Annotated in this window: 37 protein-coding genes (1 of these 37 cut by a window edge); 18 read left to right on the top strand and 19 right to left on the bottom strand. The window is 72.7% G+C overall.

From position 1 onward, the window contains the following. Positions 1 to 123 precede the first annotated feature (123 nt). Positions 124 to 1,152 carry a 6-phosphofructokinase gene (locus AB0F98_RS13745; protein WP_076468299.1) on the bottom strand — a complete coding sequence of 343 codons (1,029 nt, stop codon included), beginning with the start codon at positions 1,150 to 1,152 and terminating at the stop codon, positions 124 to 126. A 274-nt stretch (positions 1,153 to 1,426) separates the two neighbouring features. Continuing rightward, the gene (locus AB0F98_RS13740; RefSeq protein WP_357734700.1) at positions 1,427 to 1,924 is read right to left on the bottom strand and encodes a polyadenylate-specific 3'-exoribonuclease AS; all 498 of its coding nucleotides are present in this window, start codon (positions 1,922 to 1,924) and stop codon (positions 1,427 to 1,429) included. Between the two features lie 434 nt (positions 1,925 to 2,358). Between AB0F98_RS13740 and AB0F98_RS13735 the strand changes: the two genes are divergently transcribed. Then, entirely contained in the window at positions 2,359 to 3,003 is a 645-nt protein-coding gene (locus AB0F98_RS13735) for a Crp/Fnr family transcriptional regulator (RefSeq protein WP_355147751.1), read from the top strand. 144 nt (positions 3,004 to 3,147) lie between these two features. On the opposite strand, the gene AB0F98_RS13730 is transcribed toward AB0F98_RS13735, so the two are convergent. After that, complete coding sequence (locus AB0F98_RS13730) at positions 3,148 to 3,393, bottom strand: hypothetical protein (RefSeq protein ID WP_355147651.1); 246 nt, start codon at positions 3,391 to 3,393, stop codon at positions 3,148 to 3,150. A gap of 130 nt (positions 3,394 to 3,523) precedes the next feature. On the opposite strand from AB0F98_RS13730, the gene AB0F98_RS13725 reads away from it, so the two are divergent. Then, positions 3,524 to 7,003 (top strand): adenylate/guanylate cyclase domain-containing protein, encoded by a 3,480-nt coding sequence (locus AB0F98_RS13725; RefSeq protein ID WP_357734695.1) that lies wholly within the window; start codon positions 3,524 to 3,526, stop codon positions 7,001 to 7,003. A gap of 3 nt (positions 7,004 to 7,006) precedes the next feature. Here the strand turns inward: AB0F98_RS13725 and AB0F98_RS13720 are convergent, their stop codons facing one another. Next, on the bottom strand, positions 7,007 to 7,708 hold the full coding sequence (locus AB0F98_RS13720) for a lysophospholipid acyltransferase family protein (protein ID WP_357733799.1): 702 nt from the start codon (positions 7,706 to 7,708) through the stop codon (positions 7,007 to 7,009). Between the two features lie 511 nt (positions 7,709 to 8,219). Here AB0F98_RS13720 and AB0F98_RS13715 point away from each other — a divergent pair. After that, on the top strand, positions 8,220 to 9,059 hold the full coding sequence (locus AB0F98_RS13715) for a DUF308 domain-containing protein (RefSeq protein ID WP_357733796.1): 840 nt from the start codon (positions 8,220 to 8,222) through the stop codon (positions 9,057 to 9,059). 178 nt (positions 9,060 to 9,237) lie between these two features. Further along, positions 9,238 to 10,716, top strand: a complete 1,479-nt coding sequence (locus tag AB0F98_RS13710) for a trehalose-6-phosphate synthase (RefSeq protein ID WP_357733793.1) — start codon at positions 9,238 to 9,240, stop codon at positions 10,714 to 10,716. Positions 10,717 to 10,721: 5 nt separating this feature from the next. Here AB0F98_RS13710 and AB0F98_RS13705 read toward each other — a convergent pair whose 3' ends face one another. From AB0F98_RS13705 to AB0F98_RS13680, 6 genes are all read right to left on the bottom strand, one after another. Then, positions 10,722 to 11,534: an alpha/beta fold hydrolase gene (locus tag AB0F98_RS13705; RefSeq protein ID WP_357733790.1), complete on the bottom strand. Its 813-nt coding sequence runs from the start codon at positions 11,532 to 11,534 to the stop codon at positions 10,722 to 10,724. Between the two features lie 52 nt (positions 11,535 to 11,586). Continuing rightward, positions 11,587 to 12,987, bottom strand: a complete 1,401-nt coding sequence (locus AB0F98_RS13700) for an NAD(P)-binding domain-containing protein (RefSeq protein WP_357733787.1) — start codon at positions 12,985 to 12,987, stop codon at positions 11,587 to 11,589. Between the two features lie 145 nt (positions 12,988 to 13,132). Continuing rightward, on the bottom strand, positions 13,133 to 13,840 hold the full coding sequence (locus tag AB0F98_RS13695) for an endonuclease/exonuclease/phosphatase family protein (RefSeq protein WP_357733784.1): 708 nt from the start codon (positions 13,838 to 13,840) through the stop codon (positions 13,133 to 13,135). A 14-nt stretch (positions 13,841 to 13,854) separates the two neighbouring features. Beyond that, positions 13,855 to 14,802 carry an ROK family glucokinase gene (locus AB0F98_RS13690; protein WP_357733781.1) on the bottom strand — a complete coding sequence of 316 codons (948 nt, stop codon included), beginning with the start codon at positions 14,800 to 14,802 and terminating at the stop codon, positions 13,855 to 13,857. Between the two features lie 70 nt (positions 14,803 to 14,872). Then, positions 14,873 to 15,538: a hypothetical protein gene (locus AB0F98_RS13685; protein WP_357733778.1), complete on the bottom strand. Its 666-nt coding sequence runs from the start codon at positions 15,536 to 15,538 to the stop codon at positions 14,873 to 14,875. 40 nt (positions 15,539 to 15,578) lie between these two features. Then, positions 15,579 to 16,034 (bottom strand): SRPBCC family protein, encoded by a 456-nt coding sequence (locus AB0F98_RS13680; protein ID WP_357733774.1) that lies wholly within the window; start codon positions 16,032 to 16,034, stop codon positions 15,579 to 15,581. A 164-nt stretch (positions 16,035 to 16,198) separates the two neighbouring features. Here AB0F98_RS13680 and AB0F98_RS13675 point away from each other — a divergent pair, with 164 nt between their 5' ends. The 7 genes from AB0F98_RS13675 (at position 16,199) to AB0F98_RS13645 (ending at position 24,476) form a co-directional block, all read left to right on the top strand. Beyond that, entirely contained in the window at positions 16,199 to 18,004 is a 1,806-nt protein-coding gene (locus AB0F98_RS13675) for a long-chain fatty acid--CoA ligase (protein WP_357733771.1), read from the top strand. Positions 18,005 to 18,018: 14 nt separating this feature from the next. Next, positions 18,019 to 19,707, top strand: a complete 1,689-nt coding sequence (locus tag AB0F98_RS13670; RefSeq protein WP_357733768.1) for a GAF domain-containing sensor histidine kinase — start codon at positions 18,019 to 18,021, stop codon at positions 19,705 to 19,707. Positions 19,708 to 19,714: 7 nt separating this feature from the next. Beyond that, positions 19,715 to 20,383, top strand: coding sequence for a response regulator transcription factor (locus AB0F98_RS13665; protein ID WP_076467977.1), 669 nt, complete (start codon positions 19,715 to 19,717; stop codon positions 20,381 to 20,383). Between the two features lie 204 nt (positions 20,384 to 20,587). After that, positions 20,588 to 21,397 carry an SAM-dependent methyltransferase gene (locus tag AB0F98_RS13660; protein ID WP_357733764.1) on the top strand — a complete coding sequence of 270 codons (810 nt, stop codon included), beginning with the start codon at positions 20,588 to 20,590 and terminating at the stop codon, positions 21,395 to 21,397. A gap of 85 nt (positions 21,398 to 21,482) precedes the next feature. Continuing rightward, a complete protein-coding gene (locus AB0F98_RS13655) occupies positions 21,483 to 23,150 on the top strand; it encodes a bifunctional diguanylate cyclase/phosphodiesterase (protein ID WP_357734692.1) in 1,668 nt (555 codons plus the stop codon). A gap of 42 nt (positions 23,151 to 23,192) precedes the next feature. Beyond that, the gene (locus AB0F98_RS13650; protein WP_357733761.1) at positions 23,193 to 23,777 is read left to right on the top strand and encodes a TetR/AcrR family transcriptional regulator; all 585 of its coding nucleotides are present in this window, start codon (positions 23,193 to 23,195) and stop codon (positions 23,775 to 23,777) included. Positions 23,778 to 23,804: 27 nt separating this feature from the next. After that, a complete protein-coding gene (locus tag AB0F98_RS13645) occupies positions 23,805 to 24,476 on the top strand; it encodes a lysophospholipid acyltransferase family protein (protein ID WP_357733758.1) in 672 nt (223 codons plus the stop codon). Positions 24,477 to 24,520: 44 nt separating this feature from the next. Here AB0F98_RS13645 and AB0F98_RS13640 read toward each other — a convergent pair whose 3' ends face one another. The 4 genes from AB0F98_RS13640 to AB0F98_RS13625 form a co-directional block, all read right to left on the bottom strand. Then, a complete protein-coding gene (locus tag AB0F98_RS13640; RefSeq protein WP_357733755.1) occupies positions 24,521 to 25,645 on the bottom strand; it encodes a glycosyltransferase family 4 protein in 1,125 nt (374 codons plus the stop codon). Then, positions 25,642 to 26,901, bottom strand: a complete 1,260-nt coding sequence (locus AB0F98_RS13635) for a M48 family metallopeptidase (RefSeq protein WP_357733752.1) — start codon at positions 26,899 to 26,901, stop codon at positions 25,642 to 25,644. Before AB0F98_RS13635 ends, AB0F98_RS13640 begins: the two co-directional genes overlap by 4 nt. Positions 26,902 to 27,116: 215 nt before the next feature. Next, positions 27,117 to 27,338: a hypothetical protein gene (locus AB0F98_RS13630; protein ID WP_357733749.1), complete on the bottom strand. Its 222-nt coding sequence runs from the start codon at positions 27,336 to 27,338 to the stop codon at positions 27,117 to 27,119. A gap of 243 nt (positions 27,339 to 27,581) precedes the next feature. After that, on the bottom strand, positions 27,582 to 29,060 hold the full coding sequence (locus AB0F98_RS13625) for an NYN domain-containing protein (RefSeq protein WP_357733746.1): 1,479 nt from the start codon (positions 29,058 to 29,060) through the stop codon (positions 27,582 to 27,584). 127 nt (positions 29,061 to 29,187) lie between these two features. Between AB0F98_RS13625 and AB0F98_RS13620 the strand changes: the two genes are divergently transcribed. The 6 genes from AB0F98_RS13620 (at position 29,188) to AB0F98_RS13595 (ending at position 35,182) form a co-directional block, all read left to right on the top strand. Next, positions 29,188 to 30,945, top strand: a complete 1,758-nt coding sequence (locus AB0F98_RS13620; RefSeq protein WP_357733743.1) for a DEDD exonuclease domain-containing protein — start codon at positions 29,188 to 29,190, stop codon at positions 30,943 to 30,945. A gap of 130 nt (positions 30,946 to 31,075) precedes the next feature. Further along, positions 31,076 to 32,863, top strand: coding sequence for a RelA/SpoT family protein (locus AB0F98_RS13615; protein WP_357734689.1), 1,788 nt, complete (start codon positions 31,076 to 31,078; stop codon positions 32,861 to 32,863). Between the two features lie 53 nt (positions 32,864 to 32,916). After that, positions 32,917 to 33,459: an NUDIX domain-containing protein gene (locus AB0F98_RS13610; RefSeq protein WP_357733740.1), complete on the top strand. Its 543-nt coding sequence runs from the start codon at positions 32,917 to 32,919 to the stop codon at positions 33,457 to 33,459. Positions 33,460 to 33,461: 2 nt separating this feature from the next. Beyond that, positions 33,462 to 34,334, top strand: a complete 873-nt coding sequence (locus AB0F98_RS13605) for a sugar phosphate nucleotidyltransferase (RefSeq protein WP_357733737.1) — start codon at positions 33,462 to 33,464, stop codon at positions 34,332 to 34,334. Between the two features lie 134 nt (positions 34,335 to 34,468). Continuing rightward, positions 34,469 to 34,756 carry an Lrp/AsnC ligand binding domain-containing protein gene (locus AB0F98_RS13600; protein ID WP_076467996.1) on the top strand — a complete coding sequence of 96 codons (288 nt, stop codon included), beginning with the start codon at positions 34,469 to 34,471 and terminating at the stop codon, positions 34,754 to 34,756. A 111-nt stretch (positions 34,757 to 34,867) separates the two neighbouring features. Continuing rightward, positions 34,868 to 35,182: a hypothetical protein gene (locus tag AB0F98_RS13595; protein ID WP_357733733.1), complete on the top strand. Its 315-nt coding sequence runs from the start codon at positions 34,868 to 34,870 to the stop codon at positions 35,180 to 35,182. Positions 35,183 to 35,314: 132 nt separating this feature from the next. On the opposite strand, the gene AB0F98_RS13590 is transcribed toward AB0F98_RS13595, so the two are convergent. The 5 genes from AB0F98_RS13590 to AB0F98_RS13570 form a co-directional block, all read right to left on the bottom strand. Continuing rightward, positions 35,315 to 36,007, bottom strand: a complete 693-nt coding sequence (locus AB0F98_RS13590; RefSeq protein ID WP_357733730.1) for a DUF4142 domain-containing protein — start codon at positions 36,005 to 36,007, stop codon at positions 35,315 to 35,317. Between the two features lie 211 nt (positions 36,008 to 36,218). After that, positions 36,219 to 37,847 (bottom strand): cytochrome b N-terminal domain-containing protein, encoded by a 1,629-nt coding sequence (locus AB0F98_RS13585; RefSeq protein WP_357733727.1) that lies wholly within the window; start codon positions 37,845 to 37,847, stop codon positions 36,219 to 36,221. Continuing rightward, complete coding sequence (locus AB0F98_RS13580) at positions 37,844 to 38,932, bottom strand: Rieske 2Fe-2S domain-containing protein (RefSeq protein ID WP_357733724.1); 1,089 nt, start codon at positions 38,930 to 38,932, stop codon at positions 37,844 to 37,846. The genes AB0F98_RS13585 and AB0F98_RS13580 overlap by 4 nt, the downstream gene beginning before the upstream one ends. Positions 38,933 to 38,999: 67 nt before the next feature. Next, complete coding sequence (locus AB0F98_RS13575; RefSeq protein ID WP_357733721.1) at positions 39,000 to 39,836, bottom strand: cytochrome c; 837 nt, start codon at positions 39,834 to 39,836, stop codon at positions 39,000 to 39,002. 70 nt (positions 39,837 to 39,906) lie between these two features. Then, positions 39,907 to 40,506: a heme-copper oxidase subunit III gene (locus tag AB0F98_RS13570; protein WP_357733718.1), complete on the bottom strand. Its 600-nt coding sequence runs from the start codon at positions 40,504 to 40,506 to the stop codon at positions 39,907 to 39,909. Positions 40,507 to 40,695: 189 nt separating this feature from the next. Between AB0F98_RS13570 and AB0F98_RS13565 the strand changes: the two genes are divergently transcribed. Continuing rightward, positions 40,696 to 40,842: the 5' portion of a cytochrome c oxidase assembly protein gene (locus tag AB0F98_RS13565; RefSeq protein WP_357734686.1), read on the top strand. Its footprint extends 756 nt past the window's final position; only the first 147 of its 903 coding nucleotides appear in the window; the start codon lies at positions 40,696 to 40,698; its stop codon lies beyond the right edge, outside the window.

Genomic DNA, 40,842 nt, shown 5'->3' with positions numbered 1-40,842 from the left:
TCTAACCCCTCTGCCCCCCACAACGGTTTTTGTTGGTCGCGGGGGCGCCCCCCCCCCCGCCCCCCCGCCCCCCCCCCCCCCCCCCGGGGGCCCCCCCCCCCCCCCCGACACCGTGGCGGTCGATCAGCTGCCGAAGAAGACCTCGGCCTCGGCGTACCGTTCCAGCGGCACGGTCTTCAGCTCGCGGGTCGCCTCGGCCAGCGGCACCCGGACGATGTCCGTGCTCTGCATCGCGACCATCTTGCCCCAGTCGCCCTCGTGCGCGGCGTCGATCGCCTGAAGGCCGAGGCGGGTGGCGAGGACCCGGTCGAACGCGGTCGGGGTGCCGCCCCGCTGGATGTGGCCCAGCACGACCGTGCGGGCCTCCTTGCCGGTCTTCGCCTCCAGCTGCTCGGCGAGCCACTGGCCGATGCCACCGAGGCGGACGTGGCCGAACGCGTCGAGCTCCTGGTTCTGCAGGACCATCTGGCCCTCCAGCGGCTGGGCGCCCTCGGCGACCACCACGATCGGGGCGTACTGGTGCTGGAAGCGCTTCTCGACGTAGCCCGCGACCTGCTCCACGTCGAAGTTGCGCTCCGGCAGGAGGATCACGTTCGCGCCGCCGGCGAGGCCCGCGTGCAGGGCGATCCAGCCGGCGTGGCGGCCCATGACCTCGACGACGAGGGTGCGGTGGTGGCTCTCGGCGGTGGTGTGCAGCCGGTCGATCGCCTCCATGGCGATGTTGACGGCGGTGTCGAAGCCGAAGGTGTAGTCGGTGGCGCCGAGGTCGTTGTCGATGGTCTTCGGTACGCCGATGACGTGCACGCCCAGCTCGTAGAGCTTGGTGGCGACCCCGAGGGTGTCCTCGCCGCCGATCGCGATCAGGGCGTCCACACCCTGCTCGGCGAGGTTGTCCTTGATCCGCTCGACGCCGTTCTCAATCTTGAACGGGTTGGTCCGGGACGAGCCGAGAATCGTGCCGCCGCGCGGCAGGATGCCGCGGACCTCCGCGATGCCGAGCGGCTTGGACAGACCCTCCAGCGGGCCCTTCCAACCGTCCTGGAAGCCCACGAACTCGTGACCGTACGTGGCCACGCCCTTGCGGACCACCGCGCGGATGACCGCGTTCAGACCAGGGCAGTCGCCACCGCCGGTGAGCACGCCGATACGCATGATCTGCTCATCCTCCTGGAGCATCAGGTGCAGCCCCGGTAAGCCCCAGGTCAGGTGTCGGATCAGACATCGGCGCCATTGCCGGCCCGGGGCGGGCCGTCACTGCGCACTGTAGTCCGCCCGCCCCGGCGGCGACAGCGCGCCCCGCGTGGTCCGCCCGGGAACGGGTGTTCGTGCCGGACCTCCCGGTTTCCACCTCGCCCACCGGCCGTCGTCGCGGCACGGTCACCCCGCTCGGGCAACAGGGTTCGTCACCGTCGGTGGCGAGGCACGCTCAGCCGGCGGTCATCGCTCGCCAGCGGGCCAGGTTGTGCCGCGCGTCGACCAGCGCGTCGTGCCGGGCCGCCTCGGCCTGCGGCAGTGGTGGGCGACCCCGGTCGTCCCAGAGCTGCCGCAGCTCCTTGGTGAACCGCGGGATCTCCCGGGGCAGCGCCGGCATCGCGCCCCACAACTGCGCCAGCACCACGTGGTCGTACGCGGCGTACCAGGCCCACAGCTCGATCTGTTCGCTGGGGCGACCCCGGATCGGCTCGACCAGGAAGTCGTACAGCTCGTCGCGGATGCGCTCCCGCGAGCGCCAGGCACGGTCGGCCGGCGAGGGCAGCCTGTCCAGCACGTTGCGGCGGACCCACGGAATCGCCCGGGAGTCGTCGAACTCGGTGGAGACGGCGTAGAACTCGCGGCCGTACTCGTCGACGACGCCGATCGAGACGAGGTCGACGACCTGACCGTCCTCGATGAACTCGCAGTCGTAGAAGTAGCGGTAGACCATCACCGCCATCCTCGCCCACCGCCGGTTCGCGGCGTCGCCCGGGGCCCCCCGCCCGGGGTACCGCCCCGTCGCCGGCCTCGGGCGCAAGCCCCCTCGCCACGGCCGGTCGCGACCGGGATCGTCCCGAATCCCGCGCGACCGGCCGCGGCCGGGATGCCCCTTCCCAGGCCCCGCCAGGCGCATCCGCCACCCCACCCTGCCGGTTGCCGCAGCTCGGGACTGTCACGGAAGTGATTTGAGGGGTGTACAGCAAGCGACACGACCGTCATGATCTGATGTGTACCGCTTACCGGCGCCGAACCGGTGTCAATTCACCTGCCGTACAGGCCCGTCAGGTTCACCGGTGTGCGAGTTGTGGTCCTTGACCGGGGAGGGGTTGGGCCGTGGAGGGGGTTCGCCTTCCGGAGCCGGGTGACGCGCTCACGGGCGTCGAAATGTTCGCCGGGCTCGAGCCGGAGGTACGGCAGCGGGTCATCGCCGCCGCCGTGCCGCGCACGTACCGCAAGGGCCAACTGCTCTTCGTCGAGAACGATCCGGGCGAATCACTCATCGTGCTGCGCCGCGGCGCGGTCGCCGTCTTCCGCACCGCTCCGACCGGTGAACGCGCCGTGCTGTCGGTCATCCGCCCACCGGACGTGCTGGGCGAGGTCTCCCTCTTGGACGCCTCCACCCGTTCCGCCTCCGCCGAGGCGATAGAGGACTGCACCGCCCTCGCGCTCTCCCGGGGCGCCTTCATGGAGCTGGTGCACTCCAACCCGCGCATCCTCGACGCGGTGATGCGCTCGCTCGGCGGGCTGATCCGCCGTCTCACCGAGCAGAACGCCGACCACGTCTTCCTCGACCTGCCCGGCCGGGTGGCCAAGACCCTGGTCCGGCTGGCCGGCGAGAGCCAGGCTCCGATGATCACCATCGAGCTCAACCAGAGCCAGCTGGCAGAGATGGCCGGTGGTTCCCGGCAGAGCGTCAACCAGGCGATCGGCTCGTTCGCCAACCGGGGCTGGCTGCGTACCGAGGGGCGCCGGATCGTGGTGACCGACGTGGCGGCGCTGCGCCGGCGCGCCGGCATGAACGACCGCTGACACCGGCCCGGTAGCGCTCCCAGCGCCCCGGGCAGCCCGGCATCGTCCCCATCGGACCGTCCGTCTCGCCCGATCCGGACGGCGCCGTCGACAGCAACGGGTGGGGCCGGCGAGCATCCGCCCGCCGGCCCCACCCTCGGCTACTCAGTTGCCGGTGTCGTCGGCCGGCGGGGCACCGGGCCCCGGGCCGATCTTCGTGGGATCGGTCGGCTTGGGCGACGTGGGCGTGGTCGTCGTCTCTCCCGACCCGCTCGCCTGCCCCTCGGGCTCTTCCACCATGCCCTGCTCCTCCAGCTCGGCGAGAATGACCGCGTCGACGTCGATGATGTCCCCCGCAGCCCACTGCCTGCCGGCCGGATCGGTCCACGGGGCGGACAATCGCACCTGCACGGCACTCTCCTGACGTGAAACTTCTTGGTACGGAAGACTAGCCCCGACCGATCGGTCGGAGGGCCCGCCCGCACGTCGGGTACCCGACTGGGTCGAAGCGCCGCGATACTGGGCTCTCTCGCGTACGGAGCTGGACATCGACCTGAAGTGTGGACACTGCGCGCGAACGGCTGGACCGGACGACCGCTTCTGCGGCGGGTGCGGCCAGCCGCTCACCGTGAGCTGCGCGCAGTGCGGGCACGCCAACAGCACCGAGGTCAACTTCTGCACCAGCTGCGGGCACCCGCTGCGCGACCACGTCGTGACCGCCCAGGAGGACCGGCGACAGGTCAGCGTCCTGTTCGTGGACATCGTGGACTTCACCGCGTACGCCGAACGGGCCGACCCGGAGCAGGCCCGCGGCCTGCAGCAGACGTACTTCGCCACGGTGCGGCGGATCGTGCACCAGTACGGCGGAGTGGTCGAGAAGTACATCGGCGACGCCGTCATGGCGCTGTTCGGCGCGCCGGTGGCCACCGACAACGACGCGCTGCGGTGCGTACGCGCCGGCCTGGAGCTGCAACGCAACCTGGCCCGCCAGCCCACCGGTCCACAACCGGCTCTCGGCTTCCGGGTCGGCATCGCCACCGGCGAGGCACTGGTCGACCTGTCCGCAACCCGGGACGGCGGTCAGGCGTTCGTCACCGGCGACGTCGTCAACACGGCGTCCCGGCTGCAGTCACTGGCCCCGTCCGGTGGCGTCGTGGTCGACGAGGCCACCTGGTCGGCCACGCGTCACGAGCTCGAGTACGCCGACCAGCCGCCGGTCACCCTGCGCGGCCGCTCGGCGGTGAGCCGCATCTGGCTGGCCGTCCGGGCCAGGCCGCACCGCGACCCGCACACCGCCGAGCTGACGCCCATGGTGGACCGGGAGCACGAACGCGGCCTGCTGGTCAACGCGCTGCACCGGATGGTGAATGAGCGGACGTCCCAACTGGTGACGGTCTTCGGTCCCGCCGGGGTGGGCAAGAGCCGGCTGCTGCGCGAACTCGCCCGGCACGCCGGCAGCCTGCCGGGGCCGCCGATCACCTGGCTCGTCGGGCAGTGTCCACCGTTCGGCGAGAACGTCACGTGGGCGGCGCTCACCGACATCGTGAAGAGCTGGGTGGGGATGCCGGGGGCCGACGACCCGGTCGCGCTGCGCGACCGGCTGCGGGCCCGGCTGGGTCAGCTCGCCGACCCGCACGCCGTACGGCTGGCCGAGGCGCTCGGCCCTCTGCTCGGTCTGCCGGGGGAACGGCTCACCCTCGTCGAGACCGAGGCGGCGTGGCGGCGGTTCCTGCTCGCGCTGGCCGCCGCCGGGCCGACCGTGCTGGTCTTCGAGGACATGCACTGGGCGGACCAGACACTGCTCGCGTTCGTCGAGCAGTTGGGCGCGACGGCCCGCGGCGTGCCGATGCTGGTGGTCGCGACCGCCCGGCCGGAGCTGCGGGAGCGGCAGCCGGCGTGGACCGGCACGATCAGCGGCGCCATGTCCATCTCGGTGCCTCCGATGCACGACTCCGACATCGACACCCTCTACTCGCTGCTGCTCGGGAAGGCGACGCTGCCGGCGACGCAGCGCACTCCCCTGATCGAGTTCGCCGACGGCAATCCGCTCTACGCGCAGGAGTACGCCCGGATGCTGCTCGACGGCGGCCTCCTCGACGGGGTCGGATCGGTCGGACCGGTCGGCGGTGCGGAGATGCCCCGGACGGTGCAGGCGGTCATCGCCAACCGGCTCGACCTGCTGGACCCGGCCGACCGGGCGGTCCTGCAGGCCGCGGCGGTCGTCGGCGTGCAGTTCTGGGCCGCGCCGGTGGCCACCGCCCTCGGCCGGCCGGTGGCATGGGTGGAGCGCGCGCTGGACCGGCTGCAACGCCGCGACCTGGTGTACGAGCAGCCCAGCTCCACGATGCCGGGTCATCCGGAGTACCGGTTCCGGCACGTCCTGGTGCGGGACGTCTGCTACCAGCGGCTGCCGCGGGCCGAGCGGGTGCTGCGGCACCACCACACCGCCGACTGGTTGGAGCAGCTCGCCGACAGCCGGCAGCACGACCTGGCCGAGGTGCTGGCCAACCACCGCTGGGCGGCGCACGAGATAGCCCGCACGGTCGGCGTGGACACCGCCCCGTACGCCCTGCCGGCGCGCGGCGCCCTGCACCGGGCGGCCCGACGGGCGTACGAGCTGCACGCGCTGGACACCGCAGCCACGCTGGTCGGGCGGGCGCTCGCGCTGGATCTCCCGCCGGACCCGGCGCTGGAGCTGTTCGACGCCGAGCTGGCGTTCTACCGCGACGGTGACGCGTTCCTCGTGGCCGGCGGCACGGACACGCTGGCCCGGCTCGCCGAACGGCTCACCGAGAGCAGCGACCGGACGGGCGCCGCACGGGCCTGGACGCTGCTGGCCACCGCCGCCTGGAGTCGGGCCGACCGTCCGGCCACCCTGCGCTTCCTGGACCGGGCGATCGGCCTCTACGCCGAACTGCCGGACAGCCAGGAGAAGGCGGGCGCCCTGCTGGAGCTCGCCCGGGTGCACATGCTCAACGCGGAGACCGAGCCGGCGTGCGCGGCGGCCCGGTCCGCGGCCGCCCTCGCCGAGCGGCTGCAGCTGCGGGAGGCGCAGGCCAACGCCCGGATCACCCTCGCGGTCGCGCGCTACATAACCGGGTCGGGCGACGCGTACGCGGAGCTGGCCGAGGTGACCGAGGAGTGCCGGGTGGAGCGGCTGGCCAGCCGCCGCCGGGCGGTGCAGAACCTGGCCTGGGCGTTGCAGGAGGAGGGGGACCTGGCCGGGTCGGCCCGGCTGGTGGACGAGCAGCGGACGCTGGACCTCGGCGGTGAGCACAGCATCGCCACCAGCTTCGAGGATCAGTGGGCCCGGGCGTACTACGCGGGCGAGTGGACGTCGGCGCTGGCCATGGCGGCGGAGTCGACGCGCCGCCCGACGGCGGAGTGGGACCTGCACATCGTGGCGGTGTCGGGGTGGATGCGCGGGCTGCGCGCCGCGCGGCCGGGCCGGGACACCGAGCCGGCCGGCGACGGCGCGGACCTGGTCGAGCAGGCGGTGGTCGCGGCCCGCCGCAGCGGCTTCCACCGGGTGTTGCGCTCGACGCTGGGACATGCCGCGCTCTGCCGCGCGGTGGAGGGCCGCCGGGACGAGGCGATGGCGCTGCTCACCGAGTTGGACGAGGACTGGCGGCGGACGCAGATGATCCCGTTCGCCGAGTGGGTGCCGGCGGTCGGGCACGTCGCCGGGGTGCTCGGCTCCGACGCGGCCCGGCTGGTGCGGGACCTGCTGGCTCGGGCGCCCCGGATGACCCCGTGGGCTCGGGCGGCCGGCCAGGTGGCCGACGCCGTGCTGGCGGGGTGCGCCGGCGACGCCCGTACCGCCGCCGAGTTGATGCGGGACGCGGCGGCGAGCTACGCCCGGATGAGCGATGTGACCGACGAGATCATCACGACGGCGCTGTCGGTCGGTCCGCTGTCGACGATCGACCCGGCCGGCGCGGCCACGGCCCGGGCCCGCCTGCACGAGTTCGCGGTACGCCACGACGCCGTCGGGCTGCTCCGGTTGGCGGACGCCGGGTGAGTGTCAGGCGGGCACCGGTTCGGCCGGGGCGGGCGGCTGGTTCTTCACCTTCTGCGCGTACACGTCGACGTACTCCCGGCCGGAGAGTTCCATCAGCTCGTACATGATCTCGTCGGTGACCGCACGCTCGACGAAGCGGTCGCCGGTCATGCCCCGGTAGCGGGAGAAGTCGAGCGGCGTCCCGAACCGGATCCGCACCCGGGCGATCTTCGGGATCAGCTTGCCCGGCGGCTGGATCTCATCGGCGTTCAGCATCACCACCGGCACCACCGGCGCGCCGCTCTCCAGGGCCAGCCGGGCCACCCCGGTCTTGCCCCGGTAGAGCCGCCCGTCCGGCGACCGGGTGCCCTCCGGGTAGATGCCGGCGATCCCGCCACGCCGTAGCACCTTGAGCTGGGTGTCGAGCGCGGCCCGGGCCGCCCGCCCGCCGGAGCGGTCGACGGGAATGGTGCCGGTGCTGACGAAGAACATCTTGGTCAGCCAGCCCTTGACCCCCTTGCCGGTGAAGTACTCGGCCTTCGCGACGAAGGTGACCTTCCGCCTGACCATCAACGGGGTGAAGATCGAATCGGAGAAGGAGAGGTGGTTGCTGGCCAGGATCACCGGACCGGTGGCCGGCACGTGGTGCAGCCCCTCCACCTGCGGCCGGAAGACCACCCTCAGCAGCGGGCCGAGGAGCACGTACTTCATCAGCCAGTAGAACACCGGCGTCCCTTCCAGTGGCGGTCGCGACGTCGCCCGGCCGCTCGGCCTGTCGGTCAGGAGGCCGGCCGGTCGTCAGGTGAGAAGCCTACGAAGCGCGGGCACCGCCCACAACGGACCCGTCGGAGGACCGGCAGGAGCTGAGCGGAGCAGGTGCCCGTCGCCGAACGGTCGCCGCCCCCGCGTCCGCGCTGACCGCCTCTTGATCGGCTCCTTCGCGGCGCTCTCGATCGACTCGCGCTCCGCGCAGTCGGTGTGTCCTGCTCACCCCGAACCGCCCGACTTCGCGGACGCCGAGTCGATCATTCCGCCCTCTCCCACCTCCTGACGCCCTCCGCACAAACGGACATACGACCCCGCCCGCGACCAGCGGCACGCCCGCCGAGTTTGGAAGACGCGACACAACGCACTCCCGCAACAGGGTCGTGACGTGTCACGATTCAAAGCACGGCGTGCGAGTCCGCGCCGAGGGGCTGGGGCGGCCGCGCCGAAGGCGCGTTGAGGAGGGTGTCCGGTGACAGCGGGTGGGGCCCGCCGGGGACGGCGGGACAACGGGCTCGACGCGAGCGAGTACGCCGTCGCCGGCGACGTGGATCCACGCGTCGGTGAACACCTGCTGGACGTCCTGGCCGCCGGTGGTATCGCCGCCTACCTCCAGCCGTCGGCCGATCTCAACCCGGTCACCCGCACCACCACGGTGCCGGCCCGGCCGGTGGACCGCCTCTACGTCGACCGTTCGCACCTGACGACGGCCCGCGACTACCTGAGCCAGCTCGCTGACGAGGGCGCGCCGGAGCAGCCCCGCCCCGACGAACCCGACATCGACGCCGAATGGGCCAGGATCGTGGCCGGCTTCCACATCACGCCCACCGCCGGTGCCAACCCCTGGCCGGCCGCCGAGGACATCGACGAGTCCAGCGGCCCGACCGCTGGCCCACTGGCCCGGGCCGGCACCGACGAGACCGGCCCGACCGCCACCGACGTCCGCCGTCTGCCGTACGCGGCCGACATCTCGGGCGTGTCGCTCGGGCGCTCCGACCGGCCCGACGAGCCGTCGCTGCTCGACGGGCTGGACACCTTCGGCGCCGACCTGCCGGACGACGAGGACGACCGCTACACCCCGCCCCCGCCGCCGCCGCTGCCCCGAATCTCCAAGTACGCCGTGGTCGGCGTGCTCGCCGTGGTGGTCGGCTTCGTGCTCTTCCTCTTCCCGTCGCTGCTGCCGGTCGACCGTTCGATGGTCACGCTCGTCGGTTTCACCGGCATCCTCGCCGGTTTCGTCACGCTGGTCTGGCGACTGCGTCCCGGTGGCGACGAGGACGACCGCGACCCGGACGACGGCGCGGTCGTCTGAGCGGTCGGTCACCGGGAGGTCACCGACCGCATCTCGGGACGGCAGCCGGCCGCAGCGGACGCGTGAGTGGTGTAACTTACGGTCAGTAGGAATACCGCTAAACGTCACGTCCCCCCGCTGACTGACCGGTTTTTCCTTCCTCGTGGCGGTCAGTCCCCTGCTGATCGGAATGCCCGAGATGCGACATAGTTCACTGGTGGTGGTGGCCAACCGCCTGCCCATAGACGACAACGCCGCCCCCGACGGCGCGTGCGAGTGGCGGCGCAGCCCCGGCGGGTTGGTGAGCGCGCTGCACCCGCTGCTGCGGCACACCCCCGCGACCTGGGTCGGCTGGGCCGGCGGCACCGGAGCCGCCCCCAACCTGCCAGACGTCGACGGCGTGCGTCTGCGCGCCGTCCCGCTCACCGCCGAGGACCTGCGCGACCACTACGAGGGGTTCGCCAACTCGACCCTCTGGCCGCTCTACCACGACGCTGTCGAGCAGCCCGAACACCACCGGCGCTGGTGGGAGGCATATCAGCGGGTCAACCGGCGGTTCGCCGAGGCCGCCGCGGAGGTCGCCGAGCCGGGCGCGGTGGTCTGGGTGCAGGACTACCACCTGCACCTGGTCCCCGGCTTGCTCCGGGCGATGCGGCCCGACCTGCGCATAGGCTTCTTCCTGCACGTGCCGTTCCCGCCGCCGGAGCTGTTCATGCAGCTCCCCCGCCGGGCCGAACTGCTACGCGGCATGCTCGGCGCCGACCTGATCGGGTTCCAACGCGTCCAGGCCGCGCACAACTTCGCCCAGCTCGTGGCCAAGGTGCTGAACCTGCCCGCCACGGACCGGCGGATCGGCGTCGACGACCGGGTCGTACGCATCGGCGCGTTCCCGGTCTCCATCGACACCGCCGAGATGGCCGCGCTCGCCGCCCGTCCCGACGTCGCCACCCGGGCACAGCGGCTGAGGCAGGACCTCGGCCGCCCCGAGCGCGTGATCCTCAGCGTCGACCGGATGGACTACACCAAGGGCATCGAGCAGCGGCTCAAGGCGTACAGCGAGCTGCTGGCGAGCGGGCACGTCAAGGTCCGCGACACGGTGCTGGTGCAGGTCGCCGTACCGAGCCGGGAGCGGGTCGGCCAGTACCAGATCCTGCGCGAACGGGTGGAGCGCGAGGTCGGCCGGATCAACGGCGAGTTCGGCCGCGTCGGCGAGCCGGCGATCCACTACCTCACCCAGCCGTTCGACCGGGCCGAGCTGGCCGCCCTCTACCGGGTCGCCGACGTGATGGCGGTGACCCCGCTACGCGACGGGATGAACCTCGTGGCCAAGGAGTACGTGGCCGCCCGGGTCGACGACACCGGGGCGCTGCTGCTCAGCGAGTTCGCCGGAACGGCCGCCGAGCTGTCCCAGGCGTACCTGGTCAACCCTCACGACCTGGAAGGGCTGAAGGAGGGGCTGCTCGCCGCGCTGCGCGCCGCCCCGGCCGACGTGAGCAAGCGGATGCGGGCCATGCGGGCGCACCTGCACGAGCACGACATCCGGGCGTGGGCGCGCTCGTACCTCAGCGCGCTGGACGAGACCGGCCCGCTGGTGCAGCGGATGGTCACCGCGACGGACGCCCTGCCCACCCAACCGGCCCGCTCCGCCGCACGGGTCGAGCAGCAGCCGGGCGGCTGACCCGGTCAGCGCGCCACCGGCTCCTTCTCGAGCCAGTCCAGCAACGCGTCGACCGGCTCGCGCCAGCGCGCGTCGAGCATCAGGTCGTGCCCCATCCCGGGAAAGAGCAGCGGCGCCGAGCCGTAGCGGCGGGCCACCCGGTTGAGCGCGGCGGGCGGCACGACCCGGTCGTCGGGGCTGCCCAGCACCAGCACCGGCGGATCCCCGACCGGCCGCTCCAGCTCGGGACGGGAGAGCAACTGCCACTGGGCGCGCCGGCTCGCCCGGCCCAGCGCCGACACGTACCGCCGGGCCTCCGTGTCGGGCAACTCGCGGCTGAACAGCTGCGCGCGGCTGAGCCGCAGCCGCCCGCCGAACGCCGCGGGCAGGGTGCCCGCCGGGTTGCGGCGCAGCGCCGCGCCGAGCGTCCCCCAGCCGCCGAAGACCGGCGAGACCAGCACCGCCGCCCGGGCCGGATAGCGGGCCAGCGCGTGCGCCACCACCAGCGCCCCGGCGCCATGTCCCACCAGCACCGCCTGGCGCGGCAGGCCCGCGGCCACCTGGACCACGTCATGGACGTACGACCGCAGCGACGTCCGCGGCGCGGCTTCGCTACCGCCCTGCCCGCGCAGGCTCAGCGCGTGCGCCGGGAACCCACGGGACACGGCGTGGCTCAGCCAATGCTCGGCGAACGCCCATGCGCCGTGTCCGAAGCCCGGTACGAAGAGCAGCGGCGGACGCCCCTCCTCCAGCTCCGGAGTCGCGCTGACCACCTCGCGCCGGACCGGTCGGACCGGCCGCGCCCACTCCTGCCCCCGGATGATCCGGACCTTGCTCACGGATTCAGCCCTTCGTTCGCGACTGCGGGGCCCGCCGACCCACCGTGCCCGCTCACTTGCCCTCCAGGGAGTCGAGGGCGCGCTGGACGGCGCGCAGGTAGTCCACGTGGCCGACCTCGAACCAGTGCCGGGTGCTGTCCTTCACCGGGCCGGAGTAGCGCTCTCCCGCCCGGGCCTGGACGGTCGCGGCGAACGCGGCCGCCCGGTCGGGATGGGTGCGGCGCAGCTGGAGCAGCCGGGCGAACAGCACAGCCTGCCAGTGCGCCAGCGTGAACAGACCCGAGTCCGGCTGGAGCAGGCCGATCACGGCCAGCGTCGGGTGCCCCGGCGCGAACGCGTTGAGCCAGAGATTGGGGCGGCCGGTGCTGGAGTCGTCGCCGAGCACCTTCGGGTCGAGGAAGTCGAAGCGCGGCAGGTAGCCCGTGGCGAAGACGACCAGCTCCGGTTCGATCTGCCGGCCGTCGGTGAGCTGCACGCCGTACGGGCTGAAGCCGGCGACGTCCGGCACCGGCGTGATCGCGCCGTGCCCCACGTGGTAGACGAGCTGGCTGTTCGCGATCGGATGGGTCTCGTACACCCGGTGGTCCGGCTTCGGCAGGCCGAAGCGGGTCAGGTCGCCGACGGTGAGCCGCAGCGTCGAGTGGTAGAGCCACTGCCGCATCCGGAGCGGCACGCGCAGCGCGAGCAACGCGTCGTTGACCTGGTCGGCGGGACGCCCGAGGACGTACTTCGGGGCGTACCAGTAGCCGCGCCGGGTGGAGTGCCAGCACTGGGACGCCTGCTGTGCCGCCTCGACGGCGATGTCGCAGCCGGTGTTGCCGGCGCCCACCACCAGGACCCGTTTGCCGCGCAGCTGGGCCGGGTCCTTGTACGACGACGCGTGCATCACCTCGCCGCGGAACTCCTCCAGGCCCTCGTAGCTCGGCAGCTTCGGCGACCAGTTGTGCCCGTTGGCGACCACCACGGCCGCGTAGCGGGAGGTGCGCTCGGGGCCGTACCCGCCGGTGCTGCGGGTGGTGACGTCCCAGCCTTCCCCCTCGACCGGTTCGACCCGGATCACCTCGGTACCGAACCAGATGTGCGAGCGCAGGTCGAAGTGGTCGGCGTACCGCTCGAAGTAGGCCAGCAGCTGGCTGTGGTGCGGGTAGTCCGGCCAGGAGTCCGGCATCGGGAAGTCGGGGAACTGGGTGAACGGCCGGGACGAGATGAGGTGCGTGCTGGCGTAGACCGGGCTGCGGTCGTGGCGCCAGTTCCAGGCGCCGCCGACGCCGGTCTCCCGCTCGTAGCAGTCGACTCCGAAACCCTGTTCCCTGAGGTTCTTCATGGCGGTCAGGCCGCTGGCCCCGGCGCCGATCACGCAGACCGTGTCGCCCCGGTCGGAGACCGGGCGGCCGTCGCGGCTCAGGGCGAGCATGGTCGCCTCCGGATCGGGCCGGTCGGTGGAGGTGGACACCGGAACATCTCCTTCGTGCGGCACGGGCGCCGGTCGCCGCGAAATCCTCTCCACATCGGAGCCGGTTGTCCAGCCCTGGCGCGTACCGCGTCGTCGCGCCCGCCACCGTGTGCCGGGGCGGTGCGGCCGGCGTGGCCGGATGGTCTCAGCCGGTGACCGGCAGCAGCAGATCGACCAGGACCGGCAAGTGGTCGCTGGCCCGGCGGGTCTGCGGAGTGTCCACCACGTCGTAGTCGACCACGGTGATCCGCGGGTCGACGAAGAGCGCGTCGATCCGGCGGCGGGGGTCCGCGCAGGGGTAGGTGAGCCGATCGGCTCGGTCGGCCGCCACCGCGGCGTCGGTGAGCCCGCGGGCAACGGTGGCCCAGGCCGGTCCGTCCGGTCCCTCGTTGAGGTCCGCACCGGCCACGGCGGGGGTGGCCGCGGCGTCCAGCTCCCGCTTGAACAGGGCGGCCTGCCCGGGACGCTCGGCCGGATCGGTGGACAGGTGCGACCCGGCCAGGGTGAACCGGGCGCCGCCGGCGACCACGCAGTCGGCGTACGCGGCGCCGCGCAGGTGCCGGCCCGGGGTGAGCGGGAACCGCTGGCACCGGGTGGCGAGCACCCGGACCCGCAGACTGGTCAGCAGCAGATTGCCCAGCGCGGGCAGGCCGCCACCCGCCACCACCAGGCCGAACGACTCGGCGAGCGCGGCCGACTTGTGCCGCCAGCGGAACCGCCGCGGCCCCTCCTGCACGATCACCACGTCCGGGGCCGCGCCGCGGACCACCGCGGCCAGCGCGGCCACGTCGTCGCGCTGGCCGTGGACGTTGTACGACACCACCCGCAGCGGCACACCGGAGCTTTCCGTCACGGCGTTTCGCCCGCCTACATCCGCCGGGCCAGGTCCGCGGCGCCGATGACGCCCGCGCGGTTGCCCAGCTCGGCCGGGCGGATCTCGGCGACCGGGAGCCGGCTGCGCTGGGCGAGCGATTCGAGGTAGGAGCGCCGGGTCGGGCCCATCAGCAGGTCACCGGCCTCGATCACACCGCCGCCGACGACCAGCACCTGCGGGTCGAGGATCTGGGCCATGTCCGCCAGGCTGGTGCCGAGCCAGCGGCCGACCTGCGCGAAGACCTCGGTCGAGACCGGGTCGCCGCCCTTGGCCGCCGCGGTGACCATCGGCCCGGTGATCGCCTCGGCCTCACCGCCGGCCAGTTCCAGCAGCGCCGCGGCCCGGTTCGGTTCCTGCCGGGCGGCGGCGCGGGCGAAGCGGACCAGCGCGCTGCCGCTCGCGTACTGCTCGATGCAGCCGAGCCGCCCGCAGCCGCACTGGTGGCCGTCCGGCACGGTCAGCATGTGGCCCAGCTCGGCGGCGATGCCGTGCGCGCCGCGGACCAGCTCGCCACCGAGCACGATGCCGCCACCCACTCCGGTGCCGATGGTGAACATGACCATCGAGTCGTCGGCGTGCCGGGCGGCCCCGTGGCGGAACTCCGCCCAGGCGGCCACGTTGCCGTCGTTCTCGACGATCACCGGCAGGCCGCTCTTGTTGCTGACGTAGTCGCGCAGCGGCTCGTCGCGCCAGGCCAGGTTCGGGGCGAAGAGTACGGTGGAGCGGCTGGCGTCGATCCAGCCCGCGGCACCGACGCCGACCGCCTCGATCGATCGGCCGGCGGCCAGCTCACTGACCAGGTCCGTGATGACGTCCCGGGTCTTGGCGACGTCCTCGGCGGGGGTGTCCCGTCGGGCGTGCACGAGCACCTTGCCGGTCTCGTCCACGACACCGCCGGCGACCTTCGTGCCACCGACGTCGATCCCGATGGTCAGCGTCACCGCTGCCGCTCCCCTCTGCTGTGCTGCCCCGCCCGCGCCGGCAGTGCCGGCGAGTGCGGGATGTCCTTGGTCAGGCCCCGTCGCCCGGTGCGTCCGCGCCCACGTCACCGGGGGCACGCGACGCGGGCACCACGGGCCGGTCGGCCGGCGCCCGGCCGGCCGCCGGTGCGGCCGACCCGGCCTCGTCGACGGGCGGCACCGTGGCGGCCGGGGCGGTCGCGTCGTCCGCCCGGGTCGCGGCGGACCATACGTCCTCCGCCGACACCGGCTGAGAATCATGCCCCTTACGGGTGGCCTCGCGCCACACGAGGTCGGTGTCTGACGCGCCACCCGCCGGTTCCGGGTGCGGGGCCGGGGGCTGCGGGGGCGGATCCGCGGAGGCGAACGCGCGCAGGAGACTGGCCACGCCGGCCGCCAGATCGCCCGCGCCGGTGGCGAGTCTCTCGGCGAATTCCGGACTCGGGTCACGAAGCGCGGCGATACCGCGGCAGACCGGGCAGATGCAGCACTCGGCCGTTCCGGTGGCGAATCCGCCACCTTCCGGGCGGGACTCCCCTTCCGAACTGGACTCCCCGTCCGGCCGGCCGCTGTGACCGAGGACACCGCTCAAGATCCCACCGAGCGGGCCCCAGGGCCCGGCGGTGGGGTTCGCGGCGGCCAACCGCGCGGTCGCCAGCAGCGTGGCGACGAGTCGCTCCGCCTCCTCCCGGGCCGAGCCCGGATCCGTTGCCACCATGGTCGGCTCCTCTACCGTGGCGGCCGGGCCGCCGGACGCGTCACTGCGCCGCACCGGGTGCTTCTACCCGGCGCTTGAGCTGCTTCAACGCGGTATCCATGATCATTTTCTCGGCCTTGCGACGAAACATGCCGAGCATTCCGACGGAGAGCTCCACCTCGAGCGTGTAGGTCACCGTGGTCGTGCCGTCAGCGTTTCCCACCAGGTCGTACGAGCCCTGCTGCGCCCGCTGCATCTTCGATGGCGCCACCAGGTGCCACTCGATCCGGGTCAGGTCCTCGGCATAGGCGTAGGCGAGCACGTACTCGTCGGCCATCACGCCGGCGTCGATGGTGAACCGGACCTGGCTGGCGTAGCCGTCCTCGTACTCCTCGACCACCTCGACCCGTCGCATCGCCTCGGTCCATTCCGGGTATCGCGCGAAGTCGCAGATGACCGCCGCCACCTGATCCGGTGGTGCGTCGATGACGATCGACTGGGTGGAGGAGTCCGCCATGGGGGGAGGCTACCCGGCGCGGTGGCACACCTGGCCGTCCCGCCCCCACGCCACACCCGGCGGGAACCTACCCGGAGCGCCAGGACGGCGGTACGGGTAGGTTTCGACAGAGCCGACCCACGGGTGGCGGCCGGCCGACCAGTGCGAGCACGAGGGAGTGCAGGGTGCGCGAGTTCTCCGTCCCGCCGATCGTCACCGTCGGCGACTCCGCCAACCTCACCGACCCCGTCTGGGACAACGCGGAGGTCGCGCCCGACACCGTGCAGTTCGTCCGGCCCTCCGGGGCCAGCGACGGACCGGCCTGGATCGACGTCACCTGCCTGCAGTTCCGCGACGAGGTCGCCGCCGTGGCCCGGGGACTGGTCGCCGCCGGCGTGCAGCCCGGTGACCGGATCGGGCTCATGAGCCACACCCGCTACGAGTGGACCCTCGTCGACTACGCGATCTGGGCCGCGGGCGGCGTCACGGTGCCGATCTACGAGACCTCCAGCGCCGAGCAGGCCGCCTGGATCCTCGCCGACTCCGGCGCCACGGCCTGCGTGGTCGAGACCAACGCACACGCCACCCTGCTGGCCGGCGTCCGCGATCGCCTCCCGGACCTCGGCAACATCTGGCAGATCGACCTCGGCGCGGTGGACGATCTGGTCGCCGCGGGCGCGTCGGTCGACCCGGCGGAGATCGACCGGCGCCGCGCGGCGTGCCGCGCCGGCGACGTGGCCACGATCATCTACACCAGCGGCACCACCGGCCGCCCCAAGGGCTGCGTCATCACGCACCGGAACATGTACGCCGACATCGCCAACGCGGTGCCCGTGCTGCCGAACCTGTTCAACCCGGGCGCCTCCACGCTGCTGTTCCTCCCCCTTGCGCACGCCTTCGCCCGGCTCATCCAGGTCGGCGTGGTGTACGCCCGGGCCACGATGCGGCACTGCGGCGATCCGAAGAACCTGGTCGCGGAGCTGCAGGAGTTCCGCCCCACCTTCCTGCTCTCCGTTCCCCGCGTCTTCGAGAAGGTCTACAACGCGGCCCAGCAGAAGGCCGAGGCCGACGGGAAGGGCGACATCTTCGCCCGCGCCGAGCGGGTGGCCATCGCGTACAGCGAGGCGTTGGAGTCCCCCGGCGGGCCGGGCTTCGGACTGCGGGCCCAGCACGCGCTCTTCGACCGGCTGGTCTACCGGAAGCTGCGCGCGGCGCTCGGCGGCCGGTGCCGGGACGCCATCTCCGGCGGCGCCCCGCTCGGTGCCCGCCTCGGCCACTTCTTCCGGGGCGTCGGGGTGACGGTGCTGGAGGGCTACGGGTTGACCGAGACCGCGCCCGCCGCCGCCGTCAACCTGCCCTCGGCCACCCGGATCGGCACGGTCGGCCGGCCGCTGCCCGGCGTGAGCATCCGCATCGAGGACGACGGCGAGATCCTCATCGCCGGCGAGCTGGTCTTCGACGGGTACTGGCGCAATGAGGAGGCGACCGCCGAGGTGCTCACGGACGGCTGGTTCCGCACGGGCGACCTGGGCCAGCTCGACAACGACGGCTACCTCAGCATCACCGGCCGGAAGAAGGAGATCATCGTGACGGCCGGCGGCAAGAACGTCGCCCCGGCCGTGCTGGAGGATCAGGTCCGGGCACACCCGCTGGTCAGCCAGTGTCTGGTCGTCGGCGACCAGAAGCCGTTCATCGCGGCGCTCGTCACCCTCGACGAGGAGGCGCTGCCGCGGTGGCTCGAGTCGGCCGGGCTGCCCGCCGACACGCCGGTGGCCGAACTGCGCGAGCACGAGGGGCTACGCGCCGAGATCCAGAAGGCCGTGGACGCCGCCAACGCCACGGTCTCGAAGGCCGAGTCCATCAAGGTGTTCCGGATCCTCCCCCGCGACTTCACCGAGGCGACCGGCGAGCTGACCCCGTCGCTCAAGGTCAAGCGCCAGGTCGTGCACAAGACGTACGCGGCGGAGATCGCCGAGATCTACCAAGGCTGACTACCATCCGTCACGTGCCCGCCTCGACAGCCGCCGCCCGACCTCACCCTCTCGCCGCCGCCGCGCGCCTGGTGATGCTGGCGCTGGTCGCCGTACTGACCCTCTTCGCCACCCGCGAGCTGGCCCAACTCTGGTGGATCGCGCTGCTCGCCGTGGCCGGGCTGCCCGCCTTGCTGGCTCCGCAGCACCGGGTGATCGCCCCGCTCAGCCGGGTGGCCGAGGTGGTGGTGCTGGGGCTGGCCGCGAGCCACGTGGCGGCGGTGGCCCTGGTCGGCGGGTCGATCCACGGCCTCGGGGCGTCCGCCGTGCTGCCGTACCTCGCGGTGCCGGTGACGGTCACCGCGCTGCGCCGCCGGTTCCGGGAGGGTGCCGCGCTGCTCGCGGTGGCCGCCGCCGCCCTGCTGGTCAGCGGCGTGCTCACCGAGGTCGACGGGGAACGGCAGATCACCCAGCCGGGCTACCTGGCCGTCTGCGCGCAGTGGCTGATCCTCGCGGTACTCGGGCTCTACGCCGCGCGCACCCTGCACCGGGTGATGCAGGCGCGCGGCGACGGCAAGCCGCAGCCGTACGCCGAGGCGACCCGCCTGCTCACCCAGCTGCGTACGGTGGCCCGGCAGCTGCCCGGGGCGACCCTGGACCCCGGCGGGATCTCCGAGCATCTGCTGGAGGAGCTGCGCAACGTGGCACCGGGCGACCGGGCGGCCGTGCTCTCGGCCAGCGGCGGGGGCCGGCTCGTGGTGCTCGCCCAGGTCGGTGTCGACCGGGTCGACTGGGAGACCAAGCTCGACGCCGACTCGGCGATCGCTGACGCCTGGGCCAGCCAGCAGCCGCAGACCGCGGCCCGGTCGCAGGCCCGGTCGCACCCGGGCGGCGACGTCTCCGCGCTGATCGTGCCGCTGGTCGCCGGCGTCCGCACGGTCGGGCTGGTGGTGCTGGAGGCCGACGCGGCGCACGCCTACCCGTCGGCCGTGGTGTCGCGGGTGACCGCCCTGACCGGCCCGGCCGCGCTGCGGCTGGAGGCGGCGCTGCTCTTCGACGAGGTCCGCTCGCTGGCCACCAACGAGGAGCGGCAGCGCCTGGCCAGGGAGATCCACGACGGTGTCGCCCAGGAGCTGGTGATGGTCGGCTACGGCATCGACAACGCCCTGGCCACCGTTCACGAGGACGCGGACGAGACCGCCGAGGCGCTGCGTACGCTGCGCGGTGAGGTGACCCGGGTGATCACTGAGCTGCGGCTGAGCCTGTTCGAGCTGCGCAGCGAGGTGGACCGGCACGGCGGACTGGCCGCCGCGATCGCCGAGTACGCCCGCACGGTCGGGGCGTCCGCCGGTCTGCGGGTTCACCTGTCGCTGGACGAGTCGACGGCGCGGCTGCCCGCCGCCACGGAGGCGGAGCTGCTCCGCATCGCGCAGGAGGCGGTGACCAACGCCCGCAAGCACGCCGGGGCGTCCAACCTCTGGGTCACCTGCGAGGTCGACCCGCCGTACGCGCAGATCGAAGTGTCGGATGACGGTCAGGGGATCGCTGACCAGCGGCCCGACGGGCGGTACGGTCTTGCGATCATGGCCGAGAGGGCGGAACGTATCCGGGGCCGGTTGGAGATTCGGCCACGGCGACCGAGCGGCACGACCGTGGCGGTGGTTCTCGGCACCTCGCCCCGGCGCGATAACGTGCGCGGTAGCGCAGCAGCAGAAGGGGAGTAACCCGAGGATGACCACAAGCCCGACACCGGCCGCCCGTACCAAGGTCCTTCTGGTCGATGATCACGACCTGATTCGGAAGGGCCTGCGGCACGCCTTCGAGCGGGACCGGCAGTTCGAGGTCGTCGGCGAGGCCGCCACGGCGGCGGAGGGCGTCCGCCAGGCGGGGGCGCTGCAGCCGGACGTGGTGATCATGGATCTCCGGTTGCCCGACGGCAGTGGCCTGGAGGCGACCCGGGCGCTTCGCAAGTCCAGCGCTTCGATGGGCATCGTGGTGCTGACCATGTACGCCGGCGACGACCAGCTCTTCGGCGCGCTGGAGGCCGGCGCCTCCGCCTTCGTGCCGAAGACCGCGCCGGCCGACGAGGTGGTGGCCGCCGCCCGGCATGCCGCCTCCTCGCCCAGCGCGTTCACCGCGGCCGACCTGGCCGAGGCGATGAAGCGCCGGCTGGCCCCGTCCGGCCCGCAGCTCTCCCCTCGTGAGGGCCAGGTGCTGCGGCTGCTCGCCGACGGCATGAGCGTGGCGGGCATCGCGAAGCAGCTCTTCGTCAGCGAGTCCACCGCCAAGACCCACATCTCGAAACTCTACGAGAAGCTGGGTGCGGCCAACCGGGCGCAGGCGCTGATGACGGCGCTGCGGCTGGGCCTGCTCGAGGCACCGGACGCGCCCAAGTTCTGACCGTTGCGCCGCCACCGGCGGCACGCCTCAGGACGCCACTGGATCCGCGTCGGCCGGACGGGCCGGCGCGGATCTCGCGTATCGACCGGCGTCGGCGGCCGAAGTGGTGGCCGACTATGGTCACCCGGGCACTCGGCCGGGCAGAATACCGCGGTGGCGGGCGGGCAACGAGGCTCGCGCCGCCGACGGTTAGGGGTGGAGCGCATGCAGCGGCCGGACTGGGCACCCGAGACGATCGACATCGAACGCCCGAGCGTGGCCCGCATGTACGACTACTACCTCGGCGGCTCGCACAACTTCGCCGCCGATCGGGCCGCCGCCCGGGCGATGGTGGCCGCGGTTCCGGAGGCGCCCCTCATGGCCCAGGCCAACCGGGCGTTCCTCCGGCGGGCGGTGCAGTTCCTCACCGGGGCGGGCGTACGCCAGTTCCTGGACATCGGCTCCGGCATACCGACGGTGGGAAACGTGCACGAGATCGCCCGGCGGACGGCGCCCGAGTCCCGCGTCGTCTACGTGGACGTCGACCCGGTGGCGGTGGCGCACAGCCGGGAGATCCTCGCCGGCGACGATCGCGCCGCGGTGGTCCAGGAGGACCTGCGCCGTCCCGAGCGGATCCTCGCCCACCCGGACGTACGCGGCCTGCTCGACTTCGACGAGCCGATCGCCGTGATGGCCGTGGCGGTGCTGCACTTCATCGCCGACGACGACCGGCCCGCCGAGATCCTGGGCGTCCTGCGGGACGCGCTCGTGCCGGGCAGCCATCTGGTGCTCTCGCAGGCCAGCGACGAGGGACGCAGCGAGAATGAGCGCACCGAGGCACAGAACGTCTACCGGCACACCGACAACCCGCTCTGGGTGCGCAGCCGGCCCGAGCTGACCGCCTTCTTCGACGGTTTCACGCTGGTCGAGCCGGGCGTGGTGTGGGTGCCGCAGTGGCGTCCGGAGTCACCGGAGAGCGCGGAGGACGCGGAGCGGTCCGTCTTCCTGGGTGGCGTCGGGCGGCTCGGTGGCTGAGTCGGCGCCGCTGCGGGCATCGTCGCGTCCCGGGACGTTCGCCCGCGCCTGGGCCAAGGCGGTCAGCGGCACCAGCTACCTGCCGATGCCCCAGGCGCAGCTGGAGGCGCTGCTGCAACGTCTCGCCGACCAGTTGGCCGCCGCGCTGCGGACCGAGCCGTTCGACGTACGCCCCGGTCACCGGGTCGGCACCGAGCTGGTCGCCAACCACATCGCCTCGGTGGAGGGGCTCGGCCGCACGGTCGAGGTCCTCCAGCTCCGGATGATCCGCGACCTGGGCCTGGTGGGCGACGACGTCGAGGACCGGATGGCCCGGCTGCTCGCCGCGGTGGCCACCGGGTACGCCCGGGCGCTGCGCGACCGAACCCTCGACGAGCAGGAGTCGATCCGGCGGGCCGCCATGATGGCCCGTACGCAGGCGGAGCGCGCGTTGCGCGACAGCGAGGCACGGTTCCGCCGCCAGGCGACCCACGACCCGCTCACCGATCTGCCCAACCGGGTGCTCTTCACCGAGCGGCTCACCGCGGCGCTCAACGAGCCCGGCCGGGGTGGGCAGCGGATCGGGCTCTGTTTCATCGACCTCGACCGGTTCAAGGTGGTGAACGACTCGCTCGGCCACCAGGTCGGCGACCGGCTGCTCATCACGGTCGCCGAGCGGCTGCGCCGGGCCCTCGACGGGCACCTGGTCGCCCGGCTCGGCGGGGACGAGTTCGTCATCCTGGTGGAACGGACCGGCGGCACCGACGACGTGGTCGCGGTGGCCGACGCGGCACTGGCCGCGGTACGCGAACCGGCCACCGTCGACGGTCACGAGCTGGTGGTCACGGCGAGTATCGGCATCGCGGAACGGCAGGTCGCCGGCACCACGCCGAGCGACCTGATGCGCGCCGCCGACAGCACGCTGCACTGGGCCAAGGCGGCCGGCGGCGCCCGGTGGGAGGTGTTCGACGCCGAGCGCAACCGACGGGAGCTGGCCCGGTACGCGCTCTCGGCGGCCATCCCACCCGCGTTGGAACGGGGCGAGTTCTACCTCGACTACCAGCCGCTGACCTCGCTGCGCGACGGCAGTCTGCTCGGTGTGGAGGCGTTGGTGCGGTGGCGCCACCCGGAGCTCGGCGTGCTGCGACCGGGCAGCTTCATCGGCCTGGCCGAGGAGACGGGGCTCATCGTGCCGCTCGGCGCCTGGGTGCTCGGCGAGGCGTGCCGCCAAGCGGAGCGCTGGTCGGCGCAGGGCGGCCGGACGCCTTTCGTCAGCGTCAACCTGGCGGTGCGCCAGGTGCACCGACCGGGCCTGGTGCAGGAGGTGCACGACCTGCTGGAGCGCACCGGGCTGCCGCCGGAACGGCTCCAGTTGGAGATCACCGAGAGCACCATGATGAGCACCACCGAGGAGCCGGTACGTGCCCTGCGCGGCCTCGCCGATCTCGGCGTACGGATCGCCATCGACGACTTCGGCACCGGCTACAGCAACCTGGCGTACCTGCGGGACCTGCCGGTGACCGAGCTGAAGGTGGCCGGTGAGTTCGTCGCCGGGCTGCGCGCGCCGGCGGCCGATCCGGGCAGCCGTACCGATGAGCGGATCCTCGCCTCACTCGTGTCGCTGGCGCACGCGCTCGACCTCACGGTGACCGCCGAGGGGGTGGAGACGGCCGGTCAGGCCCAACGGCTGCGGGCGATCGGCTGCGACGCCGGCCAGGGGTGGCACTTCGGGCGTCCCGCACCAGCGGAGCGGATCCTGGAACGCGTCGGCTGACAACCGTAGACACTGTCTACGTCCGCCTGGTAGACAGTGTCCATGTCGGATTCGGAGGCGGACGTCCGCACGCGGCTGATCGCCGCCGGGGTGGCCCTGGTGCGCGACGAGGGGCACGGGGCGGTCTCACTGCGGGACATCGCCCGCCGAGCCGGGGTCTCGCACGGTGCGCCCCGACGCTACTTCCCCACCCATCTCGACCTGCTCTCGGCGATCGCCCGGCAGGGGTACGCCGACCTCGGCGCCCGGGTCGCCACGACCGTGCGCGACGCCGGACCCGACCCGCGCGAACGCCTCCTCGCCCTCGGCCGGGCCTACCTCGACTACGCCGCCGCGCAGCGCGGGATGTTCGAGCTGATGTTCCGCCACGACCTGCTGAACAGCGGCCGGCTCGGGCTACGCGACACCAGCCTGCCGCTGTTCACCCTGCTGGTCGACCTCGTCGCGCAGACACGGCGACCGACCGACGCCGACGCCACCGTCCTCGCCGGCGCGCTCTGGGCCAACCTGCACGGCCTCGCGCAGCTCTGGGCCTGGAGGAGCCTGCAACTGGCGACCGGCGCCACCGACGACGACGCGCTCCTGCGGGCCGCGCTCGACGCGCACCTCGGCCCCGCCACCGCCTGACCCGTTCCGCATCCGATCGGAGGAACCGTGCCCCTGCTGTACGACCTCGGCAAGCTGACCGTCGGAAACGCCCTGCGACTCGGCTGGCAGCCACAGGTGGAGGGGCTCGGGCACGTGCCCCGCCACGGCGGCGCCATCCTCGCCGGCAACCACCTCTCGGTCGCCGACGAGCTCTTCCTGGCCGCCGTCACACCCCGCCGCATCGCCTTCTGGGCCAAGTCGGAGTACTTCTCCGGCGGGGGTGTGCGCGGCTGGCTCAGCCGCCGCCTCGTCAGCGGCATGGGCGCCATCGCGGTCGAACGCGCCGGTGGCCGGGCGGTGCTCACCGCGTTCGACGCCGCCGTGCCCGTGCTCCGCGCCGGCGGTCTCGTCGCCGTCTACCCGGAGGGCACCCGCTCCCCCGACGGACGGCTGCACCGCGGCCGTACCGGCGTGGTGCGGCTGGCCCGGGACGCCAACGTGCCGATCATCCCGGTCGGTGTCCTCGGCACCGCGGAGGTGCTGCCGATCGACGCGCGGCTGCCCCGCCGGCACCCGGTGACGCTACGGTTCGGTCCACCGATCCCGGTGGCCGGGCGCATCCACGGGCCACGCGACATCCGGACGCTCACCGACGAGGTGATGGCGGCGATCCAGCAGCTGACCGGCCAGGAGTACGTGCCCCGGTACGCCCCGAAGCGGGAGAACCTGGCCGCCTGAGCCCCTGCGGGTCGGTGGCCCGGCCCGCAGGTGCGGTCCGCCGGTCAACCGGCGAGCAGGGCGGCCATCCGCTGGGCCTGGGTCTCCCAGCGCCACTCCTGCTCCACCCAGGCCCGCCCGGCGGCACCGAACTGTCGGGCCAGGTCCCGGTCGACGAGCAGCCGGGAGACCTGGTCGGCGAGCTGCGCGACGTCACGGCCGTTCACCACGTACCCGGTCTCCCCCTCGCGTACCGCGTCCGGCGCGCCGCCGGAGTCGCCGGCCACCACCGGCAGGCCGGTCGCGGACGCCTCCAGGTAGACGATGCCGAGGCCCTCCACGTCCAGCCCCCGGTTGCGGGTACGGCACGGCATCGCGTAGACGTCGCCGGCCGCGTAGTGCGCGGGCAGTTCAGCCGCCGGCACCGACCCGGTGAAGACCACGTCCCGGTCCACACCGACCTGGCGGGCCAGCTTCTCGAGCGCGGCCCGGTACGGCCCACCACCGACCACCAGCAGAGCGGCGTCGGGGACCCGGCGGATGATCTCGGGCATCGCTCGGATGAGCATGTCCTGGCCCTTGCGCGGAACCAGCCGGGACACGCAGACCACGACCGGCCGGTCGGAGAGCCCCAGCCGGGCCCGCACCGGCTCACCGTCGACGTCCGGGTGGTACGTGTCGACGTCCACCCCGGGCGCGAGCCGGTGCAGCTCGGTGAGTCCGGTCAACGCCCGCGCCAGCCGAACCCGCGTGTATTCACCGAGATAGGTGGTCACGTCGACGCCCCGCCCGATGCGACGCAGCGCCGCCCGGGCGCCGGGCAGCGCCGCCCAGCCGATCTCGTGCCCGTGCGTCTGCGCCACGATCCGGCGGATCCCCGCCCGGCGGCGTAGTCCGCCGGCGAGCAGCCCGAGCGGAGCCGCCGCGCCGAACCACACCGTGTCGCAGTCGTACGCGCGGGCGAGCCGCGCGGCCCGCCGCGCCACCAGCGGGGTGGGCAGCAGCACCCGGGTGCGTTCCCGGATCACCTCGAACGGCTGGTCGGCGTCGAACTTCTCCGCCCCGCGCCAGCTGGACGCGTAGACCACCACCGAGCCGGTGGGCTGGCGCACCGCGAGGTTGTGCACGAAGGACTGGATCCCACCGGGGCGGGGCGGGAAGTCGTTCGTGACCAGCAACGTCCGGCTCATCTACCGGCCTCCCTGGCGTAGGCGCGGGCGGCGGCCATCCGCTCGACAGTGGACGGGTGGGTTGCGGAGTAGAGGTACTCCCAGCGTGGCGGGTCCGGATCGGCCAGGTTGACCGTGGCCAGCCGGCGCTGCATGGACTCGAAGGCGGCCGCGTCGCCGGTGAGCGCGAGCGCGTGCGCGTCGGCACGTGCCTCGACCCGCCGGGAGATCAGGGCCTGGATCGGCGTGGCGACCAGCCCGACGACCGTCACCAGGGCCACCAGCAGCGGAAACGCGCGCGGCTGGGCGACCGAGTCGACGCCGGCCAGCCTCAGCAGTGGCGCCCACGAGCCGATCAGGTAGAGCGCGACCACCGCCGCGGCGGCGCCGAGCGCGCCGGTCAGCGTGCCCACCGTGACGTCACGGTCCCGGGCGTGCCCCAGCTCGTGCGCGACGACTGCGGTCACCTCCTTTGGCGGGGCCTCGCGCAGCAGGGTGTCGTAGACGACCACGCGTCGGGTCGGCCCGATACCCGAGACGTACGCGTTCACCGCCCGCGTCCGGCGGGACGCGTCGGCGACCAGGACGTCCCGCACCGGTACGCCGTCGCGCGCCGCCATCGCCATCAGCTCGGTACGCAGCGGGCCCTGCTCCATCGGGGTGAAGCGGTTGAACACCGGTTCCACCAGCACCGGCAGGACGAAGGAGAGCAACACCACCAGGCCGGCCGCCCCGGCCGCGCCGAACGCCCACCACCAGCGCGGGGCGAGCCGGATGACCGCGTAGAAGCCGAGCAGCGCCACCGCGCCGACCACCGCGCTCACCGCGTACGACTTGAGCAGGTCGACCACCCAGCCACCCCAGCCGTTGGTGCTCAGCCCGTAGCGGGTGAGCACGGCCTGCCGCCAGGCGGAGAACGGCAGAGTGACCAGGTCGGCGATGAGCACCACGGCGAGACCGCCGAGCACGGCCTGGGCGATCCAGTGCCCGCCGAAGGGGCGCCCGGCCAGCTCGATCAGGCGGCTGCCCAGCGGGGTCAGCCCCAGGGCGAGGGCGATCAGCAGGCCCACGACGAGGCTCGCGTAACCGCCCGGGCGCAGCGCGGCCCGGAACTCGCGCCCGTGCACCACCTGGTCGGCCGGCAGGGCGCGCAACGCGGCGAGCTGGTCGGCGCGGGGCGCCGGCGGACGGTTCCAGGGGATCAGCAGCGCGGTGACGACCACCAGCGCGAGGGCCAGCCCGGCCAGCGCCAGCACCGCCCAGCCGCGCGGGCTCATCGCGGCACCCCGCCGCGCGGGCGCCCGTTACCGCCCCGCGATACCCGCGTCATCCCGCGCTCCTCCCGCTGTGACCGCCAATCCTAGGGCTCCCGTCCGCCACCGCGGCGCCGGTGCCCGCCGGCTCACACCGAACGGCCGGCGGGACGCGACGAGCGGGATCGCCCGCGCGGAGCATCGGCGGATCGGAGTCGGCCGGCATCGGCGTGGCGGGATCAGGCGATTCGACGGCGGCGCAGCGGCCGGGGCTGCGCGGCCGGCGGCCGCGGCGCGGGCAGCACCTCCACCTCGAACCCCGCCCGGACGAACATCTCGATCGCCCGGTACTCGGCCGCGCCGAGGTCGGCCGTGGGGGAACTGTCGTCGAGCAGGGCGGTCACCAGGCAGCCGGAACAGCTGGCACCCCGGATGCGGCACCGCTCGCAGTCGATGAGCATGAACGCCTCCTGACGGGCTGCGGCGGCCTGGACGACCCAACGTCGCCACCCGACCACCATCGGTCACGCCCACGGTATGCGCCGGGTATGACAGAACCGGACAACGAGCCGCGAACCGGCGTCGACCGACTCGACGGCGACGAAGTCGGGGCATCAACGGCTGCGGGTCAGCCCGACTTCGTCGAACCCGAGTGGATCATCCGAGCGGGCAGGCACCCGCCGCCCAGGCCTGCGCGACGAAGGTCAGGAGCGGGCCAGGCGGCGCAGCAGCGAGTCGGCGCCGAGCGGGTACGCGCCGTGCCGGCGTACCCCGTCGGCGACCTCGCGGTCGGAGGAGATCACCACCACCGGCCGGCCGGGCGGCTCGGCACGGACCAGACGCCGGATCAGGTCGTCGGCGGTCTCCCCCTTCCGGGAGAAGAGCACCCGCACGCCGCGCGGGGTGGGCGGCAGCCCGGGGATGCGCTCGGCGCCGTCGAAGACCACTGTCACCTCGTCGCCGGTCTGCGCGGCGATCCCACCCAGCCCCGTGATCAGGCGCTTGCGCTGCTGCTCCAGCGACATCTCGCCGAAACCGCGCTTGGTGACGTTGTAGCCGTCCACCACGAGGTGTGCCCGCGGCAGGGCCAGCAACTGGTCCAGCCGGGCCGGGTCGTCGGTGTCCCGGGCCCGCGTCGCGGCGCCGGGCGCGGTGCCGGGCTGGTCGGCGAACGCCTCGGCCACGAAGTCGGCCGGGAGGGTGTCGACCGGATCGAGCGCCAGCTCGCGGCGCAGCCCGACCGAGGCCTGGCTGATCGTCTCCAGCAGCAGCCACAGCCGGGCGTCGTCGACCGAGCGGGCCTCCTTGGCGCTGGAGCGGGCCGCGCCGGCGGCGGCCTCGGCCTCGGCCAGCCGGGCCCGGACCCGGCGCAGCTCCGCTTCGGAGTCGGCGGTCGCCCGGGCCGCCCGGCCACGCTCGGTGGCGAGCAGTTCGTTGGCCCGCCGCTCCCGGGCCTGCGTCTCGCGGAGGGTACGGGCCAGCTGCCGGGCCTCCTCACGCTGCTGGCCGAGCTCCTCACGGACCCGGGCCAACTCGTCACGGAGCTTCTCCGCCTCGACCCGGGCCACCGCCCGGTCGTGCTCGGCCCGGGTGGCCCGCTGCTCCGCCTCGCGTACCAGCTCGGCGACGACCGCGCTGTCCGCCTCGGCGCGTACCGCCGCGCCGCTCGCCTCGATCAGGTCCCGCCACCCACGCGGTCGGGCCAGGTAGGCGAGGGCGGCCACCTCGACCGGGTCGGCGGCGGCCGGGGCGGTGCCCTCGACCACGGCCGCGCCGAGGTCGCCCGCGTCGGTCAGTACCCGGGCGCTGACCCGCTGCCGGAAGAGCGGGTCGGCGGTCAGCTGGGCGGCGATCGCCGGAGCGCCGAGCCGAGCCCGGCGGTTGGGCGCGAACTTGGCCACCCGACGCAGCGGCACGGGCACCTCGTCGGCGGGGAGACCGGGCAGCACCGCGGCGGTGAGGGTCACGATCCGCTGCCGTACCGGCTCGGGCAGGACCGGCTCGGGCTCCGGAGCCCGGTCGTCCGCCGTGCCGGCAGCGTCCGTGGCGGCCTCGACGCCGGCGTCAGCAGGGGTCACCGCCTCGTCCGATCCGGCCGGCCCGCCCACCTCACCCGTGTCGCGCGCAGCGGCGGCCCGGCCCTCCGGCGGGAGGTGGTCGTCGTACGGCTCGGTGAGGGGCATGTGGCAAGTCTCCCACCGCAGCCGGGCCCACCGCCCGGTGAGTGAGCCGATCTCTCATCCTAGCCTGGTGGTGACTCGTGGGACTGCTGAGAACGGAGTGTCGGACCGGAACGTTACGGTGCCGCGGATGGCACAGGCGGAGTACGTCCAGCAGACGCTGGCGGGCCTCGACACCGCCGCTGGCGGCGGTGTCGACCCGGCCCTGCCGCTGTACGCGACCACCTTCGTGGTGGTCGACCTGGAGACCACCGGTGGGGCTCCCGACGGCGGCGGGATCACCGAGATCGGCGCGGTCAAGGTGCGCGGCGGCGAGGAACTGGGTGTGCTCGCCACCCTGGTCAACCCGGGGCAGCCGATCCCGCCGTTCATCACCGTGCTGACCGGCATCACCGAGGCCATGGTGGTGCCGGCGCCGCCGATCGAGCAGGTGCTGCCGAGTTTCCTGGAGTTCATCGCCGACGCCGTGCTGGTGGCCCACAACGCGCCCTACGACGTCGGCTTCCTCAAGGCCGCCTGCGCCCGGCACGGCTACCGCTGGCCCAACCCCCGGGTGCTGGACACGGCCGCGCTGGCCCGCCGCGTACTGACCCGCGACGAGGTGCCCAACCGCAAGCTCGGCACCCTCGCCGCGTACTTCCGCACCGCCACCCCGCCGAGTCACCGTGCCCTGGACGACGCCAAGGCGACCGTCGACGTGCTGCACGCGCTGATCGGCCGGCTCGGCGGGCACCGGGTGGAGACCGTCGGCGACGCGATCGAGTTCGCCAAGGCGGTCACGCCCACCCAGCGCCGGAAGCGGCACCTGGCCGAGGGGCTGCCGAAGGCGCCGGGCGTGTACATCTTCCGCGCCGCCGACGACCGGCCGCTGTACGTCGGCACCTCCGGTGACATCGCCACCCGGGTTCGCAGCTACTTCACGGCGGCGGAGAGGCGGGCCCGGATCTCGGAGATGCTCGCCGCCGCCGAGCGGGTCGAGGCGGTCGAGTGCGCGCACTCGCTGGAGGCGGAGGTCCGGGAGCTGCGGCTGATCGCCGCGCACGCCCCGCCGTACAACCGCCGGTCGAAGTATCCGGAACGGATGCTCTGGCTCAAGCTCACCGACGAGCACTACCCGCGGCTGTCGGTGGTCCGCGAGCTCGCCCCCACCGACCGGGCCTACCTCGGGCCGTTCACCTCTCGGCGCACCGCCGAGCTGGCCGCCGCCGGCTTCTACGACGCGGTGCCGTTGCGCCAGTGCACCCACCGGCTCTCGCTGCGTACCGTCACGCCGGCCTGCGCCCTGGCCGAGCTGGGTCGCTGCCCGGCGCCCTGCGAGCACCGGATCAGCCCGGAGGTGTACGACGAGGAGGCGGCCGCCCCGTTCCGCGCGGCGACCGCCGACGACCCGCAGGTGGTGGTGGACGCCCTGCTGGCCCGGATCGAGGCGCTCTCCCGCGACCAGCGCTACGAGGAGGCCGCGGTGGTCCGCGCGCGGCTGGTGGCGCTGCTGCGCGCGGCGGTGCGGATGCAGCGACTGGCCGCGCTCACCGGCATCGCCGAGCTGGCCGCGGCCCGTCCCGCCGCCGGGGGTGGCTGGGAGCTGGCGCTGGTCCGGCACGGTCGGTTGGCCGGTGCCGGCGTGTCACCGCCGGGCGTCCACCCACGACCGACGCTGGCCGCGATCCGCGCCACCGCCGAGACGGTTCCGCCCGGTCACGGGCCGGTCCCCCGCGCCTCCGCGGAGGAGTCGGAACGGATCCTGTCCTGGTTGGAACGACCGGAGACCCGGTTGGTCGAGATGTCCTCCGGATGGTCGTCCCGGGTACGTGGCGCGGCACGGTTCCGCGACCTCCTGGCCAAGGCGGAGGCCGCCGCGGCCCATCAACTCTCGACCGAACGCTCATGACCAACTGACCGATCGGACTACGTCTACTCGCTTAGTCTGTTAGAGAAGTGCATTCCTGCCCGATTCGTGGGCCTGCTCCCGGTTGCCGGTCTCCCGGCGGCCGCGGGGCCGGGGTGAGGAGGTGTCCCTCGTGGACGTCGACGCCGGACACGGCGCCGCCCTGGGGGGCGCGCTTCCCACCAGAGCAGGTGACCTGCCACTGACCCGCCGACTCCGGTCGCTGCTCAACTGGCCGACCGCCGAGTCCGACCCGGTCAGCCAACTGGTACGCGCACACCGCGCCATCCACGCCGGCGCCGACCCCGCGGTGCTGCGCCGGGCGTACGCGATCGCCGAGACCATGCACCGCGGGCAGTTCCGCAAGAGCGGGGAGCCGTACATCACCCACCCGCTCGCGGTCGCCCAGATCTGCGCCGACCTCGGGATGGACACCACCACCCTGGTCGCCGCGCTGCTGCACGACACGGTCGAGGACACCCGCTACACGCTCCAGGCCCTCTCCGACGACTTCGGGGCGGAGGTGGCCCACCTGGTCGACGGGGTCACCAAGTTCGACAAGGCCTTCTACGGCAAGGCCGCCGAGGCCGAGACGATCCGCAAGATGATCATCGCGGCCGGCCGGGACGTCCGGGTCCTGATCATCAAGCTGGCCGACCGGCTGCACAACATGCGTACCCTCGGCGTCCGGTCGGCCGCCTCCCGCGAGCGGATCGCCCGCAAGACCGAGGAGGTGCTCGTCCCGCTCTGCGACCGGCTCGGCATTCAGACGCTCAAGCGGGAGCTGGACGACGTGGTGCTGCTGCACCTGCACCCGGAGGAGCACGCCCGCATCGCCCGGCACGTGCACGACCGACCCGGCTGGGACGCGTACCTCGCCCAGGTGGTCTCCCAGGTCAAGGTGGCGCTGCGCCGCAGCCGGGTCGACGCCGAGGTGGCGCCCCGACCCCGGCACCTCTACTCGATCTGGAAGGACACGGTCGCCGGCGATCACAGCGCCCCGTACGATCTGCCGCGCATCGCCGTGGTGGTCGACGGCCCCCCGACCGACTGCTACGCGGCACTCGGCGCGGTCCACGGGCTCTGGCGTCCGATGCCGGGCCGGTTCAAGGACTACATCGCCTCGCCCAAGAACAACCTCTACCGCTCTCTGCACACCAGCGTGTGCGGGCCGCGGGACCGCACCGTCGAGGTGCTCATCCGCACCGAGGAGATGCACCGTTCGGCCGAGTACGGCATCGCCGCCGACTACCGCTTCCCGCGAGTCGGCGGCGGCGCGGGCGGCGCCGAACAACTCGCCTGGCTGCACCGGGTGCTCGACTGGGAGCAGGACGCCGCCGACCCGGCCCAGTTCCTCGAGTCGCTGCGTTGCGACCTGGCCGAGGCGCAGATCGAGGTCTTCTCCGAAGGGCGGCAGATCGTGCTGCCGGCCGGTGCCACACCGGTCGACCTCGCGTACGAGCTCGGCACCGACCGGGGTGACCACTGCCTGGCCGCCCGGATCAACGGGAGGCTCGCCCCGCTCTCCTCCGAGCTGGAAGAGGGCGACGTCGTCGAGATCTTCACCGAGAACGACGCCGACAACGGCTTCGAGGCGGAGGCCGCGCCGCGGGGCCCTCGCCGGGAGTGGCTCAGCTTCGTGAAGTCCCCGCACGCGCAGATGCAGATCAACCGCTGGTTCGCCGAACACACCGAACCGGGCATTTCGATCAACGACAAGGTGCGCCTCGGCCGGGCCACTCTCGGACTCACGCTCCGCCAGCACAACCGAGGGCTGGCGAGTGACCTGCCGCTGCTGCGCCTCGCCGAGGAACTCGGCTACCCCGACCTGGAGACTCTGCTGGTCGCGGTCTTCGACCGGGTGATCGAGCCGAACGAGGTGGTCCGTCAGCTCATCGACCTGGTCGACCACCGCCAGTGACCAGTAGCCCCCCGCCGGGCACGAGCCGCATTCGTCGCCATTAGCCTGGTGTCATGATCCCCCGCTCGCGCGCCACCGGCAGGGCCCTCGGCTATCAGGTCTTCTACCGGCTGCCGCTACCGCTACGCCGTCGACTGGTCCGGCTGGCCGTGCCGAAGTACATCGTCGGCGCGGTCACCCTGGTTCGCGACGCCGAAGCCGAGGGAGCGGGACGGTTGCTCCTGCTCCGCCAGCCGCCCGGCAAGGGCTGGACGCTGCCCGCCGGGCTGCTGCAACGGCATGAGGCCCCGGTGGTGGGCGCGGCCCGTGAGCTGTACGAGGAGTCCGGCATCCGGCTCTCCCCCGCCCAGCTCAGTCCGGCCGTACCGAACGCGGTCGTGCACGCCAAGGGCTGGGTGGACGTCGTCTTCACCGCGGAGGTGCCGGCGTCCACCACGGAACTGAAGGTCGACGGCGCCGAGGTCTTCGAGGCCGCCTGGCATCCGCTGGACGACCTGCCCCAGCTCAGCTGGGCGACGGCCCGGCTGCTCGCGCACTACGACATCGGCCCCCTGGTGGGGCAGTTCCCGCCGCCCGTACCCGACACGAAGGTGTGAGCGTGGTGCCGGCCGGCGTGGACGACCTCTGTGCGGTGGTGCTCGCCGCCGGTGAGGGGACCCGGCTACGGCCGCTCACCGAGCGGCTGCCCAAGGCGCTCTGCCCGGTCGGAAACGTGTCACTGCTGGACCGGGCGCTCGCCCGGCTCGCCGGACTCGGTCCGTCCGGGGCGGCCCGGGTCGCGGTGAACGCCTGCTACCTGGCCGATCAGGTGGTCGAGCACGTCGGGGACCGCGCCCACCTCTCGGTTGAGCCGGGTGACCCGCTCGGCACCGCGGGCGGGGTCGCGAAGCTGAAGGACTGGATCGCCGGGCGGCCGGTGCTGGTCGGCAACGCGGACGCGTACCTCGCCGACCCGACCGCCGACCCCGGACCGGACATCGCGGCGCTGCTCGCCGGCTGGGACGGAGACGAGGTACGGCTGTTGGGTCAGCCGGCCGCCGATCCCGGCGCACCCGGGACGTTCGCCGGGTACGCGTTCACCGGGTTCTCGCTGCTGCCCTGGCGGCTCGTCCGGGAGCTGCCGGTCGAATTCGGCGACCTGGTACGCGCCGTGTGGCGACCGGCCGAGGCGGCGGGCGCGCTACGGGTGGTCCCCTACCGTGGCACCTTCTACGACACCGGCACCCCGGCCGACTACCTGGCGGCCAACCTGCACGCGGCTGGTGGCGACGCCCTGGTCGATCCGGCCGCCACGGTCACCGGGCCCTGCCGGGAGTCGGTGGTCGGGGCGGGCGCCGTGGTGCACGGCGAGGTCGTCCGATCGGTGGTCTGGCCCGGCGCGACGGTGCGGGCCGGCGAGCGGCTGCACGAGGTCGTCCGGGCCGGTGACGACCTGACCGTGCCGGCCGGCCAGGCATCCGCCACGGCTTGACATGATCGACACGACAGGGCCCAGGGGCCTGCCTCGACGCCGTCCGGCGTCGCCGGGGCCCGGCCCAGCCGGGCGTGGTCTTATGAAACAGGCCTTAGAGTGAGCGACGACGTCGACGAACGGAGAACCTTCCCGTGATCACCGCGATCGTGCTGATCGACTGCGCCACCGACTCCATTCCCGAGGTGGCCGAGACCCTGGCCAACCTTCCCGGCGTCAGCGAGGTCTACTCGGTCGCCGGTCACGTCGACCTGATCGCCGTGGTCCGCGTACGCGAGTTCGACCAGATCGCCGAGGTGATCGCGGGCAGCATCTCGAAGGTGCCGGGGGTGAGCAACACCGAGTCGCACATCGCGTTCCGGGCGTACTCCCAGCACGACCTCGAGGAGGCGTTCGCGATCGGTCTGGCCAACGCGGACTGACGACGCCACCGGCGGGCGGCCTGGCCGCGCAGGTCCGCGCGCTCACCGAGGACCTGCACCAGGTGCTCGCCGCGCCGAGCACTTCGGGCCGGTGGCGCGCCCGGCCGGCGAGTGGGCGCAAAGCGCGGCGACCGGGCCGCGCCACCACCACACCCCGGCGGCTACAGCCCGCGCGTCGCCACCAACGACGCGGCCAAGGGCTGGGAGGAACTCTGCCGGCAGGCTGCGGTCAACACCCGCACCTGCTGGATCAAGCACGCGGGCACGGGCCACCCCAAGGCCACCGACCAGCACCCTCCACGACCACACGCCGTCGGCCGGCATCCACCCCCGGATGCCCGGCCGCCGTACGCCGTCGTGGGACCGGCGCACCGTGCGTTGCTCGTACGCGCCGAGGTCCTGCCCTGTCGGCCTCACCGACGTTGACATCGTCAGTCATGGATCGGCCGGCCTTCGCCGGGCGCGGTCGGCCGTGACGGGCCCGGCCCGGGCGGCTGCGGGTGGACGAGCAACGGCCGGCCCATCGCACGATGGACCGGCCGTTCGTGCTTCCCGAGGTCAGCTCACGCCCGGAGCCGGGGTCTCGGTGGTGCCGCCGCCCGGAGCGGGCGACTCGGTCTCGGTACCGCCCGGAGCGGGCGACTCGGTCTCCGTACCGCCCGGAGCCGGCGACTCGGTCTCCGTGCCGCCGGGGCTCGGCGTACCGGAGGCGCTGGCCTGCGGGACCGGGATACCCAGCTGCTGCGCCAGCTGGACCAGCTCGTCATAGTGCGTCTGGAGGGCCGGCAGCGCGGTCTGCGCCAGCTGGATCACCGACTGCTCGGAGCCCTGCGAGATCTCCGTCTGGGTGGCCTGGATGGCCTGCAGGTGGCCGGCCAGCTGCGCGGTCACCCACTCCGTGTCGAAGTTCTTGCCGCTGGCGTTGTTCAGCCGGTCGATCACGGCCTGCTGGTCAGCGGTGGGCCCCTTGGGCAGCTGCACGTTGAGCTGAGACGCGGTCTGCTGCACCGTCTGGTCCAGCTGCGTGTGGTCGGTCACGAACATCTTGCCCAGGTCCTTGACCCGCTGGTTCTGGCCCTTCTGCTGGGCCAGTTCACCCGCGGTGATCTCGAACAGGTTGACCTGGTGGATCGCCTGCAGGTACTGGGTGTCCTGCTCCGACGGCTGTGCCTTGGCCTGCGCTGCGGCGGCCGGTGCGACACCGACCAGCACCAGCGCGGCCAGCAGGCCGAGACGTTTGATACCCAACATGCTTCCTCCCCGTGAGACGTTGGACCGCACGGATACCCGGCTCACCGGGGTTATTCCTGCGATCCCCGCGCGCGAGGGGACGGCCCGGTCGGGCGCCGGCGTCCGCTCTGCGCCGACTCAGCCCGCTTCCGACCCGGGCCCACAGGGCACAAACGGGACGTGGCGCCCACCGGAGTGATCCGGCGGACGCCACGTCCAGGTGAGGTCGAGGTCAGCGGTGCGACTCGGAACCGCTGCTGATCTCCTCGCGCTCCGGTCGGGGCTCGACCGGCGGGTGCCCCGGCGAGACCGGCGCCTCGACCGGCTTCTCGATGGGGTAGAAGAAGCCCCGGATGGCCGGGCCGAGGGCACCGAGCCGGTTCATCTTCTTCGGCACCACCCAGCCGGTGTACTCCAGCGCACCGTGGCCGTCGTGGTCCTGCGCGCTCAGCGGCTGGTGCACCTCGACGAACCGGCCGTCCGGCATCCGCCGGATGATGCCGGTCTCCACGCCGTGCGCCAGCACCTCACGGTCGTGCTGCTGCAGACCGAGGCAGAGCCGGTAGGTGACGTAGTACGCCAGCGGCGGCAGGATCAGCAGGCCGACCCGGCCGGCCCAGGTCATCGCGTTCAAACTGATCTGGAACTTGTCCGCGATGACGTCGTTGGCCCCGGAGAGGGTCAGCACCAGGTAGAACGCGACCGCCATGGCACCCACCGCGGTGCGGGCCGGGACGTCGCGAGGCCGCTGGAGCAGGTTGTGGCTGCGGAAGTCCTTGAGGTGCCGGGCCTCCAGGAACGGATAGAGCGTGGAGAGACCGACCAGGATGCCGGGCAACACGACCGTCGGCCAGAACAGCGGCGGGATCACGTAGCCGTCGCCGAGCGGGATGTCGATCTGCCAGGCCGGCATGAGCCGGGTCGAGCCGTCCAGGAACATGACGTACCAGTCCGGCTGGCTGGCGGCGGAGACGACCCAGGCCTCGTAGGGCCCGAAGAGCCAGATCGGGTTGATCTGGAACAGACCGCCCATCAGCGCGATCACGCCGAAGACGATCATGAAGAAGCCGCCCTGCTTGATCGCGTACCGCGGGAACATCCGCTCGCCGACCACGTTGCCGTTGGTCCGGCCGGGGCCGGGCCACTGGGTGTGCTTCTGCGTGAACACCAGGCCCAGGTGGACGCTGATCAGAGCGAGCAGCAGTGCCGGGATCAGCAGCACGTGGGCGATGAAGAACCGGCTGATGATGATCGTGCCGGGGAACTCCCCGCCGAAGATCGACGAGGTGAGCCAGGAACCGATCACCGGGATGGACAGCATGATCGCCGACGCGATCCGCAGACCGGTGCCGGAGAGCCCGTCGTCCGGCAGCGAGTAGCCGGTGAAGCCGGCCAGGAAGCCGACCCAGAAGAGCAGCGAACCGATGATCCAGTTGGTCTCACGCGGCTTGCGGAACGCGCCGGTGAAGAAGACCCGCAGCATGTGCACGACGATCGCGGCCATGAACAGCAGCGCCGCCCAGTGGTGCATCTGCCGCATGATCAGACCGCCGCGGACCTCGAAGGAGAGGTTCAGGCTGGAGGCGTACGCGGCGGACATCGGCGTGCCACGCAGCGGCGCGTAGCTGCCGTTGTAGACCACCTCCGTCATCGACGGCTCGAAGAAGAAGGTCAGGAAGGTGCCGGTGAGCAGCAGCACGATGAACGAGAAGAGCGCGATCTCACCGAGCAGGAAGGACCAGTGGTCCGGGAAGACCTTGTTCAACAGGTGGCGCAGCGGGGTAGCCGCCCGGAAGCGGTCGTCGAGCCCCGCCGCAGCCTTGCCCGGCGCAGCCGCCAGGTCGAACTTACGACGCTTCATGGCCGCTCCCAGAAGTCTGGCCCGACGGTCTCGGTGTAGTCGGACTTCGCCACGAAGAAGCCCTCGGAGTCTACCTCGATCGGCAGCTGCGGCAGCCGCCGGCTGGCGGGGCCGAAGACGGGCCGGGCGTTGTCGGTGATCAGGAACTGCGACTGGTGGCACGGGCAGAGCAGCCGGTTGGTCTGCTGCTCGAAGAGGCTGGCCGGGCAGCCCGCGTGCGTGCAGATCTTGGAGAACGCCGCGTAGTTGCCCCACATGTAGTCGCCGTGGCCGACCCGCTCGTTGGCCTGGCGCGACTCCCGCGCGTCCTCGTCCCGCAGGTGGATCAGCAGCGTCGGCGAGTCCGCGTGCCGGTTGCTGATGCCGTGCTCGATCCCGGGGAAGACGGTCAGCTGACCGCCGGCGCTGATGTCCGCGGGGCGGACCGGGCGGCCGTCCTCACGGACCAGCCGGATCCTCTGGCCACCCTCCGCCGGGGCGAACCCGGTGGTGAACATCTGGTTGTCCTTGTGCGGGTTGGAGATCAGCCCGCCCACCAGCGGCGCGGCGGCGACCGCGCCGACCGGCACGAGGCCCGCCAGCAGCGAGATGCCGAGCAGCGGGCGACGCTTCACGCCCATCTCGTCAGCCATGTAGAGCATGGTCTGGCCGGTGATGCTGCGCTCGTCCTCGCGCACCTGGCCCTCGTGCCGGTCCTGGATCGACACCTCCTTGGGCAGCAGCTTCTTGCCCCAGGTCAGGATGCCGAAACCGATGCCGAGCAGGGAGAGGCCGAGGGTGACGCCGAGCAGCGGGTTGTACCACTTGTCGCTGCCCCGGCCCGGGGCGTACTCCCACGGCCACCAGATGTAGATGACCAGGAAGGCCGTCCCCACCAGGCCGGAGAGCAGGAAGAGCCAGGCGACCAACCGGACGAGCCGGCGTTCGGCCTTCGTGCCCGGCACGACCTGCGGCTCGTAGTGGACGATCTCGATGTCGTCCCGGCGGGCGCCCTCGCGGACGATGTCGAAGCGGGTAAGCCCGGGGGTGTTCACGTCGAGCGGCTCCCGACCCTGCTGGGCCTGGTGCTCGGTGTGCGTGCTCATGCCGTCACCTCGTTACGGGCGGCGCCGTGCGTCGGCACCGCAGCACTGGATCGAAGAGTCCGCTCGGTCACGACTTGCCCGCAATCCACAGGCTGGCGAAGACGAGCGCGACGATGCCGACCAGGAAGATCGCCAGACCCTCGGTGGAGGGGCCGTATCGGCCAAGGTTGAAACCACCCGGGTCCTGGTCGTGCTTCAGGGTCTCCTGGATGTAGGCGATGATGTCGGCCTTCTGCTCCGGCCGGAGCTGGTTGTCGCCGAACACCGGCATGTTCTGCGGACCGCTGAGCATCGCGGCGTAGATCTGCCGGTCGCTCGCCGGGCGCAGGCTCGGGGCGAACTTGCCCGAGGAGAGCGCGCCACCACCAGCGCCGAAGGCGTGGCACTGCGAGCAGTTGATCCGGAACAGCTCACCACCGGCCGCGATGTCGCCGTCGGAGTGCAGGTTGGTGCCCTCCGGGAGCTCCGGCCCACCGCCGAGCTCCTGGATGTACTGGGCGAGCTGACGAGTCTGCTCGTCCGTGAACAGCGGCGGCTTGCGGTGTGCCTGAGCCTCCTGGCGCGTCGCCGGCATCCGGCCGCTGCTGACCTGGAACTCGACCGAGGCCGCGCCGACGCCGATCAGACTCGGCCCTCGTCCCTCGACACCCTGCGCATTGCGACCGTGGCAGGTCACGCAGCTCACGTCGAACAGCGCCTTGCCCTCGGCAGCGGCGCTGCTCATCGGCGGAGCGTCCTGCGCCTGCGCGCCGGGGGCAAAGAGGGTGTAGGCGCCGCCGGCGAGCGTCAGCGCGGCGATCAGCCGGACCGCGGCACCCAGCCGGCGGCGGCCCCTGCTGCGCGCCGCGGGCCGCCCGCGCAGCCGCGCGAGCAGACCGCGTCGGCGGTCGTTGTCAGAAGTCATGACCTGTGTCCTTAACCGGTTGGACCTTCTCAGGGGACGGAGCAACGGCGCGGTTCGTGATGCGCCAAGATCACTGAAGCCAGTAGATCATGGCGTACAGTGCGATCCACACCACATCGACGAAGTGCCAGTAGTACGACACGACGATCGCCGAGGTGGCCTGAGCCGGCGTGAACCGACCCATGGTGGTGCGGATCATGAAGATGATGAAGGCGACCAGACCGCCGGTCACGTGCAGACCGTGGAAGCCGGTGGTCAGGTAGAACATCGACCCGTAGCCGTCTTCGTTGATCTTCACGCCTTCGTGCACCAGCGTGCGGTACTCGTTCAGCTGGCCGAGCACGAAGATCAGGCCCATCACGAAGGTGATCGTGAACCAGCGTCGTAGCGCGTGCACGTCACCCCGCTCCGCCGCGAAGACGCCGAGCTGGCACGTCACCGAGGACAACACCAGGATCACCGTGAACGTGGTCGCGTACGGGATGTTCAGGTGCTCGGTGTGCTTCGTCCACTGCTCCGGCGCCGCCGCGCGGATGGAGAAGTACATCGCGAACAGCGCCGCGAAGAACATGAGTTCGCTGGAGAGCCACACGATCGTCCCGACGCTGACCATGTTCGGTCGAGTCAGAGAGTGGATCCGGCTCTTGTCAATGGCTGGGGCCGCAGTCACGCGGTCATTATTGCCCCTGACCGGCATCCACGATCAGCGGGGGGCCAAACCCGTGGTCAGGGTGGCCCGATAGTGGTCGTCCGGTTCGCCTGGCCTAGCCTGAAAAGCGTGCTGCACGTCGATCCGATCTTCGCCGCCACCTCGACTACCTCGTCGTACGTCGCCGAGGCCGTCTCGACCACGCCGCCGATCGCGGCCGGCGGCGAGGCGATCCCGCCACCGTTCACCATCGGCACCGTCCTGACCGAGACCCGGTTGGACAGTTGGCTGGCGCTCGGCCTGGTGCTCGCCGCCGGCCTCTACCTCTACGGCGTACACCGGCTGCGGGTGCGCGGC

It is taken from the genome of Micromonospora sp. NPDC023737 (assembly GCF_040639715.1).
Classification (GTDB): Bacteria; Actinomycetota; Actinomycetes; order Mycobacteriales; family Micromonosporaceae; genus Micromonospora.
Note: the sequence above shows the minus strand (reverse complement) of the source record. Positions and strands in the feature narration are given on the sequence as shown.

Bases quoted from the DNA above. Each gene is read 5' to 3' on its own strand.
- AB0F98_RS13745 (WP_076468299.1), bottom strand. From the start codon at position 1,152: ATGCGTATCGGCGTGCTCACCGGCGGTGGCGACTGCCCTGGTCTGAAC.
- AB0F98_RS13740 (WP_357734700.1), bottom strand. From the start codon at position 1,924: ATGGTCTACCGCTACTTCTACGACTGCGAGTTCATCGAGGACGGTCAG.
- AB0F98_RS13735 (WP_355147751.1), top strand. From the start codon at position 2,359: ATGTTCGCCGGGCTCGAGCCGGAGGTACGGCAGCGGGTCATCGCCGCC.
- AB0F98_RS13710 (WP_357733793.1), top strand. From the start codon at position 9,238: ATGCGACATAGTTCACTGGTGGTGGTGGCCAACCGCCTGCCCATAGAC.
- AB0F98_RS13685 (WP_357733778.1), bottom strand. From the start codon at position 15,538: ATGGTGGCAACGGATCCGGGCTCGGCCCGGGAGGAGGCGGAGCGACTC.
- AB0F98_RS13680 (WP_357733774.1), bottom strand. From the start codon at position 16,034: ATGGCGGACTCCTCCACCCAGTCGATCGTCATCGACGCACCACCGGAT.
- AB0F98_RS13665 (WP_076467977.1), top strand. From the start codon at position 19,715: ATGACCACAAGCCCGACACCGGCCGCCCGTACCAAGGTCCTTCTGGTC.
- AB0F98_RS13660 (WP_357733764.1), top strand. From the start codon at position 20,588: ATGCAGCGGCCGGACTGGGCACCCGAGACGATCGACATCGAACGCCCG.
- AB0F98_RS13655 (WP_357734692.1), top strand. From the start codon at position 21,483: ATGCCCCAGGCGCAGCTGGAGGCGCTGCTGCAACGTCTCGCCGACCAG.
- AB0F98_RS13650 (WP_357733761.1), top strand. From the start codon at position 23,193: ATGTCGGATTCGGAGGCGGACGTCCGCACGCGGCTGATCGCCGCCGGG.
- AB0F98_RS13640 (WP_357733755.1), bottom strand. From the start codon at position 25,645: ATGAGCCGGACGTTGCTGGTCACGAACGACTTCCCGCCCCGCCCCGGT.
- AB0F98_RS13635 (WP_357733752.1), bottom strand. From the start codon at position 26,901: ATGAGCCCGCGCGGCTGGGCGGTGCTGGCGCTGGCCGGGCTGGCCCTC.
- AB0F98_RS13630 (WP_357733749.1), bottom strand. From the start codon at position 27,338: ATGCTCATCGACTGCGAGCGGTGCCGCATCCGGGGTGCCAGCTGTTCC.
- AB0F98_RS13625 (WP_357733746.1), bottom strand. From the start codon at position 29,060: ATGCCCCTCACCGAGCCGTACGACGACCACCTCCCGCCGGAGGGCCGG.
- AB0F98_RS13620 (WP_357733743.1), top strand. From the start codon at position 29,188: ATGGCACAGGCGGAGTACGTCCAGCAGACGCTGGCGGGCCTCGACACC.
- AB0F98_RS13610 (WP_357733740.1), top strand. From the start codon at position 32,917: ATGATCCCCCGCTCGCGCGCCACCGGCAGGGCCCTCGGCTATCAGGTC.
- AB0F98_RS13590 (WP_357733730.1), bottom strand. From the start codon at position 36,007: ATGTTGGGTATCAAACGTCTCGGCCTGCTGGCCGCGCTGGTGCTGGTC.
- AB0F98_RS13585 (WP_357733727.1), bottom strand. From the start codon at position 37,847: ATGAAGCGTCGTAAGTTCGACCTGGCGGCTGCGCCGGGCAAGGCTGCG.
- AB0F98_RS13580 (WP_357733724.1), bottom strand. From the start codon at position 38,932: ATGAGCACGCACACCGAGCACCAGGCCCAGCAGGGTCGGGAGCCGCTC.
- AB0F98_RS13575 (WP_357733721.1), bottom strand. From the start codon at position 39,836: ATGACTTCTGACAACGACCGCCGACGCGGTCTGCTCGCGCGGCTGCGC.